We start from the raw sequence: 54,798 nt of genomic DNA, 5'->3' as shown, positions 1-54,798 counted from the left end.
CGCCGCGGTGGTCACCGCCCGGCCGGCGCCGGGCGACGACTGCGTGGTGACCGGCGCGCTGATCGGTGTCGACGGCCGCAAGGCGCTGGTGCACACCAGCCTGTACGGCCCCGGCGGCGCGCTGCTCGGCGCGGCCCGGGCCACCTGGATCGCCCGCTGAGGCCCTCGCCGTCGTCCGCAGGGAGGAGACGCCTCCGCCGCACGGGGGACCACGCCGTACGGACCGGGCCTGATTGACCTTGTTGCTCGGTACCGTCACGCTGTGCCACGGCGTACCTCGACGCCACACGGGAGGAGAACGATGACTGACGGGCAGCCAAGCCCCACCAGCGACGGTCAGATCGTGGTGTCCGGTCTGACGAAGCAGTACAAGAACGTGCGGGCGGTGAACAACCTGTCCTTCACCGTGGCACCGGGGCGGGTGACCGGCTTCCTCGGCCCGAACGGCGCCGGTAAGACCACCACGCTGCGCATGCTGCTCAACCTGGTCACGCCGACCGGGGGCACCGCCACCATCAGCGGGCAGCGCTACGCCGATCTCGCCGACCCGCTGCGGCACGTCGGCGCGATCCTGGAGGCGTCCAGCGCGCACAAGGGCCGCACCGGCATCAACCACCTACGGGTGATCTGCGCGGCGGCCGGTCTGCCCAGGTCCCGGGCCGACGAGGCGCTGGAGCTGGTCGGCTTGACCCCGGCGGCGAAGCGCAAGTTCAAGGGCTACTCGCTGGGCATGAAGCAGCGGCTCGGTATCGCCGCCGCGATGCTCGGTGACCCGCGGGTGCTGATCCTCGACGAGCCGGCCAACGGGCTGGACCCGGAGGGCATCCGGTGGATGCGCGGGTTCCTCAAGAACCTCGCCCACGAGGGCCGCACGGTGCTGGTCTCCAGCCACCTGCTGTCGGAGATGCAGCTGCTCGCCGACGACGTGGTGATCATCGCGGCGGGCCAGCTGGTCCGGCAGGGTCCGGTCGAGCAGGTGCTCGGGTCGATGGCGCAGGGCGCCCGGGTCCGGGTCCGCACCCCGCAGGCCGAGGCGCTGACCACCGCGTTGAAGCCGCTGTCGGCCACCGTCGACACCGACGAGCAGGGCGTCCTGCTGGTCGGCGGGGTGGACGCACCCACGATCGGCCGGGCCGCTCTGGCCGCCGGCGTGGAGCTGCACGAACTGACCACCGAACGGCCCGACCTGGAACGGGTCTTCCTGGAGCTGACGGCCGGAAAGGCGGGCATCCGATGAACCTCGTCCGATCCGAGTTGCTCAAGATCCGTACCACCAACACCTGGTGGGTCTTCGCGCTGATCAGCCTGCCGCTGTGGGCGCTCACGCTGCTCATCAACTGGTTGCAGGCCGACGCCCTGACCAGCACCAACCCTGCGGACGTGGGTGACCAGGCCGCCCAGTTCGAGGCCGCGGCCACTCCGGACGCGCTCTCGTCGAACCTCTTCACCACCGGGCAGTTCTTCGGCCTGCTGATCGTGATGCTGCTCGGCATCATTGTGGTGACCAGCGAGTTCTTCCACCAGACGGTCACCACCACCTTCCTGACCAACCCGCACCGCACCGCGGTGATGATCGCCAAGCTGGTCGCGGCGGGTGTGCTGGCGCTGCTGTTCTGGCTGGTCACCACCGTGTTCAACCTGATCGCCGGCTCGGCGGTGCTGAACGCCGTCGGGGTGGACTCACAGTTGGGCAATGACGCGGCCTGGCGGGCCATCGGGTTGAACCTGCTCGCGTACCTGCTCTGGGCGGTGTTCGGCGTGGGCATCGGTGTGCTGATCCGCAGCCAGATCGGCGCCACCGTGACCGGCATCCTGCTCTACCTGGGTGGCTCGATCGGCGCCATCCTGGTGATCACCATCCTGGCCAACCGCTGGGGCGACTGGATCAACAACCTGCAACTGCTGGTGCCGTCGCTGGCCTCGTCGCTGATGGTCACCGGGACGGACATCCCCGGCAACCCGCCGCGCTGGGCGGGCGCCGCCGTGCTCATCGGGTACGCGGTCGTCACCGGCGTGGTCGGCACCCTCCTGATGCGTCGGCGCGACATCTCCTGACCGACGCGAGTTCCGGGGTGGCGGCGGCACGGCCGCCACCCCGGGCCGGCTCCGGGCCCCGCCGGAGTGCCGGCACCTCACCCGCCCGGGCAGCCCCGGCCGCCGCTGATCGGTATGCACTGGGTGACCACCGGGTCGGGCTCCTGGTCGGCGGGGACGTGCCCGGTCAGCCCACTGGTGGTCATGCTGGCGACCAGGGCGACCGCCACGTACAGCAGCACCATCCCGCCGAGCGCCCCGGCGAAGTGCCGACGCCAGAGGGCCTCCCCGGCCAACCCGGCCAGCAGCAGGCCGAGCACCGGAAGCGCCCCGTTGAGCACGAGCCCGGTCGTCAGCAGGGCGTCCGTGGTCGCGCCGAACGCCTGCGCCTCGTCCGCGCTCGGCGTGTACGGCCTGGCCACGCGCCGGACCAGGCCCACCAGCAGCAGGAACGGCACCCCGTAGAGCCAGGCGAAGAAGAGCCCGCCGAGGCCGAGCCGCTTCACGAGCGACCCAGGTACACGGCGGCGCAGACCCCGACGCTGAGCGCCGCGGAGGTGGTGCCGGCGAGCACCGCCGAGGGGATGAGTCGGACGACCAGCGCGGCCACCAGCGCCGTCACGACCAGCAGCCCGAGGAGCACCGGCGTGCCCCACACCAGAGCGACGAACACCAGCGACTCGCCCGGCGACAGGCAGCTGAACCAGGCCGCGCAGTCGTCGTGCGGCGCGCTCGGCACGCTCGTCGTGCCCACCGCCAGGGCCGCGATCGCGGTGACGTACCAACCGGACGCCACCGCCATGCTCCGGCCGTAGCGCCCCCGTGCCCCGTCATGATCCATGCGCCCGATCCTCGCGGACGGCGTTGGCCCGGGACATCCGTACCGGTACTCACTCTGGCGGTAGCAGCCGGCGACGGGTCGCGCAGGGGTTGGTGAACTTCTGGCATCTTCTGTGAAACCGGCCACCCGACCGAGGCGGAAATGCCGCCGGGATCCGTACGGCGTAGCCTGGGAGTCGTCCTGTCCGTGGTCCATCAACTGGACGCGACGGACACCGCGTGACACATAAACCCGCGTGAAAGAGGCGATTACCGGCCGTGTCGACCCAGCAGACTTCGCAGGAGAACCCACTGGCGGGTTTCGGCCCGAACGAGTGGATCGTCGAGGAGATGTACCAGCGGTACCTCGCCGACCCAACGAGCGTCGATTCGGCCTGGCACGACTTCTTCGCCGACTACCGGCCGGCGCCCGGCGCCGGCACACCGCGCAGGGCTGAGACGTCGGGGAAGCCCGCCGCCGCGCCCGAGCCGGACGGCCAGCCGGAGCCGGCGGCCACGGTCAGCCAGCCCAGCGCCCCGGCAAAGCCGACCGCCGCCGCCAGCAAGGCCGCCGCGGCACCGTCGGCACCGGCCAAGGCCGCGCCCGCGAAGGCCACCCCGGAGAAGGCCGCACCGGCCAAGCCGGCCGCGAAGGCCGCCGCGCCGAGCGCCGACGGCCCACAGACCACCCCGCTGCGGGGTGTCGCAGCGAAGATCGTGCAGAACATGGACGCCTCGCTGAGCGTGCCCACCGCGACCAGCGTCCGCGCGGTCCCGGCGAAGCTGCTGGTCGACAACCGGATCGTGATCAACAACCACCTCGCCCGGGGGCGCGGTGGCAAGGTCAGCTTCACCCACCTGGTCGGCTACGCGATGGTCCGCGCGCTGGTCCAGCACCCGGAGATGAACAACTCCTTCGCCGAGGCCAACGGCAAGCCGGCCGTGGTCCGCCCGGCGCACGTCAACCTCGGCATCGCGATCGACCTGGCCAAGCCGGACGGCAGCCGCAACCTGGTGGTCCCCTCCATCAAGGGCTGCGAGCAGATGGACTTCCGGCAGTTCTGGCAGGCGTACGAGGACGTGGTCCGTCGGGCGCGGCGCAACGAGCTGACCATGGAGGACTACTCCGGCACCACGATCTCGCTGACCAACCCGGGCGGTATCGGCACGGTGCACTCCATGCCGCGGCTCATGCAGGGGCAGAGCGCGATCATCGGCGTCGGCGCGATGGAGTACCCGGCCCCCTACCAGGGCATGTCCGAGGCGACTCTCGCCGAGCTGGCGGTCAGCAAGGTCATCACGCTGACCAGCACGTACGACCACCGGATCATCCAGGGCGCGCAGTCCGGCGAGTTCCTCAAGGTCATGCACGAGCTGATCCTGGGCGAGCACAGCTTCTACGACGAGATCTTCACCTCGCTGCGCATCCCGTACGAGCCGGTGCGCTGGGTGCGCGACGTGGCCGTCAACTCCGAGGGTCAGATCAACAAGACCGCCCGGGTGCACGAGCTGATCCACGCGTACCGCGTGCGCGGTCACCTGATGGCCGACACCGACCCGCTGGAATTCACCATCCGCAAGCACCCCGACCTGGACGTCCTCCAGCACGGGCTGACCCTGTGGGACCTGGACCGCGAGTTCCCGGTCAACGGCTTCGCCGGCCGCCAGCGGATGAAGCTGCGCGAGATCCTCGGCGTGCTGCGCGACTCGTACTGCCGGCGCGTCGGCATCGAGTACATGCACATCCAGGACCCGGAGGAGCGGCGCTGGATCCAGGAGCGGATCGAGCGCAAGTACGAGAAGCCGTCCCCCGACGAGCAGAAGCACGTGCTCAACCGGCTCAACGCCGCCGAGGCGTTCGAGACCTTCCTGCAGACCAAGTACGTCGGCCAGAAGCGCTTCTCGCTGGAGGGTGGCGAGTCGCTGATTCCGCTGCTGGGCGAGGTGCTCGAGTCCTCCGCCGAGAGCGGGCTGGACGAGGTCGTCATCGGCATGGCCCACCGTGGCCGGCTCAACGTGCTGGCCAACATCGTCGGCAAGCCGTACGAGAAGATCTTCTCGGAGTTCGAGGGTCACCTCGACCCGCGCTCGACGCAGGGCTCCGGCGACGTGAAGTACCACCTGGGTCAGAACGGCAAGTTCACCACCCCGGACGGCGAGCACGTCGTCAAGGTGTCCCTGGTGGCGAACCCGTCGCACCTGGAGGCCGTCGACCCCGTGCTGGAGGGCATCGTCCGGGCCAAGCAGGACCGGATCGACCTCAAGCTGGAGGGCTACACCGTGCTGCCGCTGGCGGTGCACGGCGACGCCGCGTTCGCCGGGCAGGGTGTGGTCGCCGAGACGCTCAACCTGTCGCAGCTGCGCGGCTACCGCACCGGCGGCACCGTGCACGTGGTGGTCAACAACCAGGTCGGCTTCACCACCGCCCCGGAGTACAGCCGGTCCAGCCTCTACAGCACCGACGTGGCCCGGATGATCCAGGCGCCGATCTTCCACGTGAACGGCGACGACCCGGAGGCCGTGGTCCGAGTGGCCCGGCTGGCCTTCGAGTACCGGCAGGCGTTCAACAAGGACGTCGTGATCGACATGGTCTGCTACCGCCGGCGCGGCCACAACGAGGGCGACGACCCGTCGATGTCCAACCCTCAGATGTACAAGATCATTGACTCGAAGCGTTCGGTGCGCAAGCTCTACACCGAGGAGCTGATCGGTCGCGGCGACATCACCGTGGAGGACGCGGAGGAGCTGCTGCGCGACTACCAGGCGCAACTGGAGAAGGTCTTCAAGGCCACCCGGGACGCCGCCGCCACGCCGCGCCAGCTCAACCGCCCCCGCCACGAGGAGGAGCCGGAGCCGGCGGTCGACACCGCCACCGACGCCGCCGTGGTGAAGGCGATCGGCGAGGCGCACGTCAACCTGCCCGAGGGCTTCACCCCACACAAGCGGATCCAGCAGCTGCTCGACCGGCGGGCCAGGATGTCCGTCGAGGGCAACATCGACTGGGGCTTCGGCGAGATCATCGCGTTCGGGGCGCTGCTGCACGACGGAGTCACCGTCCGGCTCGCCGGGCAGGACTCGCGGCGCGGCACCTTCGTCCAGCGGCACGCGTCGGTGGTCGACCACCGCACCGGCGACGACTACCTGCCGTTGAAGTCGCTCACCGGCGACGGCGAGCGCTCCCGGTTCTTCGTGCACGACTCGCTGCTGAGCGAGTACGCGGCAATGGGCTTCGAGTACGGCTACTCGGTGGAGAACGTCAACGCGCTGGTCGCCTGGGAGGCCCAGTTCGGTGACTTCGTCAACGGCGCCCAGTCGGTGATCGACGAGTTCATCTCCTCCGGTGAGGTGAAGTGGGGTCAGCGCTCCGCGGTGACCCTGCTGCTGCCGCACGGCCACGAGGGCCAGGGCCCGGACCACACCTCCGGTCGCCCGGAGCGGTTCCTGCAGATGTGCGCCGAGGACAACATGCGGGTGTCCATCCCGACGACCCCGGCGAACTACTTCCACCTGCTGCGCCGCCAGGCCCTGTCGCCGAAGCGCAAGCCGCTCGTGGTGTTCACGCCGAAGTCGCTGCTGCGGCACAAGCTCTGCGTCTCGTCGGTGGAGGACTTCACCACCGGCACCTTCCAGCCGGTGCTGCGCGACACCGCCGCCCCGGCACCGGAGTCGGTGAAGCGGGTGCTGCTCTGCTCGGGCAAGGTCTACTACGACCTGTTCCAGGCCCGGCAGGAGCGCGGCATCACCGACACGGCGATCATCCGGATCGAGCAGCTGTACCCGCTGCCGGTGGAGGAGATCCGGGCCGCCCTGGCGCAGTTCCCGAACGCGGAGGACTTCGCCTGGGTGCAGGAGGAGCCGGCCAACCAGGGCGCCTGGTCGTTCGTCGCGCTCAACCTGCTGGAGCACCTCACCGACGTCCGGCTGCGGCGGATCTCCCGCCCGGCCGCGGCGGCCCCGGCGGTCGGCTCGGCCAAGACCCACGAGGTCGAGCAGACCGCGCTCATCGAGGCGGCACTCCCCCGCCCGTGACCTGACCGCGCCACGCGAGCCGGGGCAGGGCCGTTTTCCCACGGTCCTGCCCCGGCTCGCGTCGGTCCATCCGAACCACCGACCCGCCCGGCCCGCGCCGGGCCGAGCACGAGGACGTACGCCGTGTACTTCACCGACCGTGGCATCGAGGAACTGGTCGAGCGCCGGGGCGACGAGCAGGTGACCCTGGAGTGGCTGGGCGAGCGCCTGCGCGATTTCGTCGACCTCAACCCCGAGTTCGAGACCCCTATCGAGCGCCTGGCCACCTACCTGGCCCGCCTGGACGATCCAGAGGACGATTAACGCTCAGTATTTGACTCGTCTCCAGGAGCGATGTGCACTGATGGTGTGAACCATAAGCCCGGCAACCCGCCGCAGGACACCGCGACCGTACGCCACCTGCGCCTCGGCATCGGCTTCGGTCGGCTTGGCCCTGCCCGTCGCACTGGTGGTCGGCCACATGGTCGCCAGCCGTCGCGTCGTCGTCCTCGACTCGCTCAGCGCCTATTACCACACCGAGATGCGCAACATCTTCGTCGGCGCACTGTGCGCGATCGGGGTGTTCCTGATCGCCTACCGCTACCGCTGGCCGGAGGATTTGTTAGGCACGATCGCCGGGACGCTCGCGATCCTGGTGGCCCTCTTTCCGGTGCACGGGCCGACCGGAGGCGACAGCCGGCTGGTCGGTCTGGTGCACCAGGCCGCCGCCGGGTCGCTGTTCGTCCTGCTCGCCGCCTTCTGCCTGTTCCTGTTCACCCGACCCGACCGTGCTGGGGTGCCGCCCGGACGCGCCGCCAACCGCTGCTACCGCGCCTGCGGCCTGCTCATCCTGGCGGCGATCGCAGGCGCGCTGGCGAGCGGGGCGCTGCCCACCGACGTCCGCCACGCCCTCCAGCCGCTGCTGTGGTGCGAGACCCTCGCCGTGGCCGCCTTCGGCACCGCCTGGGTCGTCAAGAGCGACGCGATCTTCCGCATGGCAAGGCTGCCCGACGCGCCACCGTCCGCCGAGACGATCGGGCCGCCGTCCGCGACAGCCGCGTCCTGAGCGGACGGGACGTGCCCTGACCGCCGACAGGAACAGGTCCGGGAGCGCAACCTCCAGCGGACACTCTGGCTGGCCCGCCGGGTCGATGTGCTGACGAGCGGTGACCGACGACGACCACCACGATCTTGTAGCGTGGGGCCGTGGCGCGCAGCGTGTATCTGACCAGCGTCGGTTCGGGCGGGGGCAAGTCGACAATCGCCCTCGGGCTGGCCGAGTTGCTGTCCCGCCAGGTCGGGCGAATCGGTGTGTTCCGGCCGCTGGTGGCCGACACCGGCCCGGACCCGATCCTCGCGCTGCTGAGCGAGCGGTACCGGGTCGAGGTGCCGCTCGCCGAGCTGGCCGGATCCACCTACGCCGAGGCGGCCAGGCTGGTCGCCGACGGCCGACGGGAAGAGCTGATCTCCGCTGTCGTCCAGCGGTACCGGGCGGTGGAGCGGCAGTGCCCGGCGGTGGTCGTGGTGGGCAGTGACTTCGACGACCCGGGCGACCCGGCGCACCCCCGCGAGCTGGCCTTCAACGCCCGGCTGGCCACCGAGTTCGGCAGCGTCGTGGTGCCGGTGGTGGACGGCTACGAGCAGGAGCCGACGGCCGTCGCGGCGGCCATGCGCGGGGCGTACCACGATCTGGCCGACCTGGGCGCGACGGTGCTCGCGGTGATCGCCAACCGGGTGTCCGAGCCGATGACGCTGCCGGAGCTGCCCGTGCCGGCGTACGCCATCCCGGAGGTGCCGAGCGTGTCGGCGCCGACGGTGGCCGAGGTGGCGGCGGCGCTCGGCGCCACCCTGCTGGCCGGGGACGACGCGGCGCTCGGCCGGGACGTGCTGGACTTCGTGGTCGGCGCGGCACACGTGCCGACCCTGCTGGGCCACCTCACCGAGGGCGCTCTGGTGATCACCCCCGGGGACCGGGCCGACCTGCTCGTCGCCGCCAGCGCGGCGCACGTGGCCGGGCAGGTGTCGGTGGCGGGGCTCGTGCTCACCCTCGGCGAGCAACCCGACCCCCGGGTGATGCGGTTGGTGGAGGGCCTGAACACCGGCCTGGCCGTGCTCTCCGTCGGCAGCGACAGCTACGACACGGTCGAGGCGTCCAGCCGGATCGAGGGGCGGCCCAGCGTGGCCAACCCCCGCAAGGTGGAGGCCGCGCTCGGCGCGTTCGAACGCTGCGTGGACACCGACGACCTGGCCCGCCGGCTGCGGGTCAGCCGCTCGACGCGGGTCACCCCGCTGATGTTCGAGAACGAGCTGATCGACCGGGCCCGCTCGAAGCCCCGGCACCTGGTGCTGCCCGAGGGCGCCGAGGAGCGCATCCTGCGGGCGGCGGAGATCCTGCTGCGCCGGGGCGTGGCCGACCTGACGCTGCTCGGCCGCCCCGACGACATCGCCCGGCGCACCCGCGAGCTGGGCATCGACCTCGGTGACGCGCGGCTCGTCGACCCGGCCACCAGCCGGTGGCGCGACGAGTTCACGGCCGAGTACGCGCGGCTGCGCGCCCACCGGGGCGTCACCGCCGAGCTGGCGCACGACATCGTGGCCCAGCCCAACTACTTCGGGACGCTCATGGTGAACGCCGGGTACGCCGACGGCATGGTTTCGGGTGCCACGCACACCACCGCGGCGACCATCGTGCCCGCGTTCGAGATCATCCGTACCGTGCCGGAGGTCTCGGTGGCCTCCAGCGTCTTCTTCATGCTGCTCGCCGACCGGGTGCTGGTCTACGGCGACTGTGCGGTCAACCGCGACCCGGACGCCGCCCAGCTCGCCGACATCGCGATCTCGTCGGCCGACACCGCCGCCCGCTTCGGCATCGAACCCCGGGTGGCCATGCTGTCGTACTCCACCGGCAGCTCCGGCGCGGGCGAAGACGTGGAGAAGGTCGCCGCGGCCACCGCGCTGGTCCGGGAGCGTCGGCCCGACCTGCTGGTCGAGGGGCCGATCCAGTACGACGCGGCGATCGACCCCGCCGTGGCGCGGACGAAGCTGCCCGACAGCCCGGTCGCCGGCCAGGCCACGGTCTTCATCTTCCCGGACCTCAACACGGGCAACAACACGTACAAGGCAGTGCAGCGCTCGGCCGGGGCGGTCGCCGTCGGCCCGGTCATGCAGGGCCTGCGCCGGCCGGTGAACGACCTGTCCCGCGGCGCGACCGTGCCGGACATCGTCAACACGGTAGCGATCACCGCCATTCAGGCGGCCGCCGAGGAGGCGTCATGAGTCGGGTGCTGGTGCTCAACTGCGGGTCGTCGTCGGTGAAGTGGCGCCACTACGACGGGGACCGGCCCCTCGACCAGGGCACCGTCGAGCGGGTCGGTGAGCCCGGCGGCGGCCCGGCGGACCACGCCAGCGCCGTCCGGCAGATCCTGGCCGGGCTGGACCTGAACGGGCTCACCGCGGTCGGGCATCGGGTGGTGCACGGCGGACGGAAGTTCACCACTCCGGTCCTCATCGACGACGCGGTGCTGGCCGCGATCAAGGATCTGGTGCCGCTCGCCCCGCTGCACAACCCGGCCAACCTGGCCGGCATCGAGGTGACCCGGGCGGCGCTGCCGGACGTCCCGCAGGTCGCCGTCTTCGACACGGCGTTCCACCACACCCTGCCGGAGGCCGCCGCGACCTACGCGATCGACCTGGACACCGCGCAGCGGTACGGCATCCGCCGGTACGGCTTCCACGGCACCTCGCACGCGTACGTCTCCCGGCGTACCGCCGAGCTGCTGGGCCGCCCGTACGAGCAGCTCAACACCATCACCCTGCACCTGGGCAACGGGGCCAGCGCCTGCGCGGTCGCGAACGGCCGCAGCGTCGCCACCTCGATGGGGATGTCGCCCCTGCAAGGGCTGGTGATGGGCACCCGCAGCGGCGACCTCGACCCGACCGTGATCTTCCACCTGCGGCGGGAGGGCGGGCTGTCGGTCGACGACATCGACGACCTGCTCAACCACCGCAGCGGGCTGCTGGGGTTGACCGGCGTCAACGACATGCGCGAGGTGCTCCAGCGCAGGGCGGCCGGGGACCGGGCAGCCGCGCTGGCCTTCGACGTGTACTGCCAGCGGATCACCGGGTACGTCGGCGCGTACTACGCGCTGCTCGGCCACGTGGACGCGATCGCGTTCACCGCCGGCGTGGGCGAGCACGCCGCGCCCGTCCGGGCCGCCGCGCTGGCGGGCCTGCAAAGGCTCGGCATCAGCGTGGACGAGGCGCGCAACGGCGGCGAGGGCGACCGGGTGATCTCGCCGGACGACGCCGAGGTGAGCGTCTGTGTCATCCGCACCGATGAGGAACGGGAGATCGCCCGGCAGACCCGGGACGTGGTCGGGGCGAACTGAAGCCCCCCGACCCGCCCGGTCAGCGCACTGCCGCGCCGGCTGGTCAGCCCATCGCCAACCAGGCGACGAGGGCCACCAGCAGTACGACGACCACCGCCGCACCGACGATGAGCGGCAGGCGGGACGGCGCGTCGGCCGGGCCAGCGGCCTCCGGCGTCTGGGTGAAGGCGCGGAACGCCTCGGTGTTGCCGCTGGGGTCGGTGTAGTTCTCAGCCATGTCGGTGACCCTAGCGAAGCCGGTCGCCGAGCGCCGCCCCCGCCTCCGCCGTCCCACCGGGTCGAGCCGGCCGGCGGAGGCGACCCGACCGGGTGGCGGGCAGAGCCGGGCCGGACGGCGGGGCCGCCGGACGTGCCCGGGCACCTACGGTGAAACGGTGGGGGCGGGACGGCTGGTCGCCGTACTGGTGACAGCGCTGCTGGCCGGTTGCGCGCCGGCCACCGCCGTGGCGGGCGGCTCCACCGGGCCGCCGTCCGCGCGCCGAGCGCCCGAGGGGTCGTACGTCGTCGGCGTGCGTACGCTCACCCTCGATCCGCGCTCGGCGCGCCCCCTGCCGGTGACCATCTGGTATCCGACCGGGACCGACGGGGTGGCGGCCGGGCGGTTCCCGGTGGTGATCTACAGCCACGGGCTGCACAGCCGACCCGAACTGCACGCCGGGCTGACCACTCGCTGGGCGGCGGCCGGTTTCGTGGTGGCCGCGCCCGCGTACCCGCACACCCGCGCGGGTGCCGCGCACTTCACCCGGGCCGACGTGCGCAACCAGCCCGCCGACGGTTGGCGGCTGATCCGGCACCTGGGCCGCCTCGACGACGACCCGGGTGATCCGCTCGCCGGTCACCTGGACCTGACGTCGATCGCCGCCGCCGGTCACTCGGCGGGCGGCTTCACCACCTCCGGCATGTTCACCGAGGGCCACCCGACCCGGCTGCGCGCGGGCATCGTGATCGCCGGCGGCGGCCTGCCCGGCAGCTTCGCCGGGTCGCCCGCGCCGGTGCTCTTCGTGCACGGCACGGCGGACGCGGTGGTGCCGGTGACGGTCGGCCGGGCGGCGTACGCGCGCACCCGAGGGCCGGCCGCGTTCCTCAGCGTGACAGGTCAGGGGCACGGCGAGTACCTCACGCCGGACCGTCCCGGCTTCGCCCCGGTGCTGGCCACGACGACCGACTTCCTGCGCTGGACTCTCTACGGCGACAGCGCTGCCGGCGCGCGCATCCCCCTCGACGCCCGCACGCCCCTGACCCGCTACGAGTCACGCCCGCTCCCCTGAAGCGCAGCCGGTACGGTGGCCCGGTGGACCACCTCGCGCGCCGCCAGTTGGCGAGCATCGCCGAGTTGGTCGAGCTGACCAGGCCGGCCGGCATCGAGGTGTGGCTGCGCGGTGGCTGGGCGATGGACTTCCAGCTCGGCGAGGTGTCCCGACCGCACGTCGACGTCGACTGGTACTGCTGGCGGGACGACGCGGAGCGGCTGGCAGCCCTGGTGCTGGCCCGGGGCTGGCGTCCGGACCCCCGGATGCCGGCGGAGCTACAGCTCGACCTGTTCGCGGGTGACGTGGAGGTCAGCGTCGCGTACCTGGGTCGGAATGACAGCGGCCGGCCGACCGTGGGCGCCGGGCCCTGGGCCGGCACACCGCTGCCGGCCGGGATGCTGGACGCGCCGGCCGGCCGGATCGGCACGCTGGTCGTGCCGACGATCTCGGTGCCGGCCCAGATCGAGTTCAAGCAGATGTACCCGGTGTGGATGCCGGAACGTCCCCGCCGCCCTAAGGACGCGGACGACCTGGATCGACTGCGGGCTGCCCCTCGTCGAGCAGGTCCTCGTACACCCCGATCTTGAAGCCGATCAGGTCCAGGCACTGGGTGAGCCTGCCGATCTGGCTGGTGACGCGCTCCCGGTGCTCGCGCAGGAGGGCGAGACGTTCCTCCTCGTTGCCGGCGCCCTCGCGGACGAGGTCGGTGTACCGGCGGAGCGCGGGCAACGGCATGCCCGAGGCACGGAGAATGATGCAGACGGTCAGCCAGTCGACGTCGTCCTGGCTGTAGACGCGACGCCCGCCAGGCCCACGGCGTACGGGATCGACGAAGACGCCCTCCTGCTCGTAGAAGCGGAGAGCGTGCACGCTCAAGCCGGTGCGTTCGGCGACCTGCCCGATGCTCAGACTCACGGTGTCCTCGGCCATGCCGAGCAGGGTAACGAGGCTTGACCTAGAGCCGACTCCAGCTCCTAGGGTCCCCCGTGATCGTTACGACATCGCCAAGGGAGCATCGGCATGCGCTATCGCAGACTCGGCGGCACCGGCATCGAGGTGAGCACCCACTGCCTCGGGACCATGATGTTCGGCGCCGTCGGAAACCCGGACCACGACGACTGCGTCCGCATCGTCCACGCGGCCCTGGACCAGGGCATCAACTGTGTCGACACCGCCGACATGTACGGCCGGGGCGAGTCCGAGCAGATCGTGGGCAAGGCGCTGCGGGGGCGCCGGGACGACGTCGTCCTCGCCACCAAGGTGCACTTTCCGATGGGTGAAGGGCCCAACCAGGGTGGCAACTCACGGCGCTGGATCCTCAAGGCGGTCGAGGGGAGCCTGCGGCGCCTGGGCACCGACTGGATCGACCTCTACCAGGTCCACCGCCCCGATCCCTCGACCGACATCGAGGAGACGCTCTCGGTGCTCACCGACCTGTTGCGCGACGGAAAGATCCGCGCCTTCGGGTGCTCGACGTTCCCCGCCGAGGAGATCGTCGAGGCGCACCAGGTCTCCGAGCGTCGCGGCCTCGGGCGGCTGCGCACCGAGCAGCCGCCGTACTCGATCCTGGCCCGCGGGGTCGAGGCGTCGACCCTGCCGGTCTGTCAGCGCTACGGCATGGGGGTGCTGGTCTGGAGCCCTCTCGCCTTCGGGTTCCTCAGCGGGAAGTACCGCAGGGACCGGCCCGTCGACCTGTCTACCGGGCGTGCCGTGCTCCGGCCGGCGCAGTTCGATCCCACGCTCGCCGAGAACTCCGCCAAGCTCGACATCGTCGAGCAGCTCGTCGACCTCGCGGCGGGCATCGGCTGCACGCTCCCGCAGCTCGCCATCGCCTTCACCGTCGCCCATCCGGCGGTCACCTCGGCGATCATCGGACCGCGGACCATGGCGCACCTGGAGGACCTGCTCAAGGGCGCCACGCTCACCCTGGACGACGCGACCCTCGACCGAATCGACGAGATCGTGCCGCCCGGAACCAACCGGTACGACCCCAACGCCGCCTTCCCGCCACGCTCCCTGACCGACACCGCCCGGCGGCGGCGCCCGCTCCCCGAACGCGCCGCGGCCTGAGCGAAGCGGTCACGGCCTGGCCTGGGCGAGTCGGTCACATCGCGGCCTGAGCGAGCCGGTCACGCTGGGGCCTGAGTCAGCCGGTCACGGCGTGGGCACCGCGCGTCGAACCGCGCCGAGCCGGTCGGCGCCGCAGGGCACAATTGGCTTCATGTCGCGTCGCGTCACCTCCACGCTGCTGGCCAGCGTCCTGCTCATGGCCGGCCTGGTCGGCTGCTCCGCCGACGCCCGTAAGACCGAGAGCTGGCGGGCGCCGACCGAGCCACCGCCCGCCGCCACGCCGACGCCGCAGGTACCCGCCGGGACCGCACCGAAGAGCGCCTTCGGCGTCGGCGTACGCCAGCTCAAGCTGAACCGGGACGGCCGCGCGCTGCCCGTGACGCTCTGGTATCCGGCGACCGGGGAGGCCGGCGGCGCGGTCAAGCGGTCCGCGGCGGCGGCGCAGGGCCGGTTTCCGGTGGTGATGTTCAGCCACGGCCTCACCGGGCGGCCGGAGGACTACGCCACCCTGCTGACCCGCTGGGCGGCGGCGGGCTTCGTGGTGGCCGCGCCGACGTTCCCGCACACCTCCCGGGGCGCCGACGGCAACATCCTCGACGTGCTCAACCAGCCGGCCGACGTGTCGTACGCGCTGACCCAGGTGTTGGCGCTCGACGGCAAGGCCGGCGACGGGCTGCGCGGCCGGCTGGCCACCGACCGGGTCGCCGCGGCCGGGCACTCGGCCGGCGGGGTGACCACCATCGGCCTCTTCACCGCCAGCCGGGACGAGCGGCTGGACGCCGGGGTGGTGTTCGCCGGCACGGCCGTCGGCGTGGGTACGGCGTTCGCGGGCGCGACCGCGCCGCAGCTGTTCGTGCACGGCGAGCTGGACGAGGTGGTCGACTACGCGGCGGGCAAGGCGGCGTACGACAAGGTGCCCTGGCCGAAGGCGCTGCTCAGCCTGCCCAAGGGTGACCACGGGCGGGCGCTGCTCAGCGACGCCGCGACGCTGCGGGTCGTCTCGGACACGTCAGTCGAGTTCCTGCGCTGGTCGCTGTACGGCGACGCGGAGGCCAAGAAGCGCATCCCCACCGACGCGACGCGCGGCGACATCGCCACCTTCGACGATCACCTCTGACCCACGCAGAAGATCCGCGCAACATCGGGGATGGTGCTGCCTCAACGCGTCGGGAGGTAGCAGTTTCCCCGAAGTTGTGCGGATCTTCGCGGTGCGGGCGCGGGGTCAGGCGGTGTGGTCGATGACGATCTTGCCGAAGGTGTCGCCGGAGTGCAGGCGGGCGAAGGCGTCCTCGACCCGGCTGAACGGGACCACGGTGTCGATCACCGGGCGGACCTCGTTCTCGGCGCAGAACGCCAGCAGCTCGTACAGCTCCTCCGGCGTGCCCATCGAGGTCCCCAGGATCTCCAGCTGCATGGCGAAGACCCGGCGGAGGTTGACCGACGGCTGGTGGCCGGCGGTGGCGCCGGAGACCACGATCCGGGCCATCGGCGCGGCCGACTTCAACGAGTGGTCGAACGTCGCCGCGCCGACCGTCTCGATCACCACGTCGACCCGCTCCGGCAGCCGGGCACCGGACTCCAGGGCGGTTGCACCGAGGGCGGTGATCCGCTCCCGCTTGGCGGCGTCCCGGCTGGTCGCGTACACCCGCTTGCCCATCGCGACAGCGAGCGCGACGGCCGCGGTGGCGACGCCGCCGCCCGCGCCCTGCACCAGCACGCTGTCGGCGTCCGCGACGCGGCCCTTGGTGGTCAGCATCCGCCACGCGGTCAGCCAGGCCGTGGGCAGGCACGCCGCGTCGGTCGCCGCCATGCCGTCGGGCAGTGGGATCAGGTTCGACCGGGGTACGGCGACCCGCTCGGCGAGGGTCCCGGCGAAGTGCTCGGACAGGATGGAGACCCCGCGCGGGTCACCCGGGGTGACGACGACCGGGTAGACGACCATCTCGTTGCCGTCGGCGTCCACGCCGACCGCGTCGCAGCCGAGGATCATCGGCAGCTGGGCCTCGGTGAGGCCGACCCCGCGCAGCGACCAGAGGTCGTGGTGGTTGAGCGAGGTGGCCCGCACCTGCACGGTCACCCAGTCGTCCTCCGGGTGGGTCGGCTCGGGCCGCTCACCGACGGTGAGGGCGGCGAGCGGATCGGCATCGTCGAAGCGGGAGGCGAAGGCGGCACGCATGATCGGCACGGTAACAAGCTGAGCGCCCGTTAAGGAAGGCTCTGCCTACCGGCGGGCGACTCCGTCGCGGCGGGCCGCTTCGGCGACGGCCTCGGCGACGGCCGGGGCGACGCGCGGGTCCAGCGGCGACGGGACGATCGCGTCGGCGGTGAGCGACTCGGCCACCACGCCGGCGATGGCGTCGGCGGCGGCGACCTTCATCCCCTCGGTGATCCGGGTGGCCCGCGCGTCCAACGCGCCCCGGAACACCCCGGGGAAGGCCAGCACGTTGTTGATCTGGTTGGGAAAGTCGCTGCGGCCGGTGGCCACCACCGCGACGTGCCGGGTGGCCACCTCGGGGTGCACCTCCGGGGTCGGGTTGGCCAGCGCGAACACGATCCCGCCGGGTGCCATCTGGGCGACGGCCGCCTCGGGGATCTGCCCGCCGGAGACACCGATCAGCACGTCCGCACCACGCAGCGCCTCGGTGATGTCGCCCTGGCGGCCGTCGGCGTTGGTGCTCGCCGCCAACTCGGCCTTGGTGCCGGTCAGCTCGGTGCGGTGCCGGCCGATGATCCCCTTGGAGTCGCAGACCACCACCTGGTCGGGGTTGACCCCACCGGCGACAAGCATCTTCGTCACGGCCACGCCGGCCGCGCCCGCGCCACTCACCGCCACCCGCAGGTCACCGAGCTTGCGGTTGAGCAGGGTGGCGGCGTTGCGCAGCGCGGCGAGCACCACGATGGCGGTGCCGTGCTGGTCGTCATGGAAGACCGGGATGTCCAGCGCCTCGTCGAGTCGGCGCTCCACTTCGAAGCAGCGCGGCGCGCTGATGTCCTCCAGGTTGATCCCGCCGAACGACGGGGCCAGTGCCCGCACCACCGCGACGATCTCGTCCACGTCCTGGGTGTCCAGGCAGACCGGAACCGCGTCCACCCCCGCGAACTGCTTGAACAGCACCGCCTTGCCCTCCATCACCGGCAGCGCGGCGCGCGGGCCGATGTTGCCGAGCCCGAGCACCGCCGAACCGTCGGTGACCACCGCGACGGCGTGCGACGCCCAGGTGTAGTCGTCGGCCAGGTCGGGGTCGGCGGCGATCGCCTCACACACCCGGGCCACACCCGGGGTGTACGCGAGGGAGAGGTCCTCGCGGCTGGTGAGCGGGACCGTCGAGGCGACGGCCATCTTGCCGCCCAGGTGCAGTTGGAAGACGGGATCAGCAGGGTCCATGGTGGACGAAGACATGATGGTGACTCCAGGATCTGTCGAGCAGACGGGGCGGCCGGCCCGGCCGCGAGGTGGGCGGCGAGCAGTGGCACGCGGTGCGGGGGGTCACCCGGGCACTTTCCGAGCATAGTGTCGGCACCGTCACTCGGATGTGAGCAGGGTCATAACGGCCGACGGTGCACCCGTCCGGGGCGGGGCCAGTAGCGCAACAGCACCCTCCCGCGCACGTCGGCCACCCCGTACGCCCGGGAGTCGTCGGTGACCAGATCGTTGTCGCCGCGCAGCCACCAGCCGCCGTCCTGCGGTCGTACCGCCCGCTTCACGACCAGCAGCTCGGGACGCGTCCGGAAGACGGCGACCACCACGTCACCCGGTCGGATCGGGCGCCCCCCCGAGCGGACCAGCACCGCGTCGCCGTGCCGCAGCGTCGGCGCCATGGACGGGCCGGTCACCGAAACGAGCGTCAGTGGCCCGCGCAGGTGCGGCGCCTCCGCCGGGTGATCGGCTCGCACTGGTTTCACCTCCACCCGGTTCGGGGAGCACTCCCAGGAGTAATGTCGCCTTTGATCATCGCAAACTTCCCATGGAGGATCCCGATGCGACTTCCACGCATCCTTGCGCCCCGCGTCACCGCGAGCGCTCACTGCGACCTGCCGTGCGGCGTCTACGACCCGGCCCAGGCCCGGATCGAGGCCGAGTCGGTCAAAATGATCTGCGAGAAGTACCAGGCGAACACCGACCCGGAGTTCCGCACCCGGGCGGTCATCATCAAGGAGCAGCGCGCCGAGCTGGTCAAGCACCACCTTTGGGTGCTCTGGACCGACTACTTCAAGGCGCCGCACTTCGAGAAGTACCCGAACCTGCACACCCTGTTCAACGAGGCCACCAAGCTCGCCGGCGCCGGTGGCGTCAAGGGCAGCCTCGACCCGGCCACGGCCGACAAGCTCCTCGCGAAGATCGACGAGATCGCGAAGATCTTCTGGGAGACCAAGAAGGCGTGACCAACGCCGTCATCCCGACGATCCGGCCGGTACGTCCCGAGGACGTGCCGGCCGTCGTCGCCATGGTGCACGAGCTGGCGGAGTACGAACGCGCACCCGACCAGTGCCACCTCACCACCGAGCAGCTCACCTCGGCGCTGTTCGCGACCGCTCCGGCGCTCTTCGGCCACGTCGCCGTCGACGAGCGCGACCAGCCGATCGGCTTCGCCCTGTGGTTTCTCAACTTCTCCACCTGGGCTGGCGTGCACGGCATCTACCTGGAGGATCTCTACGTCTCCCCGGCCGCCCGGGGCACCGGCGCGGGCCGGCTGCTGCTCGCCACGCTTGCCGACATCTGCGTACGACGGGGTTACCGGCGCCTGGAGTGGTGGATGATCGAGTGGAATCCGGCTGCCGGTTTCTACGCCTCCATCGGCGCCGAGCAGATGAGCGAGTGGGTCCCCTACCGGCTCAGCGGTGACGCGTTGCGCGACCTGGCGGCTCAGGCGGAGGCCGCCGACACGCGCCGGAAAGACTGACCGGGTAGAGTCCCCGACCGGGGGGATGAGGCGTGACTCAACTGACCGGCCAGCCAGCGACCGACGACGACGTGGTGCACCTCACGGTGCCCGCCGACGGCGGTTACCTCGGCGTGCTCCGCACCGCCACCGCAGGTCTCGCGGCCCGGTTGCAGTTCGCGCTCGACGAGATCGAGGATCTGCGGATCGCGGTCGACGAGGCGTGCGCCATGCTGCTCGCCATCGCCACCCGCGACGCCGTTTTGGAGTGCCGGTTCTCGGTCACCAACGACGCGCTGACCGTCGAGGTGACCGTGCCGACCGTGCGCGGGGCGACGCTGCCGGCCGAGTCGTCCTTCGCCTGGAAGGTGCTCACCGCCCTGACCACGTCGGCGTCCGCCGCGGCCACCGACGGCCGGGCGACGATCTCGTTGCTCACCCGCCGCTCCGGCGGCTACTGACCGACGCGCACCGCCGGTCCCGCACAGCCGGGGCCGCGGGCGAGTCCGTTGCTTCCCGCCCGTGCGGCGGGGTCACTCGAAGCCGAGGGCCTTCGTCGTGGGCGGGCTGATCAGCAGCCAGCCGACGCCCAGGCCGAGCGCCATCAGCGGTACGCCCAGCCAGCCGAGCCCGGCCTGGATCATGAACCAGCCGATCGGCAGCAGCATGAGCTGAAGGACGATCGCGGGGGCCCGCGCGCCGGCCTGCCGGCGCAGCAGCGCGCGGCCCAGCGCCCAGAGCGCGACGGCCGCCCCGACGGCGAACGCGGTCACCAGCAACGCCGACGCCAGGTCGGTGGTGGTGGCGGTGAGGTCGGCCCAGACCAGCCAGACCGCGATCAGCCCGACGGCGACCGCCTCCGCCCAGAGCAGCCGCACCGCCCAGCGGAGTGTGACGGGAACCGGGGCCGAGTCGATGGTCACGCGCGCCACGATACCCGGGCTACCGAGAGGTACAGTGCCGCCCATGCGGGCCGTCCTGGTGGTCAATCCGAAGGCCACCACCACCAGCGAACGCAGCCGGGACGTGCTTGTCCGGGCGCTGCGCAGCGAAGTCGACCTCAGTGTGCGCTACACCCGTCGCCGGGGGCACGCCATGGCGCTGGCCCGGGAGGCCGCCGCGGAGGGGGTCGATCTCGTCGTCACCCTGGGTGGTGACGGCACGGTGAACGAGGTGGTGAACGGCCTGATGGCGGCCGAACCGCCGGCCGGCGTCGAGGGCGCCTCGATGGCGGAGCGACTGCCCGCGCTGGCCACCGTTCCGGGCGGTTCGACGAACGTGTTCGCCCGCGCGTTGGGCCTGCCCCGGGAATGGCCGGAGGCGACCAGCATGATCCTCGAAGGGTTGCGCCTGGGCCGACACCGCACGGTCGGACTGGGCCGCGCGGACGACCGCTACTTCACCTTCTGCGCCGGGTTCGGCCTGGACGCCGCGGTGATCCACCGGGTGGAGCAGGCGCGGCGCAAGGGGCGGGTCTCGACTCCGGGGCTCTACCTGCGCTCGATCATGAACCAGTACTTCTTCGCCTCGGACCGGCGGCATCCGGCGATCAGCCTGGAGCGACCGGGTGAGCCGGCGGAGGACGAGCTGGCCACCGTCATCATCCAGAACACCGCTCCATGGACGTACCTGGGCGACCGCGAGGTCAACCCGAACCCGGAGGCGTCGTTCGATCTCGGCCTCGACGTGCTGGCACTGCGTCAGCTACGGGTGGCTAGCACAACACGGACAGTCACCCAGTTCCTGTCCCGGCGGCCGGATCCGAGCGGTCGTCAGGTGTTACGTCTCCATGACACAGCGGAGTTCACCCTGGTCTCCAGCCGCCCGCAGGCGTTCCAGCTGGACGGCGACTATCTTGGCGAGCGGGAGAAAGTCAGATTCACATCCATTCCGGCCGCACTCAGAGTAATCTGCTAGGTCTCGGGTACTGCCCTTGGTCGACGCGGCACCGCAACCGCACCGGCAGGCGCCGCCACACCGAGGGGCAGGTGCCGGAAATGTCAGCAATGTCACGCGGACTGTACTATATTGATCCTCGGCTGTGGCACGGCGGGTAACCAGGAACGCACTGGAACCCGGACAAATGGGTTGTGGGCTTGCTCACCGCTTGGAGTTTTTCCGAGCGTCACCCTTGACATCACGAGCGTTCGTGAAAGTATTCACAAGCGAACTTGAGTTACCGGGACATTGCCTGGATATGCTCGTCAGGTTGAGCTGTTCCAGCAGGTCTCCGAGGCTAACCGCCTGCTCACGCACTGCCGAATGGTCAGACGCGAACGGTCACCATAGGCACTGCTGATGCATATAGGAAAAGCACTACCCGCAATAAATTGCCACCCATCCAGAATGAGGAGTGTTGCCGCCATGGACTGGCGTCACCATGCTGTCTGCCGCGACGAGGACCCGGAACTGTTCTTCCCGATTGGGACGTCCGGACCGGCTCTCCTGCAGGTCGAGCAGGCCAAGGCCGTCTGCCGGCGCTGCTCCGTGACCGACCAGTGCCTCCAGTGGGCGCTCGAGTCGGGTCAGGACGCCGGCGTCTGGGGCGGGATGAGCGAGGAGGAGCGGCGCGCTGTCAAGCGGCGCGGCGGCCTCCGGGTGCTGCGCGCTCACTCCGCCTGATCCCCAACGACACAGCTGCACGCCCCGGCAGGTCCGCCTGCCGGGGCGTACTGCTGTCCCGTGCCCGCCAACCCGCCTGAGCCGCCGTCTGCGCTGCCGGGGTCTGGGCCGTCAACCCGTCGGCGCCAGCGCGCCCCGGTCGTCGACCCGGCGCAGCACCAGCTCGGCCAACTCCGGCGCATCCGTCAACGGGGCCGCCACCGCCACCGCACCGGCCGCCCGAGCCGAGTCGGCCACCGCGTCGTGAAACAGGCCCGGCGCGAGGAAGTACGCGGACACCGCCACCCGGCGCGCGCCAGCCGCCCGCAGCCGGGCCACGGCCACACCAGTCGCCGGTGGGGCCGCCGAGGCGTACGAGACACGGCAGGGCACCCCGAACTCCGCGCCGAGCGCGTCCGCCACCCGGCCCACCGAACCACGCGCCCGCGCGTCCCGGGTGCCCGCGGCGGCCAGCACCAGCGCGTCGAAGCGCCCCGGGCCAACCTCGACGAGCCGACGGCGCAGCCCCGCCAGCAACGCCGGCGACACCGTTCCGTCCGCCGGGCCGAGCACGTCGGTCACCCGTACCGCCAGTGGGGGTCCGGCCTCCGTCGCGGCGGCGACGGCCGCCGGAATGTCCACCCGGTGGTGGTACGCGGCGGTCAGCAGCAGTGGCACCACCACCGCACGGGGATGCCCGGCCTCGGCCAGCCTGCGCAGCACCTCGGTCGGTCCCGGCTCGGTGTGGTCCAGCCAGCTCGCCCACACCGACAGGCCAGGCCGGGCGGCCGACACCGCCCGGGCCAGCGCCCGGGTGGCCTCGGCCGCTCGTGGATCCCGGCTGCCGTGGGCGACAAGCACCACCGGGGCCGCCCCGCCGGCCGCAACCGGGCCGGTCGGGGTCGTCGGTGACGAGGTCAGACGTGCAGCCCGCACTCGGTCTTCTCGAACATGGCCCACCGCCCGGCCCGCGGGTCCTCGCCGGCCTTCGTCCGCCGGGTGCACGGCCAGCAGCCGATCGAGCCGTAGCCCTGCTTGAACAGCTCGTTGACCGGGACGTTCCAGCGGGCGATGTAGGCGTCCACGTCCGCCTGCGACCAGGCCGCGATCGGGTTGACCTTGACCTTGCCGCGCCGCGCGTCGAACGTCACGACCGGCGTGTTGGCACGGGTCGGCGACTCGTCCCGGCGCAGGCCGGCGGCCCAGGCGTCGTACCCGGACAGCGCCCGCTCCAGCGGCTCCACCTTGCGCAGCTGGCAGCAGTCGTCCGGCGACTTGTTGAACAGTCGCGGGCCGTACTGGCCGTCCTGCTGCCCCACGGTGAGCCGGGGCCGGATCGACCGAACGTTCACCGGCAGCGTCCGGGCCACCTCGTCGCGTACCCGCAAAGTCTCCGGGAAGTGCAAACCGGTGTCGAGGAAGACCACGTCCACCCCCGGGGCGACCCGGGACACCAGGTGGGCCAGGACGGCGTCGGCCATCGAGCTGGTGACGCAGAAGCGGTCACCGAAGGTCTGCGCCGCCCAGCGGGCGATCTCCAGGGCGGGGGCGCCCTCCAGGTCCTGAGCCGCCTGCTCGGCCAGCGTCCGCAGCTCGTCCGCGCTGCGCCCGGCCGGGTCGGTCGACGTCTGAGCGCCCGGACCGACCAGGCGCAGGCTCGCTGCGGAGACGAGACTCATCGGGTCACCGCCCGGGAGAGCAGCCCGGTGAACTTCACCGAGAAGACCCGGGTGCAGGCGTGGCACTCCCAGGCGCCGTGCCCCGCCTCGTGCGGCCGCAGGTCCTCCTCGCCGCAGTACGGGCAGTACAGGGGTGCCGCTCGGTTCTCGCTGCTCATCGCAGTTCCTCCTCGTCGACTCTGATCACCCAGTTGGCGAACGTCTCGCCCTCGCTCCGCCCGGCCAGGTAGCGACGGGCCAGCCGTTCCACGTACTCCGGAAGCTCGTCGGCGGTGGTCTTCAGGCCGCGCAGCTTGCGGCCGAAACCGGCCGTCTGCCCCTGGGCCATGCCCAGGCCACCACCGAGGTGCACCTGGAAACCCTCCACCTGCCGGCCGTCCGGGCCGACCACCAGCTGACCCTTGAGGCCGATGTCGGCCACCTGGGTGCGGGCGCAGGCGTTCGGGCAGCCGTTGATGTGGATCGAGATGTCCGCGTCGAAGTCGCGCAGCCGCTGCTCCAGCCGGGCCACCAGCTCCTCGCCGCGGGCCTTCGTCTCGACGATGGCCAGCTTGCAGTACTCGATGCCGGTGCACGCCATCGTGCCGCGTCGCCAGGCCGACGGCCGGGCCTCCAGCCCGATCCCGCGCAGCGCGTCGACAAGCGACTCCGTCCGCTCCGACGGCACGTCGAGCACCAGCAGCTTCTGGTACGGGGTGAGCCGCACCCGGTCGCTGCCGTGCGCCTCGACCACGTCGGCCAGCTGGGCGAGCTGCCCACCGGAGACCCGCCCGACCACCGGGGCGGCCCCCACGTAGTGCCGCCCGTCGGCCTGCTCGTGCACGCCCACGTGGTCGACCGGCTTCGCCGGCAGCTTCGGGGCGGGACCGTCGAGCAGCGTACGGCCCAGGTACTCCTTCTCCAGGACCTCCCGGAAACGCTCCACGCCCCAGTCGGCCACCAGGAACTTCAGCCGGGCCCGGTTACGCAGCCGGCGGTAGCCGTAGTCGCGGAAGATCCCGACCACACCGGCCCACACGTCCGGCACCTCGGCCAGCGGCACCCAGACGCCGAGCCGCTTGGCGAGCATCGGGTTGGTGGAGAGCCCGCCACCGACCCAGACGTCGAAGCCCGGCCCGTGCTCCGGGTGGTCGACACCGAGGAAGGCGATGTCGTTCGACTCGTACGGGGTGTCCACCAGCCACGAAATCGAGGTCTTGAACTTGCGGGGCAGGTTGGAGAACTGCTTGTCCCCCACGTACCGGGAGACGATCTCGTCGATCGCCGGGGTCGGGTCGAGCAGCTCGTCGCGGGCCACCCCGGCGACCGGGCTGCCCAGCACGATCCGTGGGCAGTCGCCGCACGCCTCGGTCGTCTGCAGGCCGACCGACTCCAGCCGACGCCAGATCTCCGGCATGTCCTCGACGCGGATCCAGTGGTACTGGATGTTCTGCCGGTCGGTGATGTCGGCGGTGTCCCGGGCGAACTCCCGGGAGATGTCCGCGATCACGCGCAGCTGAGCCAGGCTGAGCTGGCCGCCGTCGATGCGGACCCGGAGCATGAAGAACTCGTCCTCCAGCTCGTGCGGCTCCAGCACGGCGGTGCGCCCGCCGTCGATGCCCGCCTTGCGCTGGGTGTAGAGGCCCCACCAGCGGAAACGGCCGCGCAGATCCTGCGGATCGATGGAGGCGAAGCCGCGGTGCGCGTAGATGTTCTCGATGCGGGCCCGGACGTTGAGCGGGTCGTCGTCCTTCTTGATCCGCTCGTTGGGGTTGAGGGGCTCGCGGTGGCCGAGCGCCCACTGACCCTCACCCCGGGGCCGGCGTGGCGCCCGGGCCGGGCGGGCCGTCGGGTCCTCGGAACGGGCCGGGATGCTGCTGACCGCCATCGCGGCGTCCTCCGTTGTCTGCTGTGCCTCGGGCTACGCGGGGCGCGGCGGCCGGCCCGCGTAGCGGGCGGGACAACGGTGTCTTCAGACAGCCGGCGCGGAGCGCGCCCGAGACGGATTGGTCGGGCGTCGTCAGTAGGCCGGACAGATCGCGCTGCGCACGCGGCCGTAATCGACGTGGCGACGAGCCACGAAGCGGCGGACGACTGCGGCGGTCATGGGCCCATGCTGCCACACCCCATGGGGGCCGGCCAATGTCCGCGTGCTGGATCCCACATCACGGGCCCGCCTGGCCGTGGCAGGCTCGGACCGTGGGCGGATTGTCCGAGTCGACCGGGGCGGCGTGGGAGCGTATGCGCCGCCTGCCGGTCTGGCTCGCCCCGGCGCTGTTGACCCTGGCGGTGACCCTGACCGGGCTGGGCTCCGCCCAGCTCTGGCGCGACGAGCTGGCGACCTGGAGCGCTGCCACCCGCTCGCCCGGCGACCTGGCCCGCCTGGCTGGCACCATCGACGCCGCCACCGGGCCGTACTACCTGCTGATGCACTGCTGGACCAGAGTCTTCGGCGACTCCACCATCGCCCTGCGGGTACCGGCCGTGCTGGCGATGACCGTGGCCGCCGGGCTGCTCGCCGTGCTCGGGGCGCGACTCGTCGACCGGCGTGCCGGCCTCTTCGCGGGGCTGCTGTTCGCGGTGCTGCCCGGCACCTCCCGCTACGGTCAGGAAGCCCGCCCGTACGCGCTGGCCACCATGCTCGCCGTGCTCGCCACCCTGCTGCTGGTGACCGCGCTGCGTCGACCGAGCTGGGCCCGTTGGGCCGGTTACGCCGTCGCCGTCGCCGCGCTCGGGCTCATCCACCTGATCGCGCTCACCCTGCTGGCCGCGCATGCACTGGTCGTGCTGGTCACCTGGTGGCGTGGCCCGGCCGCCGCCGGCATCGCCTCGCCGGCCGCCGGGACCATGCCGGTCCACGACAATGCGCCGGTCCACCACGCCATCCCGACCCACGACAGTGCGCCGGTCCACGACAGTGCGCCGACCGGCCGTCCCGGCGGCCGGGACCGACGGATTTGGCGGTGGGTGATCGCCCTGGTGCCGGCCGCGCTGGTGGTGGCCCCGCTGCTGCTGCGCGCCCGCGCCCAGCGCTCCGAGCAGTTGAGCTGGGTCGATCCGGCCCGGTTGGACGACCTGAGCGCGCTGCCCGGCGGCGTGGCCCAGAGCAGCGTGGTGGGCGGTCTGCTGGTCGGGGTTGCCGCTCTGGGCGCGGCCCGGCTCGGGCGGCGCGCCCTGCTGCTGGTGAGCGCGATGCTGCTGCCCGTGCTGCTGCTCTTCGCCGTCGGCACGGTCGTACCCCTGTGGGTTCCTCGGTACCTGGTCTTCGTGGTGCCGTTCGCGTGTCTGCTGGCGGGCGCGGCGCTGGCCGCGGTCGCGGCGCCGGCCGCGGTAGTCGTGGTGGTCCTGGCCGCGCTGCTCGGCCTGCCCGACCAGGCCGCGCTGCGACGGACCCACGAGTGGCCGCGCAGCGCGCCGGTGGACTACGCGGGGGCGGCGCGGGTGATCGCCGACGGCCAACGCCCGGGGGACGCGGTGGTCTACTCGCCCCGGCACAGTTGGCTCTTCCTCGACCTCGGCATCGAGTACCACCTCGGCGACCCCCCACGGGATGTGCTGGTCACCGAGGACGAGGTCCGCCGGGGCGACCTGTGGGCGGCCGAGTGCCCGCAACCGGCACAGTGCCTGGCCGGCACCCCACGGGTGTGGCTCGTCGTCTCCGGCCGGCACGCCGAGCCGCTGGCCGCCGTGCCCGGCGCCAAGGGCGACGCGCTGCGCACCGACTTCACCGTCACGCAGGTCTGGCAGCGCCCCGGCCTGACCGTCGCGCTGCTGACCAGCCGCCCCGACCGCTGACCCACCCAGCCCGGTCGTCGCCCCGGGGCCGATGCCGCCCAGGGTCCGGGGGCGGGCGGCCCTCTGTGTTACCGCGTCGGCCCGGCACTACAGCTCGCTCCAGCTCCACCTCCACCCGGCGCGACAGCCTGGACACCCCGCCACCCGCCGGCCGCCACACCTCAGTAGGCGGTATACCTGTGGGTCATATTTATGACTCACAGGTATACCGCTCCAAACGACATGGCTGCCCAGCCGCGCCGCGCCACCAAGCCGGGACGGCGAACGCGCCACCAACGCCAGAGCGCGACGCGTCGCGCTTCACCCCAGCGGCCGACGGGGGCGTGACCGGGCGGGGTGGCCGCGGGCGGGGGGGTCAGGCTTGTGAGCGGCCCTCCGGGGCGCTGCGGGCCAGCGGGACGACGAGCAGCGCCTCGGTGCCGCCCTTGGCGCCCGCGCGCAGCTCGATGGTGCCGCGCAGCTCACCGGTGACCAGGGCCCGCACGATCTGGAGACCGAGCCGACTGCCGCGCTCGGCGTCGAACTCGGGTGGCAGCCCGCGCCCGTTGTCGGTCACCGAGACGTGCAGCATCTTGCGGAACCGGTGCGCCGAGACCACCACCTCCGGTCGCGCCGACGGATCAACCTCGGCGACGACGGCCGGTACCACGCCCGAGGTCGGCGGCGCGGGTGCGTCGTCCGTCTCGTCGGCTGGCGGGAAGCCGTGTTCGACGGCGTTGAGCAGCAGTTCGTTGAGGACCATCACCAGCGACGTGGCGATCTCCGCGGGCAGTACACCGAAGCTGCCCTTGCGGCGCATGCCGACGCTCACCTCGGTCGCCGCGACCTCGGTCGCCGCACTGGCGACCCGGTCGACGATGCCGTCGAACTCGACCGCCTCATCGCTGGACATCGAGAGCGTCTCGTGCACGAGAGCGATCGAGGCGACCCGGCGGACGGACTCCTCCAGGGCGACCCGGGCCTCCGGCATGGCCACCCGACGGGCCTGCAACCGCAGCAGCGCGGCCACCGTCTGGAGGTTGTTCTTCACCCGGTGATGGATCTCCCGGATGGTGGCGTCCTTGGTGATCAGTGCCCGGTCCCGACGACGGACCTCGGTGATGTCCCGGACCAGCACCAGCGCGCCGATCGGCACCCCGGCCGGCATCAGCGGCAGGGCCCGGGTGAGCATCGTGGCCCCACGTGCGTCGATCTCCCGCCGGGGCGGCGCCTCGCCGCGCAACGCCGCGAGGATGCCGTTCGCGGCCTCGGTGCCGTCCAGCGGGTCGCCCGCCAGCCGGCGGTGCAGCGCGGCCAGGTCCTCCCCCACCAGGTGGGAGGCGTAGCCCAACCGGCGGTACGCGGACTGCGCGTTCGGGCTCGCGTAGGTGACCTTGCCACCGGCGTCCAGCCGGACCAGTCCGTCGCCGACGCGGGGCGCGGAGGTGGTCTCGCCCGGGTGCCGCGGTGGCGGGAAGGTGCCGTCCGCGATCATCTGGGCCAGGTCGTCGGCCGTGGTCAGATAGTTGAGTTCCAGCTGGCTCGGCGTACGCGCGGTGGAGAGGTTGGTGTCGCGGCCGACCACCGCGATCACCTCGCCGGCCTCGCCGTCGGCGGTGCGTAGCCGGACCGGGATCGCCTCGTGTCGGGCCGGCACGTCGCCGTACCAGACCGGGTCGCCCTCCCGCCAGATCCGCCCCTGGGAGTAGGCGACCCCCAGGTGGGCCACCTCCGACCCGCCGATGATCCGGCCCACCTGGTCGTCCTGGTACGCGGTGGGCGCGGTCGTCGGGCGGACCTGGGCGACACAGAGGAACGTGCCCTCGGCGTCGACCGGCACCCAGAGCAGCAGGTCGGCGAAGGACAGATCGGAGAGCAGCTGCCAGTCGCCGGCGATCCGGTGCAGGTGGTCGATGTCGGCCGGACGGAGATGGGTGTGCTCCTCGGCGAGGTCGCGCAGCGTGGACACGGTGACCAGGGTGCCACGCCGCGCGGCGCCTCACATCGTCGCGGTGACCTTCTTCAGGCCGCGCGGCGCGTCCGGGTCCTCGCCACGGGTCAGGGCCAACGCCAGCGCCAGACGCTGCAACGGCAGGATGTCCAGCAGTGGCGCGTACCGCTCGTCGACCTCGGGGACGGCGAGCCGGGTGGCACCCGGCACGTCGGCGGAGCCGACGACCACCACGTCGGCGCGGCGCTCGCCGAGGCGGGGCAGCACCTCGCCCATCGACCGACCACCCGGACCGGAGCCGACCACGGCGAGCACCGGGACCTCCGGGTCGGTCATCGCGAGCGGGCCGTGCAGCAGGTCGGCGCCGGAGAAGGCGAGCGCCGGCAGGTACGAGGTCTCCATCAGCTTGAGCGCGGCCTCGCGGGCGGTCGGGTAGGCGTACCCACGGCCGGTGGTGACCAGTTGGCGGGCGAAGCGGTAGCGCGGCGCGAGCTGGGCCGGGGTGTCGTCGGCGAGCGTCCTGGTGGCCAGGTCGGGCAGTGCGGCGAGCGCCTCCCGCTCGGCCGCCGGGAGCACGCCGTCGCCGGCCCGGATCCCCTCGACCAGCATGAGCAGGGCGAGCAGTTCGGCGGTGTACGTCTTCGTCGCCGCCACCGCCCGCTCGTGCCCGGCGGCGATGTCGATGCTCAGCTCCGCCGTCTCGGCCAGCGGGGAGCCGGGGGCGTTGGTCACCGCGAGGGTGAGCGCGCCGGAGGCCCGCGCGGCGCGCAGCACCTCGGCGAGGTCAGGTGAGCCACCGCTCTGGCTGACCCCGACGACGAGCGCGTCGGACAGGTCGGGGCGGGCGCCGAACAGGGTGACCACGCTCGGCGAGGCGAGCCCGGCGGGCAGGCCGAGTCGGATCTCGGTCAGGTACGCGCCGTAGAGGGCCGCGTGGTCGGACGTGCCCCGGGCGGTGAAGACCACGTGTCGCGGTCGACGCTCCGCCACGACAGCCGCCACCCGGGCGATCGCCGCGGCGTTGGCGCTGTCGAGCAGGCGCGCGTAGCCGGCGGGCTGCTCGTCGATGTCGGCCGCCATTCCGGACCCTGCACGTGTCACGAACACTCCCCTCTTGCGCGATTGCCGCGCGTTTCCTGCTCAGTCTTGCACGTTAGAGTTGACAGCAGCAATTGTTCGAGCAGCAGTGCGCAGTTGATCACTTGATCATCTCAATATCAACTACGCTGGCCCCGCTGTCTGTAGCTGCGACGAGAGGACACCGTGCCCCAGGGAAGGGACGAGCCCGCGCTCTCCGCGACGGAGGAGCTGGCCCTGGCCCGGCTGGCACTGGACGAGGGTGACCTCCACCATGCCGCCGGCCATCTGGCCGGCGCGCTGGCGCGGGCACCCACCCTGCCCGAGGTGCACGAGACGCTGGCCCGCCTGGCCGCGGCCGACGGAGGAGGACTCGACCTCTTCCCGATCAACCACCACACCTTCGTTGGCGCGGTCGTCGCCCGCGCCCACCTGCTGGCCGCCGCCGGTCGCCCCGCCGAGGGGCTGGAGCTGCTGGCCGCGGCGACCGGTCACACCCCCGGCACCCAATGGGCGGGCGTGCCGTGGGTGACCGCCTCCGAGCTGGCCGAGCGGCTGGAACCGGAACACATCGCCCGCGTCCTCATGCAGGTGTGCGCGGCGCTGACCGACCCGGTGCCGAGGGCCGGCCGGAACGCCCTCACGCCGTACCTCACGCTGGCCCGCAACGCCGCCACCGTGCACCCCGAGCACGGTCTCCTGCTGGGCGCGGCATCCGCGCTGGCCCGACGGCTCGGCGAGGTCGCGCTGGCGATCCGCTGGGCCAGCCGAGGAGTACGGTGCCAGCCGTCGAAGATGGGCGAGGTCTGGCTCGGGTACGCGTACCGCAGCGCGGGTCGGACCCGCGACGCCCTCGCGGCGCTCGGCCGGGCCGTCGACCTGGACCCCGACGACCTGGCCATCTACGCCGACATCGCCGGCACCCTGGCCGAGACCGGCCGACTCGACGAGGCGTTGGAGTGGACCGAGCGGGCGCTGGCCCGGGACCCGTCGTTCGACTGCGCGGTGCACACCGCCCACCGGCTGCGGCACCTGCGCGACGGCGACCTGTCCCACCTGGTCGCGCTCGCCGACTTCATCCGTGACCACCCGGACGACAGCCACGAGCACGGCGATCTGGCCCAGTGCTGCCGGGGGCGACCCTGGCTCGGGCAACTGACGCCGGCCGGCGGCCCCCTGGTCGACGCGCTCCGCCGGGCGGTCGCCGACGACGACAACGGCATCGGTGGCGCCGTACGACTCGCGGCGGCAGCCCCACCCAGCGCCCTACGGACGGCGACGGCGGTGGCGCCCGGACTGCGGATCGAGGTCGTCGGCGCCGTGGAGCCGGACCCGCGCGAGCCCCGACGCCCGTCCGCGCAGCGGCTGTGGCATTTCGCGGAGAACGTGCCGACGCCGGCGCTGCCGGCGCCCTCGGCGGCGGCGGTCGAACGGATCGGACAGGTGGCCCACCCGGCGTGGCCGCACCCGCCGGCGGCCTACGACGCGGCGGTGGGCCTGGCCGGCCTCGACGTCGACGACCTGCTCGGGCTGCTGGTTCACCCGCCCGCGGCACCGGCGAGCGGGCTGGGACGACTGCTGGCCGCCCAGGATCCGTCGATCTGGGTCCGCGGGGTGCAGGTCTGGGCCTGTCTGGGGCTGCTGCACCAGCGCACCGACGAGCCCTGGGCGGACTCGACCCGACGCCGGGTGCTGGTGGACCTGGTCTGGGGTGTGGAGGACTGGGTCACCGAGGCGGCGCTGTTCGCCCTGATCACCGCCGCCTGGGTGGACCCGGCGGTGCGGCCGGACGTGGCCCGCGTGGTGGCGGAGCGGTTGGCCGACGCGGCGGCGGTGGCCCAGGCCCGGCCGGTGCCGATCGCGGTCTCGCTGGCCCACCTCGCGCTGGCCGCCCCCGCCCTGGACCCGGACACCGCGGCACTGGCCACCCGGATGCTCGGCGAGCGGGCCCCCCGACTCCCCCGTCCCCGCAACCCGCTGCGCCGCCTCTGGCAACGGCTGACCCGTCGCTCCTGACACGCGCGCCGCGCCCTCCCCCACCGGGGACGACGCGGCGCGCGGGTGCAGAGTGGGCTCAGGCGACCGGGGCCTTGCCGAGGGCGACCTCGGCCTCCTCCTCCGGGGTGGCCTGCGGCGCCTCGTTGGCGGTGCGCAGCGGGATCTCCTTGATGAACCAGGCGAGCACCGGGATCACGATGGTGAACAGCACGGCCCAGAGGAACACGTGCGAGATGGCGTCCGAGAGGCCGGTGAGGACCAGCTCACGCGCCTGGGCGGGCAGCTGCTTGAGCTTCTCCAGGTCCATGCTGCCGCCGGACTCGCCACCGAACGCCGCGCCAGCGGCGGAATCGGCCAGCCGGTTGGCGAAGATCGCGCCGAACAGCGAGATGCCGAACGAGCCGCCGATCGACCGGAAGAAGGTGGCCGCGCCGCTCGCCGCGCCCAGGTCCTTCTGCTCCACGCTGTTCTGCGCGATCAGCATGGAGGTCTGCATGAGGAAGCCCATGCCGACACCGAGCACGACCATGTAGAGCGAGGACTGCAGCTTGCTGGTGTCGGTGTCGAGCATGGAGAGCAGCGCCATGCCCCCGGTCATCACGACGCCGCCGATGATCGGGTACGCCCGGTACTTGCCGTTCTTGGTGATCGCCCGGCCGATGACCAGCGAGACCACCAGCATGCCGAACATCAACGGCAGCAGCAGCAGGCCGCTGTTGGTGGCCGAGGCCCCCTGCACAGTCTGCTGGTAGAGCGGCAGGAAGTTCATCGCGCCGAACATCGCGAAGCCGAGCAGGAAGCCGATCACCGAGATCAGCGCGAAGTTGCGGTTGGCGAACAGCGCCAGCGGCAGGATCGGCTCCGGAACCCGGCGCTCCACGAGGCCGAACGCCACCAGCGCCACCAGCGCCAGCACGGCCAGCCCGAGGATCTGCGGCGAGACCCAGTCGTACTCGTTGCCGCCCCAGGTGGTGATCAGCACGATCGCGGTGATGCCGACCGAGAGCAGCGCCGCGCCGAGCCAGTCGATCCGGTGCTCGGTGCGGTACTTCGGCAGGTGCATCGTGGTGATCAGCACGAGCAGCGCGATGCCACCCAGCGGCAGGTTCACGTAGAACGCCCAGCGCCAGGAGAGGTTGTCGGTGATGAAGCCGCCGACCAGCGGGCCGGCCACCATGGCGATGGCCATGATGCCGGCGATCATGCCCTGGTAACGCCCGCGCTCGCGCGGCGGAACCAGGTCGCCGATGATCGCCATCACGCCGACCATCAGGCCACCGGCGCCCAGGCCCTGCACGGCGCGGAAGGCGATGAGCTGCACCATGCCGTCCTGCGGGCCGCCGAACATCCCGGAGCCGGCCATACCGCAGAGGGCCGAGCCGACCAGGAAGATGCCCACCGAGGTCAGGAAGACCGACTTGCGGCCGTAGAGGTCACCGAGCTTGCCCCAGATCGGGGTGGATACGGTGGTGCCCAGGACGTACGCGGTGACCACCCAGGTGAAGTGGTCGAGACCGCCGAACTCGCCGACGATCCGCGGCAGCGCGGTGCTGACGATCATGTTGTCGAGCATCGCGAGCATCATCGCGATCATCAGCCCGAACAGCACGACCCGTACGTTGGGTCGTGCGCCGGCCTGGGTTGCCTGTGTCATGGGTAAGCTCCCCCCGAGAATTGCCTTACTTACTTGCCGCCCGGCTAGTCACCTTACTAGCCGCACGGTAAGTTGGGTAGCAACTGACGGTCAAGTGAATTGGGGGGCGTAGGTGAGGGAGAGCACAGGCGGCACCCGAGAGCGGATCAAGGCCGTCGCGTTGGAGCTCTTCACCGAGCAGGGGTACGAGAAGACCTCGCTGCGGGAGATCGCCGAACGCCTCAACGTCACCAAGGCGGCGCTCTACTACCACTTCAAGAGCAAGGACGACATCGTCGCCAGCTTCGTGGAGGATCGGCTGGATCAGATGGACGCGCTGACCGCCTGGGCCGACTCACAGCCCGCGACCCTGGCCACCCGCCGCGCTCTCATCTCCCGCTACGCCGACACGATGTTCGGCGGCGACATGCCGTCGGTGATGCGCTTCTTCGAGCAGAACCAGACCGTGCTCAAGAGCCTCTCCTCCGGCCAGCAGATGCGTGGCCGGATGATGCGGCTCGCCAGCGCCCTCTGCCGGGGCGACGACTCCCCCGCCGCCCAACTGCGCGCCACCCTGTCCCTGTTCGCCGTGCACACCAGCTGGTTCGCCGTGCGGGCGCCGGGCATCACCGACGCCGAACGCCGCCGGCTGGCGCTGGAGGTGGCCGACGAGTTGCTGGCCGCGATCGGCACGGAGCCCGATGAGGACGCGGCCTTGGCCAGCGGTCGAGGCTGACGAGCCGGCCTCAGGCGCTGGGCAGCTCCAGCCGCAGGCCCAGCAGGGCCACGCCCGCCACCGGCGACCAGTCCTTCTCCGGCATGCGGACGAACCCGAGGCGCTCGTAGAGCCGGTGGGCCGGAACGGCCATCCCCGCGCGGACGCAGATCACGACCGCCGTGCAGCCCAACTCGGCTGCCCGGTCGACGCACGCCTGGGCCAGCGCCGCGCCCACGCCCCGACCCTGGGCGGCCGGGTCGACCGCCAGCATGCGGAATTCCGCCTCGCCCGGCCCGGACAGCTCGGCGAACGGGGTGCCCGGCAGCACGAAGGTGACCGAGCCGAGCACCGCGCCGGTCGCCTCGTCCACCGCGACCAGCACCTCGCCGCTGGCGGCCCGGGTCGAGACGTCGGCCAGCACCGCCCCGTACCCGTGCTCGCCCTTGAGCTGACCGTCCGCCTCGTACGCGGCCACGGTCAGGCGGGCGACCGCCGGGAAGTCGGCGCTGTCGGCGAGCCGGACCAGCAGCCCGCTCAACCGATCACCGCGATCAGGTCGCCGTCCTGCACGACGTCGCCCTCGTGCACGGCGAGCTGCTGGACCACGCCGTCGGCCTCGGCGACGACAGGGATCTCCATCTTCATCGACTCGAGGATCACCAGAGTGTCGCCCTCGGACACGGTGTCGCCCGCCGATGCGACGACCTTCCAGACGTTCGCCACCATCTCGGCGCGGATCTCCTCGGCCATGTCCACGGCCCTCCCTTTTTCGCGATGTGCCTGCCGACGTATCCAATCACGCGAGGGTGGGGCGTGGGAGCGGAGCGGTGCGGCCCGCCGGCCGGGACGGCCCCGGGGGAAGGCACCGGGTGCCGAGCGCACTACCATCAGCGGGTCGGACCCGACGCCGGGCGGCCGGTGGGTGCACCGGCGCGAGGCCGCGCGCAGCACGGATCCGACCCATCACGAGGAGGTCAGCATGGCGAAGAAGTCCCGCAAGAAGAAGGCCCGCAAGAAGAGCGCCGCCAACCACGGCAAGCGTCCCAACTCCTGAACGCGCCGACGGGCGATGCGCCCGTCACCGGTCAGTCCGACCCGGCGCAGGCCGGGTACGCCGGTGGCCCGGGTCGAAGATCGACCCGGGCCACCGGTGTTTCGCCGTTTCGGTACGCCGACGCTCAGTCGGCCAGCTCACGGGAATCGCTGGTCTCGAAGACCACCAGCTCGGTGAGCTTGACCCGCAGCCGCTCGCGCAGCTGATCGGGTGCGGTCTCGTTGCCGCAGCAACGGGCGACCAGCGCCCGCACCTCCTGTTCGAGCCCGTACTCGCGCAGGCACGGCCCGCACTCGTCGAGGTGGTGCCGGATCAGCGAGCGCCGCTCGTCGGCGCACTCGAGATCCAGGTAGAGGTAGACCTCCGCGAGCACCTCGCGGCAGTCCGTCTCGTGCGGCTTTCCACAGCTCACGTCACACCTCCCGGCCGGCAGCGGCAGCGGCAGAGCCCTTCGCGGACCGGGCGGGGCTGAAGCCCCGCTCCGCGGCGTACTGCTCGAGCAGCTTGCGCAGATTACGACGGCCGCGGTGCAGACGCGACATCACGGTGCCGATCGGCGTGCCCATGATGTCGGCGACCTCCTTGTAGGAGAAGCCCTCCACGTCGGTCAGGTAGACGGCCAGGCGGAACTCCTCCGGCAACTGCTGGAGGGCCTCCTTCACGTCGCTGTCCGGCAACCGGTCCAGAGCCTCGGTCTCGGCCGAGCGCAGCCCGCTGGAGGTGTGCGACTCGGCCTCGGCGAGCTGCCAGTCGGTGATCTCCTCCGTGGGCGCCTGCACCGGCTGGCGCTGCCGCTTACGGTAGGAGTTGATGTAGGTGTTGGTCAGGATCCGGTAGAGCCAGGCCTTCAGGTTGGTGCCCTGCTCGAACTGGTGGAAGGCCGCGTACGCCTTCAGGTAGGTCTCCTGGACCAGGTCTTCGGCATCCGCCGGGTTGCGCGTCATGCGCAGCCCAGCAGCGTAGAGCTGATCGACGAATGGCATCGCGTCCCGCTCGAACCGGGCCCTGCGCTCGTCCGTCTTCTCGGTGGTCAACCGCACATCCCCTCGCGTCGGATGCTTTCCCGCCGAGGATACGCGCACGGACCTGCCCGCAGATTCACTTCCGGCTGGTGTGCCCGTGCTCACCGCACCCACCCCGCCCGGTCCCGCTGTCACGGGCCAGTCCGGACCATCCAGCAGCCGCTGTAGCTGCCGGGCGTCCCGCTCGTCCCGTTCCAGGCTTCGTGTCTCGGTCGGCACCGGTCACCCCCCTCGCAGAAAAGTCGTCCGGGGTTAGTAACGCGAGATGACCGGTGGGGCATTCCGCCCGGCTCTCCCGTTCCTGGTCCCGGCCCCGGTGGCACCGGCGCTGGGACCAGGAAGGGCCTGGGAGGACTGGTGCCGTCCGTCCGAATCGGGCCGGCGGCACCAACGAATGCAACGACCCGCGCCCGGCGGCGGAAACGGTCGGGCGGTTTCAGTCGGCCGTCCAGCGGTGCTGGCGCAGCCAGTCCCGCACCACGTCCGCGGTGCCGGCCGGATCCCGCCGTAGATCGTGCGTCTCACCCGGCCGGGTCACGACCTGCACGCCCGGCCCCGACGCCGGCACCCCGAACGGGTCCCGGTCGCCGTTGACCACCAGCGTCGGCAGGCCGGTGGCCAGTTCGGCGGCCCGGGAGCGTTCCGGTCGGCCGGGCGGGTGCAGCGGAAAGGCCAGCGCGACGACGCCGGCGGCGCCCACCGCGCGGGCCGTCCGGCAGGCCACCCGCGCGCCGCTGGAACGACCTCCCACCAGCAACGTGGGCACCTCGTCGTGGCGAGCGCGCAGCGCGGCGAGCACGGCCGTCCACGCCTCGTCGAGGTGCCCGGCGGGGGCCGGCGCGCGACGGCCGGCGACCCGGTAGGGCTGGGTCACCCGGATCACCGTCAGGCCGGCCGCGACCGCCGTGTCCCGCACCGCGAGCAGGTCGGGCGCGTCCACGCTGCCACCCGCCCCGTGCCCGAGCACCAGCAGGGCGCCCGCCGACCGGGCCGGCAGGTCGGTGTCGATCCGCGCCGGGCCGCGGGGCGTGTTGATCTCTTCGCTGGGCAGCACCGACCCATTCTGCGCCGCCCTCGCCGGTCACCGGGATGGTTCGCCCCCCGGCGGTCAGCTCAGCGGCACCAGGGTGAGCAGGCGGTCGCGGACCGGAGGGCCGGCGTCGTCGGCCGCGTCCGGATCGGGCTCGACCTCGCCGCGCCAGGCGACAAGCATCGCCCGCCGTTCGCGGGGTGTGGTCGCGCCCCACACGCCGTGGCAGTCGCCGACCTCCAGCGCCCACGCCAGGCAGGAACCCTGCACGTCACAACTGCGGCACAGCGCGACGGCGGCGTCCGCCGGTTCGTTCGGCGCCGGAAAGAACGTCTCCGGATCGACGCTCTGGCACGTCCCTCTGGTGCGCCACGCGTCGTCCTGTCGGCGTTCTCGCAAGGCCCGCAGCAGCCGCGGATCTCTCCGTGCCGCAGCCACCTCGTGCGGGCGGGGCATACGCGCCCGTGTCATTCCACCCACCTCCCCCGTGGGACCGGCAAGATCGGTGGATGTCGTCCGCCCCGTGCGAATCGACATCCACTACCGGCGCTGTGTTGTATCGCACTTCCGGACACCGGGACAAGGGGCTACGGAGAACATGGCTGAACGGCCAGGCGACGAATCGAGCAGAACCCTGGCAAATCGGTGCCCGACGATGCCTGTGATTTCAGAACAGGGTCAGCTCCGATGGGGCCGGCAGCGGCGGTACGGACACTCGGGCCGTCAACTCCGGGCCGTCGTTGCGGACGTCACCCACCGCCGGCCCGACCGGGCGGATCTCCAACCCGGCCAGCCGATCGGGCGACGCGGGCGCGAGCAGGCGTTCGGGCTCGTCGCACGGCCCCAGCCAGGACGACCACTGATCGGGCGGCAGCAGCACCGGCATCCGGTCGTGCACCTCGGCCAACTCGCCGAGCGCCGCGGTGGTCAGCACGCTGAAGGTGAGCCGGCTCTCGGCGCCGGACTCCCAGACCGACCAGATGCCGGCCAGGGCGAGCACCGAGCCGTCTGCCGGGGTCATGAAGTACGCCTGCCGACCGCCGTCGGGCTGGCGGACCCACTCGTACCAGCCGTCGGCCGGGACCAGGCAGCGGCGGCGGGCGAACGCGCCGGCGTACGCCCGACTGGTGGCCACCGTCTCGGCCCGCGCGTTGATCATGCGGGCCGCGCCGGCGGCGGAACGGGACCAGTGCGGCAGAAACCCCCAGCGGGCGACACAGAGGCTGCGGTGGCCTTCCGGGGTGAGCCGGACCAGCGGCACGCGATCGGTGGGCGCGACGTTGTGATCCGGCCGGATCGCGCCGTCGGTGTCGTCGGACGACTCGAACAGCGCGCTCAACTCACCGGGGCCACGGGTCGTCGCGTACCTGCCGCACATGCGCTCACGCTAACCCGCCGGGGGCCCGGCCTGCTGTCCCGCCAACCGGGAGTGCGACCGCCGGTCGGCGTCACCCACCGGCCGACACGGCAGAATGTAACCGTGGGGAATCTGACCGCGACCCGGCCGCCGCAGCCGTGGAGCGCACCGACCGCGTCCGACCCGGTGTCGGCGACACTGCGCCTGCCCGGCTCCAAGTCGATGACCGCCCGCGCCCTGGTGCTCAGCGCCGTGGCCGCCGGGCCGTCGACCCTGGCCGAGCCGCTGCGCGCCCGTGACACCGAGCTGATGGCCGCCGGCCTGCGCGCGATGGGCACCTACGTGTCGATCAACGACGACGAGCGTTGGCTGGTCCGGCCGCACCCGCTGGTCGGCCCCGCCCACGTGGACGTGGGGCTGGCCGGCACCGTGATGCGGTTCCTGCCGCCGGTGGCGGGGCTGACCGACGGGCAGGTCACCTTCGACGGCGACCCGTACGCCCGCACCCGCCCGCTCGGCCCGCTGGTCGACGCGCTGCGCTCGCTGGGCGTCCGGATCGACGCCACCGGGACGGGCAGCCTCCCGCTGACCGTGCTCGGCACCGGTGGGGTCACCGGCGGCGAGGTGGTGATCGACGCGTCCGCGTCCAGCCAACTGGTCTCCGGTCTGCTGCTGGCCGCCCCGCGCTTCGACCGGGGCCTCGTGGTGCGCCACGTCGGCCCGCCGGTGCCCTCCGCGCCGCACCTGCGGATGACCGTGCAGATGCTGCGGGCTGCCGGTGCCGCCGTCGACGACACCACCCCCGACGTCTGGACCGTCGAGCCCGGCCCGCTGACCGGGCGCGGCTGGGAGATCGAGCCGGACCTCTCCGGCGCCGTGCCGTTCTTCGCCGCCGCCCTGGTCACCGGCGGCGAGGTGACCCTGCAGGGTTGGCCGCACAGCAGCGCCCAGCCGGTCGAGCAACTCCGCTCGCTCCTGCAGCGGATGGGCGGCGAGGTCACCCTCTCCACCAACGGGCTGACCGTGCGCGGCACCGGCGTGGTGCACGGTCTGACCGCCGACCTGTCCGACGTCGGCGAGCTGACCCTCGTGCTGACCGCGCTGGCCATGCTTGCCGACTCGCCGTCGGTCTTCACCGGCGTCGGGCACATCCGGGGCCACGAGACCGACCGGCTCGCCGCGCTGGCGCGGGAGTTCGGCGGGCTCGGGGCCGACATCACCGAGACGCCGGACGGGCTGGAGATCCGGCCCCGGCCGCTGCGCGGTGGGGTCTTCCGCACCTACCACGACCACCGGATGGCGCACGCCGCCGCGGTGGCCGGGCTCGCCGTTCCGGGCATCGAGGTGGACGACGTGGGGTGTACCTCCAAGACCATGCCCGAGTTCCCGGCACTATGGTCAGCGATGGTGACCGGCAAGAGCTGACGCGAGAAGGGGACAGGTCCTGGCGACCAAACGGCGGGAGTACGACGAGGACGACGTACGGGTCCGACCCGGAAAGTCGTCGCGCCCGCGTACGCGCACCCGCCCGCAGCACGCCGACGCGGTGGACGGCTTCGTCATCGCCGTCGACCGGGGGCGCTACCAGTGCGTACTGGCCGGCGCCGAACGCGGCGTGGTGGGGGCCGAGCTGCCCACGGTGACCGCGATGCGGGCCCGGGAGCTGGGCCGCAAGTCGGTGGTCGTGGGTGACCGCGTCAGCCTGGTCGGCGACACCTCCGGCGCCGAGGGGGCTCTCGCCCGGATCGTCCGGATCGCCGAGCGCCGCTCGGTGCTGCGCCGCACCGCCGACGACGACGAGACCACCGCCGAGGGTCGGCTGGAACGGGTGGTGGTGGCGAACGCCGACCAGTTGGTGATCGTCAGCGCGCTGGCCGACCCGCCGCCGCGCACCGGGTTCATCGACCGCTGCCTGGTGGCCGCGTACGACGCGGACGTCGAGCCGCTGCTCTGCCTCACGAAGGCCGACCTGGCCGGGCCGGAGGAGGTGCTGGGCTACTACACCGAGCTGGAGCTGCCGTACGTGCTCAACCGCCCCGACTCCGACCTCGCCGCGCTTCGCGCGCTGCTGAGCGGCAAGGTGTCGGTACTGGTCGGGCACTCCGGGGTGGGCAAGTCGACGCTTGTCAACCGCCTCGTCCCGGAGGCGCTGCGCGCGGTCGGCGTGGTCAGCGCGATCGGCCGGGGCCGGCACACCTCGACCAGCGCCGTGGCGCTGCGGCTGCCACCGGTGCCGGGCGTCGACACCGACCCGGGCTGGATCATCGACACCCCCGGTATCCGCAGCTTCGGGCTGGCGCACGTCTCTGCCGACAGCCTCCTGCACGGCTTCCCGGACCTGGTCGAGGGCACCGTCGACTGCCCGCCCAACTGTCAGCACACCGCCGACGAGACCGACTGCGCGCTGGACGCCTGGGTGGCCGCCGGCAAGGCCGACCCGCGCCGGCTGGCGTCGTACCGCCGGCTGCTCGCCTCGCGGGCGGGCGAGGGCGACGCCCGCGGCGACAGCGACCAGCGCGGGCCCGGCGAGGGTGACCGGCGCGGGCCCGACGAGTGACCCGCGAGGCGTCGGCTAGGTTGCCGGCATGACCGGGTACGCCGACGACCTTGCCCTCGCCCACCTGCTCGCCGACCGGGCCGACGCCATCGCCATGGCCCGGTTCCGGGCGCTCGACCTGCGGGTGGAGACGAAGCCCGACCTGACCCCGGTCTCCGACGCGGACACGGCCGTGGAGCGGGAGATCCGCGCGCTGCTGGCCGAGCACCGGCCCGCCGACGGGCTGCTCGGCGAGGAGTACGGCGCCGAGCCGTCCCCCGATCCGAACGGCCGGCGGTGGATCGTCGACCCGATCGACGGCACCAAGAACTTCGTCCGTGGCGTGCCGATCTGGGCCAGCCTGATCGCGCTGTACGACGGCGACCGACCGGCCGTCGGCGTGGTGTCGGCGCCGGCGTTGGACCGACGCTGGTGGGCGAGCGCCGGCGCGGGCGCGTATGCCGGGCCGGGCCCCGCAGCGGGCGACCGGATCGGGGTCTCGGCGGTGCGCCGGGTCGCCGACGCGAGCGTCTGCTACTCGTCGCTGACCGGGTGGGAGGACGCCGGGCGCCTCGACGCGATGCTCGACCTGCTGCGGGCCGGTTGGCGCAGTCGGGCGTACGGCGACTTCTACGGCTACATGCTGTTGGCCGAGGGTGCACTGGACGTGATGGCCGAGCCGGAGTTGTCACTGTGGGATGTGGCGGCGCTGGTGCCGATCATCACGGAGGCGGGTGGAACGGTCACGGATCTGGGCGGTCGACCGTCCCCGACCGGCGAGCCGGGCACCGAGAGCAGCGTGGTGGCCACCAACGGTGTGCTGCACGCCGACATCCTCGCCCGGCTGGATCGACCAGCCGAGCGCTGACCCCCGGCAACCTCTATCCTCGCCAGGTGGTCTCCTCCGGCTGGTGCTTCCTCGCGGCGATGATCGTCGCGTACGGCTTCGCCAACCTGCTCCAGTCGGTGGCTGCGGCGCGCACCACCGTCCACCACACCTTCGATCCGGGTCTGCTGCTGCGACTGGCCGGGCACCGGACGTACCTGGTGGGGCTGACCTGCCAGATCGGCGGGTTCGTGCTCGCCTTCCTGGCCCGGCGGGACCTGCCCCTGTTCCTGGTGCAGGCGAGCGTGGCGGCCGGGCTCGGGGTGACCGCCATCATCGGCGTGCTGGTGCTGAAGTGGCGGTTACCGGTGGCGGAGGTGGCCCTGTTGGCGCTGCTCTTCGCCGGGATCACCGCGCTGGTGCTGGCCGCGCGGCCGGCGCCGTCGAAGCAGCTCGGCACCGCCGGCTCGGTGGCCCTGCTGGTGGCGCTCGGGGTCATCGCGGTGCTCGGTGTCTTCGCCGTCCGACTGCACGGGGCGCCCGGGTCGGTGGCCCTGGGCTCGCTGGCCGGGCTGGCGTTCTCCTCGGCGGCCGTCGCGGCCCGGCCGCTGGCCTCCGCGCCGTCGGCCGAGGCGTTCCTCGCCAACCCGCTGTTCTACCTGCTGATCGCCCACTCGATCGTCGGCCAACTGCTGCTCGGCCTGGCCATGCAGCGCGGTTCGACGACCGCGGCGGTCGCCGCCATGGACGCCGCCGGGGCGGTGCCGGCGGCGATCGTCGGCCTGCTGCTGCTCAACGACAAGATCTGGCCGGGTCGGGAGTGGCTGGCCGCCGCCGGTTTCCTGGTCACCCTGGCCGCCGTGATCGGCCTGACCCGCTACGCGCAGCCGCAGCAGCACCGCTCGGTGGCGCACCGCCACGACCGGGCCATGGTCGGCGCCGGCCGGCCCGTCTGACCGAAAACCCACGCCGCACCGAGGGGAGCGGCGTGGGTTTCTCGGCTCAGGCTTCGACGGGCTTGCGGCGGCTCACCACCCGCTCGTAGAGACGTTCCAGCGCCCCGGCGGTCCGCTCCCACGTGTAGCTGCTGCGGACCCGGTCCACGGCGGCGTGACCGTAGGCGAACCGGCCGGCGTTGTCGGCGAGCAGTCGGCGCAGGGAGACCCCGAGCGTGCGTACGTCGCCGGGGGGCACCAGGCGGCCGGTGACCTCGTCGACCACCGCGTCCGCCAGGCCGCCCATCGCGTAGCCGACCACCGGCACCCCGCAGGCCATGGCCTCCAGGGAGACCCGTCCCGCGGAGGAGTAGTGCGGCGTGCAGGCCACCACGTCGGCCGACCGGTACCAGGTGGCCATCTGGTCGTGCGGCACCGCCCCGACCAGGCGCACCTGCTCGGCCACCCCGGCCCGTTCGGCCAGCTCGCGGAGGCGACGCGCCTCCGCGTGGTTGGCCAGTTCGCCGGCCGGTGGGCCACCGGCGATCACCAGTTCGGCGTCGCCGACCAGCCGCATCGCCCGGATCAGGTCGTCCTGACCGTGCCCCGGGGACAGTCCGCCGACGGAGAGGATCCGGGACCGCTGTTCGCGCGGGGCCGCCTCGCCGTCGGGGTGGAACTGCGCGGTGTCCACCCCAGCCGGCACCATCGCCACGGAGGTACGTTGCAGACCCATCCGGGTCAGCTCGTCCACCTCGTCGTTGCACTGGGCGACGGCGATGTCCACCGCCCGGGTCAGCGCCCGCTCCAGCGGGATCCGCTCCCCCGGGCCGTCGTACTCGCCGCCCAGGTGGCGCAGCTGCTCCACACCGAGCGAATGGAAGGTCTGCACGACCGGGATGTCGGTCTCCCGGACGGCGTGCGCGGCGGCCAGGCCGCCGATCCAGTAGTGCCCGTGCACCACCTCGGGGCGCCAGGCGCCGCCCCACTCGTCGGTCAGCCAGCGCCCGAACTCGGTGACGTGCGGGATGAGACCGGCGGTGGGCAGGGCGGTCGCCGGACCGACGGGCACCCGATGCACCCGGTAGCCGTCGACGTCCACAGTCGCTGGCAGGTCCGGGTCGTCCCGGCGCTCGTAGATGCGGACATCGTGGCCTCTGCCAGCCAACTCGGCGGCGACCCGCGCGATGTGTTGTTGGGTGCCGACCGGCGGGCCGTCGGCGTGCCGGTACGAGCTGGTGTGCGCGCAGACGAGGCCGACGCGCATGGGTCACCTCCCTGCGATCTTTTCCTCGGCGGTCCCGGTCAGAGCGTCCCATTAACCTCAGAGCCCCGAGCCGAAACCTGGCAGATCGGGAACAGTCACCGCAGGTGCCACCGACACTTGCGCCACGGCAACCACATGAGCCCCGATTCGACTGCGCAACCGACGGATCCGATGATCGTCGGGCGGCCACTGGTATGACCGGGCCCGACCGGGGGTACCGCTGGAGAATGCCGCTGACCCGCACCCTCGACGATTCGACTGTGGTGATCACCGGCGCGTCCAGCGGGATCGGCACCGCCACCGCGTACGCGCTGGCTCGACGGGGCGCGGCCGTGGTGCTCGCGGCCCGCAGCGAGCCCGCGCTGCGACAGGTCGCGCAGCGCTGCCGGGAGCTGGGCGGGCAGGCGGTCGCCGTCCCGACCGACGTGACCGACTTGGAGTCTGTGCAGCGGCTGGCCGACCGCGCGGTGGGCGAATTCGGCCGCATCGACGCCTGGGTGAACAACGCCGCGGTGAGCGCGGTGGGCCTCTTCGACGAGATCCCCGTCGCCGAGTTCCGGCGCGTGCTAGAGGTCAACCTGCTGGGCACGGTGCACGGCATCAAGGCCGCGCTGCCGTACCTCGGCGCGGCCGGCGGCGGCGTGCTGGTCAACAACGCGTCGGTGCTGGCCGAGGTGGCGATGCCGTACCAGTCGGCGTACAACGCCGCCAAGCACGGCATCCGCGGGCTGGCCGACACCGTCCGGCAGGAACTGCGGGTCACCGGTCGGGGGCAGATCTCCGTCTGCACCGTCCTGCCGGCCACCATCGACACCCCGTTCTTCCGGCACGCGGCCAACCACAGCGGTCGCGAGCTGGTGCCTCCCCCGCCGATCTACCCGCCGGAGGTGGTCGCCGAGACGATCGTGCGGTTGCTGCGCCGGCCGCGTCGCGAGGCGTACGCCGGTGGCGCGGCCCGGCTGCTCGGCCTGCAGTGGCGGCTGGCACCGGCGCTGGTCGAGCGCACCCTCGGCTGGTACGTCCACCGCACCCAGTTCGGTCCGGGTGCGCGGCTGGACAGCACCGGAAACGTGTTCCACGCCGACGGGCAGGCCAGCCGCGGCGGTGGCTGGCACGGTCGGCGGCGTCAGCTGGTGCGGATGACCGCCGCGTTCGGTCTCGCCGCGGCCGGCACCGCCGTCGGCACGATGGCCATGAACCGCCGCTCCCGGTCGGATCACTGATGGCTGGCGTCGATCGACCGGACGCGCCGTTCGTCCGCGGGCCACGCCCCGAGGCGACCATCGGAGTGGACGAGCGCTGTCTGGTGGAGGTCGACGAGTCGTCCCCGGTCATCCGGTTGAGCGGGGTGCTCGACACCGCCGAGGCGGACCGGGTCCACGACGCGTTGCTCGCACGGCTCAGCGACCGGCCCGGTCCGGTGGTCGCCGACGTGACCGGGCTGCGGGTCACCGACCCGGCCGGGCGGAGCGTCTTCGCCGAGGTCCGCCGGGAGATCGCCGACTGGCCGGCCGCGGACCTGCTGCTGTGCGACCCGGCGGTCTCCGGGCCCGGTCGCCCCGACGCCGTCCTGGCGGGTGTGCCGGCCTGGCCCACCCTCGACGCCGCGCTGGCCGCGGTCGCCGCGGCGCTGGCGGCGGTGCTGACCGCCGAGCTGCCGCCGACCGCGGAGTCCGCCCGGCAGGCCCGCGAGCTGGTCGCCACCGGTTGTGCGCGCTGGGGCATGCCGGCCCTGACCGAGCCGGCGCAGATCGCGGTCACCGAGATGGTCAACAACGTGGTCACGCATGCCCGGACCCCGATGAGCGTCCGGTTGGCGCCGCAGGACGACACCCTGCACCTGGCGGTTCGGGACCACTCGTCGCGCCGGCCCACGTTCGCCGGTCTGTCCCCGCCGAACCGGGTGGGTGGCCGGGGTCTGCTGCTTATCGACACCGTGGCCCGCCGGTGGGGCACCAGCATGGTGCCGGACGGCAAGGTCGTCTGGTGCGTGCTGCACCCGGACGACGAGGCGGCGCAGGGCTGACGGGCTTCCCGCACCCGGTGTCCGGTTCGCCGCCGCATGACCGGCGGTGCTCCGGTTACGGCGGGAGGGCAGCGGGTAGTGATCAGACATGCGCGACAACGAGTACCCGACCCCCGTGTCCGACACCGAGGCGGAGGGGCTGCCCGACACCGCCGATGACGACTCGAGCGCCAACGACGACGTGCTCACCGGCCGCGAGGCGGACGGCCCGGAGCCGGCCCAGCTGCCCGGCGACCGGACGCCGGTGGCGGTGGACCGCTTCGGGACGACCGCCGAGGAGCAACTGGACGGGGAGTCGTTGGACTACAAGCTCGACCGAGAGGTCTACGAGCGCCCGGTGGACGACCCCCTGGCCGGCCCGGTCGACCCGAAGATCGCCTTCGAGGCGGAGAACGAGGCCGCCGCGGCGGAGGCCCAGCTGGACGCCGACGTGATGAACCCGGGGCCGACCTCGGATCCGAACTCGCCGGTCTCCCTCTACGACCACGGCCAGCTCGGCACGGTCGCCGACGCCACCGTGGGCCGGCTCGTGGAACCGGACGAGGGGGCGCACACCGACCAGGAGACCGACTCCGTGGCGTACGACGCCGGGTCGGCGGGTGGCGGGGCGACCGCGGAGGAGCTGGCCATCCACGAGACCGAGCCGCCGCGCTCGGTCTGAGCCGATCAGTCGTCCAGGCCGCGCTCGATCGCGTAACGGGTCAGCTCGACCCGGTTGTGCAGTTGCAGCTTGCCCAGCGTGTTCTGCACGTGGTTCTGCACGGTGCGGTGGGACAGTCCGAGCCGTTGCGCGATCTGCTTGTACGACATGCCCTTGGCCACCAGGCGCAGCACCTCCGTCTCCCGGTCGGTGAGGCGGGGCGTTCCCGGCGCCGCGTCCCCGGTCGCGCCCTGTCCCGGCCCGGCGGCCATCCGCCGGTACTCCCCCAGCACCAGCCCCGCCAGGCCGGGCGTGAAGACCGGGTCACCGGCGGCGGTGCGGCGGACCGCGTCGAGGAACGCGGCGGGCGCCGTCGACTTCACCAGATAGCCGGTGGCGCCCGCCTTGACCGCGTCGAGCACGCTCTGCTCCTCGCCGCTGGCGCTGAGCATCAGCACCCGGACCTCGGGCAGCGCGGCGCGCAGTCCGACGACCACCTCGACCCCGGAGATGTCCGGTAGTTGCAGGTCGAGGACCACCACATCGGGTCGGGCGGCAGCGGCGACCCGGATCGCCTGCCGCCCCTCGCCGCTGGTCGCCACCACCAGGAAGCCAGCCTCGGCCAGATCGCGGGCCACGCCCTCGCGCCACATCGGATGGTCGTCGACCACCATCACCCGCACCGCCGTCACCGCTGCACCCTCGGCACGATCAGCTCGATCTCGGTGCCCGCGTCGGGGGTCGACATGATCCGGACCGTACCCCCGAGTTCGGTCACCCGACCGCGGATCGACTGGGCCACGCCGAGCCGCCCCTGCGCCGCAGCCTCGACCAGTCTGCCGTCCGGGATGCCCGGCCCCTCGTCACGGATCGACACGGTCACGGTCTCCCCCTCATCCTCGATCAACACCCAGGCCCGCCCGCCGGCGTGGCGGCCCACGTTGTCCAGGGCCGCGCCGGCAGCGGCAGCCAACTCGCCGGCCACCTGCCGGGGCAGGGTCACCGGCGTGGCGGGGGCCGAGAGCGACACCGCCGCCGAGGCGTACCGGCCGAGCAGGCTCCGCAGGTCCACCGCTTCCGCCCCGGCGGCGGCCGGTGCGGTGCCCGCGATCAGCGCCCGCAGGGCGGCCTCCTGCTCACCGGCGAGCCGGGCCAGTTCGCCGGCCTCGCCGGGCAGGTGCGCGCCGCGCCGCTGGACCAGCGCCAGCACCTGGAGCACCGAGTCGTGGATGTCGCGTGCCAGTCGTTCCCGCTCCCGGGTGGCCGCCTCCAACTCCACCGCGTGTTGCAGGCGTTCCTCGGCGGCCACGGCGAGCCGGGCGACATGACCGACCACGACCCCGGCGAGCAGCAGCAGGATCACCCCGGTGAAGGAGGACTGGCTGATCCGTTCCCGGGTTGCCACGTCCGCGCCGGCCACCAGCAGCGCGGCCACCGTGCCCCGCCGCCGGCCGCCGGAGACGGCCCAGGCCAGCACCGGGCCGGCCATCCAGGCAACCCCCAGGGTGGGTACGCCGTGGGCGAGCGCCTCCCGTCCGATCACCCATGGGGTGGACAGCACGATGGCGACCACCACCCCGAGGTCGGCCAGCAGCAGCGGCCAGCGGCGCCAGGCGGACCGGGCGTACCCGACGGCGGTCGCCCCGGTCCAGAGGATCATCGCCAGGATCAGGGCGCCGACGGCGAACGGGTGGTCGTACCTGTCGGCGTCGCGCACGGCGAGAGCGCAGACGTACCCGAGGGAGGTCACCCGGAACACCGTGAGCGCCCGCCAGAGCGGCACCTCGAAACCACCCGGCGGCGACGGCATGGCGGTCAGGATGCCACAGCCGGGCCGGCGGCGCGGGACCACGGAGTGCGCCTCAAGCAACCCTGACGTACGGTTGAAAAGCCGCGAAATACTCCGAGATCCGCTGTCGGGACGGGCCATGACGAATGCAGATCCGCACGCACCGCGTACGGTTGTGCCCATCGAACCCTCCCTCCTGATCGCAGAGGCCTTCGAGCAGGCCCAGGTGACCGAGATTCGACACTCGGTCACCTCTTGCGCGCACGCCTCCGGCCTCGACGGCCAACGGCTTGACGACTTCGTGCTGGCGGTCAACGAGTTGATCACCAACGCGGTGCGGCACGGCGGTGGGCGCGGGTGGCTGCGGCTCTGGCGGGAGCCCGGCGCGCTGTGCTGCGAGGTGGCGGACCACGGGCAGGGGATCACCCCGCAGCGGCTGGGCGACCGGAGCCGTCCCGCCCCGGACACGGCCGGCGGGTGGGGTCTCTGGCTGGCCCGGGAGCTGACCGACGCCATGGAGATCGCCACCAGCGCCGCCGGGACCACCGTCCGCATCACCGCTACCCTCGCCGCCACCGACCGCACCCAGCGCTGAGACCGGGCCGGGGCGCGAGCGGGCTCAGCCGAAGAGGGCCGAGACCGATTCCCCGTTGTGGATCCGGCGCATGGCCTCGGCCAGGGCGGGAGCCACCGAGAGGACATGGAGCTTCCCGACCCGCTTCTCGGGCGGGATGGGGACCGTGTTGGTGCAGACGATCTCCAACACGCCGTCCTGCTCGCTGAGCCGCCGCAGCGCGTCGCCGGAGAACAGGCCGTGCGTGCAGGCCAGCCGGATCGAACGCACCTTCAGGCCGCGCAGGTGCTCCATCAGCTCGACCACCGTGCTGCCCTTGGCGATCTCGTCGTCCAGCACGATGACGTCCCGATCGGCGACCTCGCCGATCACCGCGCTGATCTTGACCAGGTCGTCGCTGAACCGCTGCTTCGCACCGGCCGCCACCGGCGTGCCGAGCAGCCGGGCGAAGGCGGCAGCCTCCTTGGCGTTGCCCAGGTCGGGCGAGACCACCACGGTGTTGCTGAGGTCGTAGCGCCGGAAGTGGGTGGCCAGTTCGCGCAGCGCGTGCAGATGATCCACCGGGACGCTGAAGAAGCCGTGCACCTGCGGCGAGTGCAGGGTCATCGCGAGCACCCGGTCCGCCCCCGCCGAGGTGAGCAGGTCGGCGACGAGCCGCGCGCCGATCGAGATCCGCGGCGCGTCCTTCTTGTCCGAGCGGGCGTACGCGTAGTGCGGCAGCACCACCGTGATCCGGCCGGCGGACGCGCCCCGCGCCGCGTCGATCATCAGCAACAGCTCGACGAGGTTCTCCTGCACCGGGGGCACCAACGGCTGGATCAGGAAGACGTCCCGCTCCCGGCAGTTGGCCTGCAGCTGCACTTCCAGGCAGTCGTTGGCGAACCGGGAGACCCGCACCGGGTGCAGCGGCACCCCCAGGTGGGCACAGATCTCGGCAGCCAGGTCGGGATGGGCAGTTCCACTGAAAACGGCGATGTCGCGCACGTTCGCACATGGTAGGCGAAGTGGAGGCCAACCTGACGTCGGTCGCTCCGCGCGACCACCTGCCTCGGCGCGGCGTACGCGGCCGGCCTGGCGGTGGGCTTCTGGCCGGACCTCGCCACCCCGCGCGCGCAGTGGTGCTCCGACGCGCAGTGGGAGCCGGCCATGACGCCCGGGCTGCGCGAGAAGGAGCCGCACAACTGGCGCAAGGCCGTGCAGCGCACTCTGGACTGGGTGGAGTGGCCTCAGCGGTCGGTGCGGACCCGCGCCACGAATGCGCGCCAGGCCGCCGGCGCGAAGATGAGAACGACGCCGGCGCGGTCGGTGGAGTCCCGGACCAGCACCTGGTCCGGGAGATTGTCGGCCACCTCGACGCAGGTGTCGCCGCCGTTGCCGCTCCGAGTCGACACGCGCCACCGAGGGGTGGGGGCGGAGTTCACAGCTCGTTCACCAGCTTTCCGATCAGCTCAACGGACACGCTCGCCGGCAGGGCCTCGCCCAGCAGGGTGTCCCACATCGTCCTGATGGTATCCACGGTGTCGGGCCGGTCGACGATCTGGCCGAAGACCCCGTCGATGTAGGCCACCTCGTCGCCGTCGGGCAGGTTGGCCAGCACGAAGCCGCCGGCGAGCCCGGGGTGCGCGCCCGCGCCGGCGGGGATCACGTAGAGCCGAACGTGGGGCAGGGTGGCCAGCTCGACCAGCCGTTCCAACTGGGCGAGCTGGACGTCCCGATCGCCGACCACGCGGCGCAGCGCGGTCTCGTCGACGACCGCGGTGAACCGCTTCGGGGACGGGCCGGCCAGCAGTTCCTGGCGGGCGAGCCGGCCAGCGACCAACTGGTCGACCTGCTCCGGGGTGTGGGTGCCCTGCGCGCTGAGCACCGCGTGCGCGTACGCCTCGGTCTGGAGCAGACCGGGCACCAGCGACGGTTGAACGGTGCGGAGGGAGACCGCCTCGACCTCGATCGCCCGCCACGGCGCGAACCAGGCCGGCGACTCCTGCCGGGCCGCCACCGCCAGCAACTCGGCCAGCAGCCCGCCGGTGGCCAGCGCCGCGTCCGCCGCCTCGGCGAACTGCGGGGTGGGCCGGCGCCGCCCGGTCTCGATCGCCGCGATGGTGGACGGACTCCACCTGATCAGCTCCGCGAGGGCCTCCTGCGAGACGCCGGCACCGGCCCGGGCCGCCTTGAGCGCCCTGATCCACATGTCGCCGTTCATCCGACCGCCCCAGACTCCACGAAGGGTGACGGGTCCATCCTCGGCGGTGACGGCGGTCAGGTCCAGCAGGAGCGGTGAAAGCGGGGTGTCCCGGTCAGTCCCAGCGGTTGCCGGTGAGCTTCTCGTACACCTCGACGTAGCGGGCGCGGGTCGCCTCGACGACCTCGGCGGGCACATCCGGCGCCGGAGGCAGCTTGTTCCAACCGCTGCCGGTGGCCCAGTCCCGCACGTACTGCTTGTCGTAGGAGAACTGCACCCGGCCCGGCTGGTACGACTCGGCAGGCCAGAACCGCGACGAGTCGGAGGTGAGCAGCTCGTCGGCGAGCACCAGGGTGCCGTCCGGCGCCCAGCCCAGCTCGATCTTGGTGTCGGCGACCAGGATGCCCCGGTCGGCGGCCAGCTCGGCACCGCGGCGGTAGACGTCGATGGTGATCTGTCGCAGCCGTTCGGCGGTCGCCTCGCCCACCTTGTCCACCACGTCGGTGTACGTGATCGGCTCGTCGTGCTCGCCGGCCGGCGCCTTGCTCGACGGCGTGAAGATCGGCTCGGGCAGGATCGACGCCTCGCCGAGCCCGCGCGGCAGCGGTACGCCGGAGACCGCGCCGGTGCGCTCGTACTCCCGCAGGCCGCCGCCGGTGAGGTAACCGCGGGCGACGCACTCGACCGGGACCATGTCCAGCCGCTGGCAGCGGATGGCCCGCCCGGCGAACTCGGCCGGCACGTCGGTGGCCGAGATGACGTGGTTCGGCACCAGGTCGGCGAGCTGCTCGAACCACCACAGCGACAGGGCGGTGAGCAGTCGACCCTTGTCCGGGATCGGTGTCGGGAGGGCCACGTCGTAGATCGAGATGCGGTCCGAGGCGACCAGGATCAGGTCGTCGCCGTCGGCGTAGACGTCCCGGACCTTGCCCGAGTGCAGAAGTTCCACGCGCCCTAGTACACCACGCGGCGACGCCGGGCCCGTTCCGGCACCCATACCGCCCTCGGACTGCCGGGTGACCGGACGGACGTTGACACCCTCCTGCGCGGCCTGCGTGAATGGTCCGACCCGTCCGTACGTGCCAGGAGACCCCGTGCCCGTTGTCCGTCCCCCGATCGCCCGCTTCGGCGCCGACCCGGGCCGACGTCGAGTGCTCACCGCGCTGCTCGGCGCTCCCCTGCTGGTCACCGGTGGGCTGGCCGGATGCAGCGATGGCGCCGACACCTCGACCCAGGACGGGCCGATCGAGCTGTCGGTCTTCTGGTGGGGCGGGACGAAGCGGGCCGAGTTGACGGAAAAGGTCCTTCGGCTGTATTCGCAGCGCAACCCGCGGGTCAGCTTCCGGATCACCTGGCAGGGCGCCGACGGTTACTACGAGCGGCTGGCCACCCAGGCGGCCGGCGGCAACGTTCCGGACCTGATCCAGCTCGACGACGCCATGCTGACCGAGTACACCGAACGCCAGATCGCCCTCGACCTCACCGAAGCGACCGCCGATCACCGGTTGGACCTGCGTGGCCTGCCGGAGGGTCTGATCCGCTACGGCACCGTGGACGGGCGGACGATGGCGGTGGCCGCCGGGCAGACTCTCGCGGCCGTGGTCTTCAACCGTGACCTGCTGCGCGAGCTGCGGGTGCCCGAGCCGCGCGGCGGGATGTCCTGGGTGGATTACATCGCCTGGGCGCAGCAGGTCACCGAGGCGAGCGACGGCCGGGTGGCCGGCACGATGGACGCGTCCGGCGACTACCGCGCCCTCTGGCTCTGGCTACGGTCCCAGGGCGGCGAGTTCTATCGCGGGCGGCAGCTCGGCTTTGGCGCCGAGGAGCTGATCGCCTGGTTCGAGCTGTGGCAGCGCGCCCGCACCGGGCGGGCCACGCCGGGCGCGGCCCTCGTCGACCAGGCCGACAGCGGGGAGCCGGCCCGGCAGTTGGTGGTCACCGGGTTGACCGCCGCGTCCTTCGCCTGGTCCCACCAGCTGCCGGAGCTGCAACGACTCACCGATTCCGAGCTGGGTGTGGTGGGCTTCCCCGGCCCGCCGGGCGCCCAGTGGGCGCGGGCGTCGATGTACTGGGCCGGGTTCCGGGGCACCCGCCACCCAGACACGGTGGCTGACGTGATCAACTTCCTGACCACGAACGGGGAGGCGGGCACCGTCCTCGGCCACGAGCGGGGCCTCAACGCCAGTCTCGCCGTCCGCCGCTACACCGAGGGCAGCATCACCGACCCGGCTCAGCAGCGCGCCGCCGCGTTCGGCGCCAGCATCGCCGACCAGCTGGGGCCGGCCCCCGCGCCACCGCCGAAAGGCCATCCCAAGGTGCGTTCCCTGCTGGTCACCGCGGCGGAGAGCCTCCGCGCCCGGCGTGCCGGCACGCGGGCGGCGACCTCACGTTTCCTCGCCCAGGCCAACGCCGCCCTGGCGGCCTGACCGACCGGCGGCCCACCGCCGCCAGCCACGCCCGCCGTCCGCCCCGGCCCGGGGGCCGCGGCCCCCGGGGGGGGGGGGGGGGGCCGGGGGGGGGCGGGGCCGGGGGGGGGGGGCGCCCGGGCGCGCCGGGGGGGGGGGGCCCCCCCCCCCCCCCCCCCCCCCCCCCCCCCGCGCGGGGCCCCCCCCCCCCCCCCCCCCGGGGGGGGGCCCCGCGGGGCCCCCCCCACCTTTCGCTCACACGCCGGCCGGGTACGTCTCCATCTCACCGGGTACGGCGG

The 54,798-nt window shown here is 72.6% G+C and carries 59 protein-coding genes (1 of these 59 only partly in view); 30 read left to right on the top strand and 29 right to left on the bottom strand.

Annotated elements, in window-relative coordinates; genetic code table 11:
• The 3 genes from ACGGAQ_RS27300 to ACGGAQ_RS27290 all read left to right on the top strand — a co-directional run.
• Window positions 1-160: the 3' end of a hypothetical protein gene (locus ACGGAQ_RS27300; RefSeq protein WP_393053941.1), read on the top strand. It extends 488 nt beyond the left edge of the window; 160 of the gene's 648 nt are visible here — the last part of the coding sequence; its start codon lies beyond the left edge, outside the window; it ends in the stop codon at window positions 158-160.
• Between the two features lie 141 nt (window positions 161-301).
• Window positions 302-1,237: an ABC transporter ATP-binding protein gene (locus ACGGAQ_RS27295; protein ID WP_393053939.1), complete on the top strand. Its 936-nt coding sequence runs from the start codon at window positions 302-304 to the stop codon at window positions 1,235-1,237.
• On the top strand, window positions 1,234-2,055 hold the full coding sequence (locus ACGGAQ_RS27290; RefSeq protein WP_393053936.1) for an ABC transporter permease: 822 nt from the start codon (window positions 1,234-1,236) through the stop codon (window positions 2,053-2,055). The genes ACGGAQ_RS27295 and ACGGAQ_RS27290 overlap by 4 nt, the downstream gene beginning before the upstream one ends.
• A gap of 77 nt (window positions 2,056-2,132) precedes the next feature.
• Here the strand turns inward: ACGGAQ_RS27290 and ACGGAQ_RS27285 are convergent, their stop codons facing one another.
• Together ACGGAQ_RS27285 and ACGGAQ_RS27280 are read right to left on the bottom strand one after the other, a co-directional pair.
• Window positions 2,133-2,540, bottom strand: a complete 408-nt coding sequence (locus tag ACGGAQ_RS27285; protein WP_393053934.1) for a hypothetical protein — start codon at window positions 2,538-2,540, stop codon at window positions 2,133-2,135.
• Window positions 2,537-2,875 (bottom strand): hypothetical protein, encoded by a 339-nt coding sequence (locus ACGGAQ_RS27280; RefSeq protein ID WP_393053931.1) that lies wholly within the window; start codon window positions 2,873-2,875, stop codon window positions 2,537-2,539. The genes ACGGAQ_RS27285 and ACGGAQ_RS27280 overlap by 4 nt, the downstream gene beginning before the upstream one ends.
• Before the next feature lie 257 nt (window positions 2,876-3,132).
• Here ACGGAQ_RS27280 and ACGGAQ_RS27275 point away from each other — a divergent pair, with 257 nt between their 5' ends.
• The 5 genes from ACGGAQ_RS27275 (at window position 3,133) to ACGGAQ_RS27255 (ending at window position 11,249) form a co-directional block, all read left to right on the top strand.
• Window positions 3,133-6,882, top strand: coding sequence for a multifunctional oxoglutarate decarboxylase/oxoglutarate dehydrogenase thiamine pyrophosphate-binding subunit/dihydrolipoyllysine-residue succinyltransferase subunit (locus tag ACGGAQ_RS27275; protein ID WP_393053928.1), 3,750 nt, complete (start codon window positions 3,133-3,135; stop codon window positions 6,880-6,882).
• 123 nt (window positions 6,883-7,005) lie between these two features.
• Window positions 7,006-7,185 carry a DUF6104 family protein gene (locus ACGGAQ_RS27270; RefSeq protein WP_354858500.1) on the top strand — a complete coding sequence of 60 codons (180 nt, stop codon included), beginning with the start codon at window positions 7,006-7,008 and terminating at the stop codon, window positions 7,183-7,185.
• A 124-nt stretch (window positions 7,186-7,309) separates the two neighbouring features.
• Entirely contained in the window at window positions 7,310-7,927 is a 618-nt protein-coding gene (locus ACGGAQ_RS27265) for a DUF998 domain-containing protein (RefSeq protein ID WP_393053925.1), read from the top strand.
• A gap of 140 nt (window positions 7,928-8,067) precedes the next feature.
• Window positions 8,068-10,137, top strand: a complete 2,070-nt coding sequence (pta, locus tag ACGGAQ_RS27260; protein WP_393053923.1) for a phosphate acetyltransferase — start codon at window positions 8,068-8,070, stop codon at window positions 10,135-10,137.
• Entirely contained in the window at window positions 10,134-11,249 is a 1,116-nt protein-coding gene (locus ACGGAQ_RS27255) for an acetate/propionate family kinase (protein ID WP_393053920.1), read from the top strand. The genes pta and ACGGAQ_RS27255 overlap by 4 nt, the downstream gene beginning before the upstream one ends.
• A gap of 43 nt (window positions 11,250-11,292) precedes the next feature.
• Here the strand turns inward: ACGGAQ_RS27255 and ACGGAQ_RS27250 are convergent, their stop codons facing one another.
• Window positions 11,293-11,466: a hypothetical protein gene (locus ACGGAQ_RS27250; protein WP_393053917.1), complete on the bottom strand. Its 174-nt coding sequence runs from the start codon at window positions 11,464-11,466 to the stop codon at window positions 11,293-11,295.
• Window positions 11,467-11,623: 157 nt separating this feature from the next.
• Here ACGGAQ_RS27250 and ACGGAQ_RS27245 point away from each other — a divergent pair, with 157 nt between their 5' ends.
• Window positions 11,624-12,517, top strand: a complete 894-nt coding sequence (locus tag ACGGAQ_RS27245; protein WP_393053914.1) for an alpha/beta hydrolase family protein — start codon at window positions 11,624-11,626, stop codon at window positions 12,515-12,517.
• Window positions 12,518-12,540: 23 nt separating this feature from the next.
• Window positions 12,541-13,086: a nucleotidyltransferase domain-containing protein gene (locus ACGGAQ_RS27240; RefSeq protein ID WP_393053911.1), complete on the top strand. Its 546-nt coding sequence runs from the start codon at window positions 12,541-12,543 to the stop codon at window positions 13,084-13,086.
• Here the strand turns inward: ACGGAQ_RS27240 and ACGGAQ_RS27235 are convergent.
• Window positions 13,013-13,429, bottom strand: a complete 417-nt coding sequence (locus ACGGAQ_RS27235) for a MerR family transcriptional regulator (protein ID WP_393053908.1) — start codon at window positions 13,427-13,429, stop codon at window positions 13,013-13,015. The genes ACGGAQ_RS27240 and ACGGAQ_RS27235 overlap by 74 nt on opposite strands.
• Before the next feature lie 90 nt (window positions 13,430-13,519).
• On the opposite strand from ACGGAQ_RS27235, the gene ACGGAQ_RS27230 reads away from it, so the two are divergent.
• The gene (locus tag ACGGAQ_RS27230; RefSeq protein ID WP_393053905.1) at window positions 13,520-14,569 is read left to right on the top strand and encodes an aldo/keto reductase; all 1,050 of its coding nucleotides are present in this window, start codon (window positions 13,520-13,522) and stop codon (window positions 14,567-14,569) included.
• Window positions 14,570-14,720: 151 nt separating this feature from the next.
• Window positions 14,721-15,686, top strand: coding sequence for an alpha/beta hydrolase family protein (locus tag ACGGAQ_RS27225; RefSeq protein WP_393053902.1), 966 nt, complete (start codon window positions 14,721-14,723; stop codon window positions 15,684-15,686).
• A gap of 105 nt (window positions 15,687-15,791) precedes the next feature.
• Here ACGGAQ_RS27225 and ACGGAQ_RS27220 read toward each other — a convergent pair whose 3' ends face one another.
• The 3 genes from ACGGAQ_RS27220 to ACGGAQ_RS27210 form a co-directional block, all read right to left on the bottom strand.
• A complete protein-coding gene (locus ACGGAQ_RS27220) occupies window positions 15,792-16,754 on the bottom strand; it encodes a zinc-binding dehydrogenase (RefSeq protein ID WP_354858483.1) in 963 nt (320 codons plus the stop codon).
• A 36-nt stretch (window positions 16,755-16,790) separates the two neighbouring features.
• Window positions 16,791-17,969 (bottom strand): NADP-dependent malic enzyme, encoded by a 1,179-nt coding sequence (locus ACGGAQ_RS27215; protein WP_393053899.1) that lies wholly within the window; start codon window positions 17,967-17,969, stop codon window positions 16,791-16,793.
• Between the two features lie 143 nt (window positions 17,970-18,112).
• Window positions 18,113-18,463, bottom strand: a complete 351-nt coding sequence (locus ACGGAQ_RS27210) for a S24/S26 family peptidase (RefSeq protein ID WP_393053896.1) — start codon at window positions 18,461-18,463, stop codon at window positions 18,113-18,115.
• An 84-nt stretch (window positions 18,464-18,547) separates the two neighbouring features.
• Between ACGGAQ_RS27210 and sodN the strand changes: the two genes are divergently transcribed.
• The 3 genes from sodN (at window position 18,548) to ACGGAQ_RS27195 (ending at window position 19,910) form a co-directional block, all read left to right on the top strand.
• Window positions 18,548-18,952, top strand: coding sequence for a superoxide dismutase, Ni (sodN, locus tag ACGGAQ_RS27205; protein ID WP_007464694.1), 405 nt, complete (start codon window positions 18,548-18,550; stop codon window positions 18,950-18,952).
• A gap of 62 nt (window positions 18,953-19,014) precedes the next feature.
• Window positions 19,015-19,470: a GNAT family N-acetyltransferase gene (locus tag ACGGAQ_RS27200; RefSeq protein ID WP_393054190.1), complete on the top strand. Its 456-nt coding sequence runs from the start codon at window positions 19,015-19,017 to the stop codon at window positions 19,468-19,470.
• 32 nt (window positions 19,471-19,502) lie between these two features.
• Window positions 19,503-19,910 carry an anti-sigma regulatory factor gene (locus ACGGAQ_RS27195; RefSeq protein ID WP_393053893.1) on the top strand — a complete coding sequence of 136 codons (408 nt, stop codon included), beginning with the start codon at window positions 19,503-19,505 and terminating at the stop codon, window positions 19,908-19,910.
• A gap of 72 nt (window positions 19,911-19,982) precedes the next feature.
• Here the strand turns inward: ACGGAQ_RS27195 and ACGGAQ_RS27190 are convergent, their stop codons facing one another.
• Entirely contained in the window at window positions 19,983-20,417 is a 435-nt protein-coding gene (locus tag ACGGAQ_RS27190; protein ID WP_393053890.1) for a hypothetical protein, read from the bottom strand.
• On the opposite strand from ACGGAQ_RS27190, the gene ACGGAQ_RS27185 reads away from it, so the two are divergent.
• A complete protein-coding gene (locus ACGGAQ_RS27185) occupies window positions 20,416-21,366 on the top strand; it encodes a diacylglycerol/lipid kinase family protein (RefSeq protein WP_393053887.1) in 951 nt (316 codons plus the stop codon). The genes ACGGAQ_RS27190 and ACGGAQ_RS27185 overlap by 2 nt on opposite strands.
• Window positions 21,367-21,813: 447 nt before the next feature.
• Entirely contained in the window at window positions 21,814-22,071 is a 258-nt protein-coding gene (locus ACGGAQ_RS27180; protein WP_007072794.1) for a WhiB family transcriptional regulator, read from the top strand.
• A 111-nt stretch (window positions 22,072-22,182) separates the two neighbouring features.
• Here the strand turns inward: ACGGAQ_RS27180 and ACGGAQ_RS27175 are convergent, their stop codons facing one another.
• Genes ACGGAQ_RS27175 through ACGGAQ_RS27160 form a run of 4 tightly spaced genes read right to left on the bottom strand, consistent with a single transcriptional unit; the run spans window position 22,183 to window position 25,596 of the window.
• Window positions 22,183-22,971, bottom strand: coding sequence for a sirohydrochlorin chelatase (locus tag ACGGAQ_RS27175; RefSeq protein ID WP_393054187.1), 789 nt, complete (start codon window positions 22,969-22,971; stop codon window positions 22,183-22,185).
• Complete coding sequence (locus ACGGAQ_RS27170) at window positions 22,968-23,729, bottom strand: phosphoadenylyl-sulfate reductase (RefSeq protein WP_393053884.1); 762 nt, start codon at window positions 23,727-23,729, stop codon at window positions 22,968-22,970. Before ACGGAQ_RS27170 ends, ACGGAQ_RS27175 begins: the two co-directional genes overlap by 4 nt.
• Complete coding sequence (locus ACGGAQ_RS27165) at window positions 23,726-23,887, bottom strand: hypothetical protein (RefSeq protein WP_167393614.1); 162 nt, start codon at window positions 23,885-23,887, stop codon at window positions 23,726-23,728. The genes ACGGAQ_RS27170 and ACGGAQ_RS27165 overlap by 4 nt, the downstream gene beginning before the upstream one ends.
• Window positions 23,884-25,596 carry a nitrite/sulfite reductase gene (locus ACGGAQ_RS27160; protein WP_393053881.1) on the bottom strand — a complete coding sequence of 571 codons (1,713 nt, stop codon included), beginning with the start codon at window positions 25,594-25,596 and terminating at the stop codon, window positions 23,884-23,886. The genes ACGGAQ_RS27165 and ACGGAQ_RS27160 overlap by 4 nt, the downstream gene beginning before the upstream one ends.
• A gap of 353 nt (window positions 25,597-25,949) precedes the next feature.
• Between ACGGAQ_RS27160 and ACGGAQ_RS27155 the strand changes: the two genes are divergently transcribed.
• The gene (locus ACGGAQ_RS27155) at window positions 25,950-27,503 is read left to right on the top strand and encodes a glycosyltransferase family 39 protein (protein ID WP_393054184.1); all 1,554 of its coding nucleotides are present in this window, start codon (window positions 25,950-25,952) and stop codon (window positions 27,501-27,503) included.
• 355 nt (window positions 27,504-27,858) lie between these two features.
• Here the strand turns inward: ACGGAQ_RS27155 and ACGGAQ_RS27150 are convergent, their stop codons facing one another.
• Together ACGGAQ_RS27150 and ACGGAQ_RS27145 are read right to left on the bottom strand one after the other, a co-directional pair.
• On the bottom strand, window positions 27,859-29,451 hold the full coding sequence (locus ACGGAQ_RS27150) for a histidine kinase N-terminal domain-containing protein (RefSeq protein WP_393053878.1): 1,593 nt from the start codon (window positions 29,449-29,451) through the stop codon (window positions 27,859-27,861).
• Between the two features lie 30 nt (window positions 29,452-29,481).
• Window positions 29,482-30,513, bottom strand: coding sequence for an SIS domain-containing protein (locus ACGGAQ_RS27145; RefSeq protein WP_355063794.1), 1,032 nt, complete (start codon window positions 30,511-30,513; stop codon window positions 29,482-29,484).
• A gap of 183 nt (window positions 30,514-30,696) precedes the next feature.
• Between ACGGAQ_RS27145 and ACGGAQ_RS27140 the strand changes: the two genes are divergently transcribed.
• The gene (locus tag ACGGAQ_RS27140) at window positions 30,697-32,526 is read left to right on the top strand and encodes a tetratricopeptide repeat protein (protein ID WP_393053875.1); all 1,830 of its coding nucleotides are present in this window, start codon (window positions 30,697-30,699) and stop codon (window positions 32,524-32,526) included.
• 58 nt (window positions 32,527-32,584) lie between these two features.
• Here the strand turns inward: ACGGAQ_RS27140 and ACGGAQ_RS27135 are convergent, their stop codons facing one another.
• Window positions 32,585-34,162, bottom strand: a complete 1,578-nt coding sequence (locus ACGGAQ_RS27135) for an MDR family MFS transporter (protein ID WP_393053872.1) — start codon at window positions 34,160-34,162, stop codon at window positions 32,585-32,587.
• Window positions 34,163-34,274: 112 nt separating this feature from the next.
• On the opposite strand from ACGGAQ_RS27135, the gene ACGGAQ_RS27130 reads away from it, so the two are divergent.
• Window positions 34,275-34,877: a helix-turn-helix domain-containing protein gene (locus ACGGAQ_RS27130; RefSeq protein WP_354858456.1), complete on the top strand. Its 603-nt coding sequence runs from the start codon at window positions 34,275-34,277 to the stop codon at window positions 34,875-34,877.
• A gap of 10 nt (window positions 34,878-34,887) precedes the next feature.
• On the opposite strand, the gene ACGGAQ_RS27125 is transcribed toward ACGGAQ_RS27130, so the two are convergent.
• On the bottom strand, window positions 34,888-35,397 hold the full coding sequence (locus ACGGAQ_RS27125; protein ID WP_393053869.1) for a GNAT family N-acetyltransferase: 510 nt from the start codon (window positions 35,395-35,397) through the stop codon (window positions 34,888-34,890).
• The gene (locus ACGGAQ_RS27120; RefSeq protein WP_007464729.1) at window positions 35,394-35,615 is read right to left on the bottom strand and encodes a biotin/lipoyl-binding carrier protein; all 222 of its coding nucleotides are present in this window, start codon (window positions 35,613-35,615) and stop codon (window positions 35,394-35,396) included. Before ACGGAQ_RS27120 ends, ACGGAQ_RS27125 begins: the two co-directional genes overlap by 4 nt.
• A 223-nt stretch (window positions 35,616-35,838) precedes the next feature.
• Here ACGGAQ_RS27120 and ACGGAQ_RS27115 point away from each other — a divergent pair, with 223 nt between their 5' ends.
• The gene (locus ACGGAQ_RS27115) at window positions 35,839-35,913 is read left to right on the top strand and encodes a 50S ribosomal protein bL37 (RefSeq protein WP_369814844.1); all 75 of its coding nucleotides are present in this window, start codon (window positions 35,839-35,841) and stop codon (window positions 35,911-35,913) included.
• Window positions 35,914-36,037: 124 nt separating this feature from the next.
• On the opposite strand, the gene rsrA is transcribed toward ACGGAQ_RS27115, so the two are convergent.
• The 5 genes from rsrA to ACGGAQ_RS27090 form a co-directional block, all read right to left on the bottom strand.
• Window positions 36,038-36,325: a mycothiol system anti-sigma-R factor gene (rsrA, locus tag ACGGAQ_RS27110; RefSeq protein ID WP_007464731.1), complete on the bottom strand. Its 288-nt coding sequence runs from the start codon at window positions 36,323-36,325 to the stop codon at window positions 36,038-36,040.
• Between the two features lies 1 nt (window position 36,326).
• Window positions 36,327-37,154 (bottom strand): sigma-70 family RNA polymerase sigma factor, encoded by an 828-nt coding sequence (locus ACGGAQ_RS27105; protein ID WP_393053866.1) that lies wholly within the window; start codon window positions 37,152-37,154, stop codon window positions 36,327-36,329.
• A gap of 217 nt (window positions 37,155-37,371) precedes the next feature.
• Window positions 37,372-37,989 (bottom strand): alpha/beta family hydrolase, encoded by a 618-nt coding sequence (locus tag ACGGAQ_RS27100; RefSeq protein WP_393053863.1) that lies wholly within the window; start codon window positions 37,987-37,989, stop codon window positions 37,372-37,374.
• A gap of 54 nt (window positions 37,990-38,043) precedes the next feature.
• Window positions 38,044-38,436, bottom strand: a complete 393-nt coding sequence (locus ACGGAQ_RS27095; protein WP_007464737.1) for a WhiB family transcriptional regulator — start codon at window positions 38,434-38,436, stop codon at window positions 38,044-38,046.
• 196 nt (window positions 38,437-38,632) lie between these two features.
• On the bottom strand, window positions 38,633-39,343 hold the full coding sequence (locus tag ACGGAQ_RS27090) for an SOS response-associated peptidase (RefSeq protein ID WP_393053860.1): 711 nt from the start codon (window positions 39,341-39,343) through the stop codon (window positions 38,633-38,635).
• A gap of 102 nt (window positions 39,344-39,445) precedes the next feature.
• On the opposite strand from ACGGAQ_RS27090, the gene aroA reads away from it, so the two are divergent.
• The 4 genes from aroA (at window position 39,446) to ACGGAQ_RS27070 (ending at window position 43,640) form a co-directional block, all read left to right on the top strand.
• Window positions 39,446-40,747 carry a 3-phosphoshikimate 1-carboxyvinyltransferase gene (gene aroA, locus ACGGAQ_RS27085; protein WP_393053857.1) on the top strand — a complete coding sequence of 434 codons (1,302 nt, stop codon included), beginning with the start codon at window positions 39,446-39,448 and terminating at the stop codon, window positions 40,745-40,747.
• Between the two features lie 121 nt (window positions 40,748-40,868).
• Window positions 40,869-41,879 (top strand): ribosome small subunit-dependent GTPase A, encoded by a 1,011-nt coding sequence (gene rsgA, locus ACGGAQ_RS27080; protein ID WP_355138073.1) that lies wholly within the window; start codon window positions 40,869-40,871, stop codon window positions 41,877-41,879.
• 28 nt (window positions 41,880-41,907) lie between these two features.
• The gene (locus ACGGAQ_RS27075; RefSeq protein ID WP_393053854.1) at window positions 41,908-42,726 is read left to right on the top strand and encodes an inositol monophosphatase family protein; all 819 of its coding nucleotides are present in this window, start codon (window positions 41,908-41,910) and stop codon (window positions 42,724-42,726) included.
• A 59-nt stretch (window positions 42,727-42,785) separates the two neighbouring features.
• Window positions 42,786-43,640 (top strand): hypothetical protein, encoded by an 855-nt coding sequence (locus ACGGAQ_RS27070; protein WP_393054181.1) that lies wholly within the window; start codon window positions 42,786-42,788, stop codon window positions 43,638-43,640.
• Window positions 43,641-43,686: 46 nt separating this feature from the next.
• Here the strand turns inward: ACGGAQ_RS27070 and ACGGAQ_RS27065 are convergent, their stop codons facing one another.
• Window positions 43,687-44,886, bottom strand: a complete 1,200-nt coding sequence (locus ACGGAQ_RS27065) for a glycosyltransferase (RefSeq protein WP_393053851.1) — start codon at window positions 44,884-44,886, stop codon at window positions 43,687-43,689.
• 227 nt (window positions 44,887-45,113) lie between these two features.
• Here ACGGAQ_RS27065 and ACGGAQ_RS27060 point away from each other — a divergent pair, with 227 nt between their 5' ends.
• The 3 genes from ACGGAQ_RS27060 (at window position 45,114) to ACGGAQ_RS27050 (ending at window position 47,573) form a co-directional block, all read left to right on the top strand.
• Entirely contained in the window at window positions 45,114-46,109 is a 996-nt protein-coding gene (locus ACGGAQ_RS27060) for an SDR family oxidoreductase (protein ID WP_393053848.1), read from the top strand.
• Window positions 46,109-46,912, top strand: coding sequence for an ATP-binding protein (locus tag ACGGAQ_RS27055; RefSeq protein ID WP_393053846.1), 804 nt, complete (start codon window positions 46,109-46,111; stop codon window positions 46,910-46,912). Before ACGGAQ_RS27060 ends, ACGGAQ_RS27055 begins: the two co-directional genes overlap by 1 nt.
• 88 nt (window positions 46,913-47,000) lie before the next feature.
• Window positions 47,001-47,573, top strand: a complete 573-nt coding sequence (locus ACGGAQ_RS27050; protein ID WP_393053844.1) for a DUF5709 domain-containing protein — start codon at window positions 47,001-47,003, stop codon at window positions 47,571-47,573.
• A gap of 5 nt (window positions 47,574-47,578) precedes the next feature.
• Here the strand turns inward: ACGGAQ_RS27050 and ACGGAQ_RS27045 are convergent, their stop codons facing one another.
• A complete protein-coding gene (locus ACGGAQ_RS27045; protein WP_393054179.1) occupies window positions 47,579-48,226 on the bottom strand; it encodes a response regulator in 648 nt (215 codons plus the stop codon).
• 14 nt (window positions 48,227-48,240) lie between these two features.
• The gene (macS, locus tag ACGGAQ_RS27040; protein WP_393053841.1) at window positions 48,241-49,362 is read right to left on the bottom strand and encodes a MacS family sensor histidine kinase; all 1,122 of its coding nucleotides are present in this window, start codon (window positions 49,360-49,362) and stop codon (window positions 48,241-48,243) included.
• A 118-nt stretch (window positions 49,363-49,480) separates the two neighbouring features.
• On the opposite strand from macS, the gene ACGGAQ_RS27035 reads away from it, so the two are divergent.
• Window positions 49,481-49,936: an ATP-binding protein gene (locus ACGGAQ_RS27035; RefSeq protein WP_393053838.1), complete on the top strand. Its 456-nt coding sequence runs from the start codon at window positions 49,481-49,483 to the stop codon at window positions 49,934-49,936.
• A 24-nt stretch (window positions 49,937-49,960) separates the two neighbouring features.
• Here ACGGAQ_RS27035 and ACGGAQ_RS27030 read toward each other — a convergent pair whose 3' ends face one another.
• From ACGGAQ_RS27030 to ACGGAQ_RS27015, 4 genes are all read right to left on the bottom strand, one after another.
• The gene (locus tag ACGGAQ_RS27030; protein ID WP_393053835.1) at window positions 49,961-50,899 is read right to left on the bottom strand and encodes a ribose-phosphate diphosphokinase; all 939 of its coding nucleotides are present in this window, start codon (window positions 50,897-50,899) and stop codon (window positions 49,961-49,963) included.
• A gap of 242 nt (window positions 50,900-51,141) precedes the next feature.
• Window positions 51,142-51,306, bottom strand: coding sequence for a DUF397 domain-containing protein (locus tag ACGGAQ_RS27025; RefSeq protein ID WP_393053832.1), 165 nt, complete (start codon window positions 51,304-51,306; stop codon window positions 51,142-51,144).
• A 26-nt stretch (window positions 51,307-51,332) separates the two neighbouring features.
• Complete coding sequence (locus ACGGAQ_RS27020; RefSeq protein WP_393053829.1) at window positions 51,333-52,115, bottom strand: Scr1 family TA system antitoxin-like transcriptional regulator; 783 nt, start codon at window positions 52,113-52,115, stop codon at window positions 51,333-51,335.
• A gap of 94 nt (window positions 52,116-52,209) precedes the next feature.
• Window positions 52,210-53,043, bottom strand: a complete 834-nt coding sequence (locus tag ACGGAQ_RS27015) for a phosphoribosylaminoimidazolesuccinocarboxamide synthase (RefSeq protein WP_393053827.1) — start codon at window positions 53,041-53,043, stop codon at window positions 52,210-52,212.
• A 145-nt stretch (window positions 53,044-53,188) separates the two neighbouring features.
• Between ACGGAQ_RS27015 and ACGGAQ_RS27010 the strand changes: the two genes are divergently transcribed.
• Window positions 53,189-54,520, top strand: a complete 1,332-nt coding sequence (locus tag ACGGAQ_RS27010) for an ABC transporter substrate-binding protein (RefSeq protein WP_393053824.1) — start codon at window positions 53,189-53,191, stop codon at window positions 54,518-54,520.
• The last annotated feature ends 278 nt before the right edge of the window (window positions 54,521-54,798 follow it).

This window comes from Micromonospora sp. NPDC047557, assembly GCF_043205095.1.
Lineage (GTDB): Bacteria > Actinomycetota > Actinomycetes > Mycobacteriales > Micromonosporaceae > Micromonospora.
The sequence above is the reverse complement of the archived record's forward strand: the minus strand, read 5'-3'. Positions and strand labels throughout refer to the sequence as shown.

Excerpts from the sequence above, each read along its gene's own strand:
- ACGGAQ_RS27170 (WP_393053884.1), bottom strand. The coding sequence starts at position 23,729 with ATGAGTCTCGTCTCCGCAGCGAGCCTGCGCCTGGTCGGTCCGGGCGCT.
- ACGGAQ_RS27045 (WP_393054179.1), bottom strand. The coding sequence starts at position 48,226 with ATGGTGGTCGACGACCATCCGATGTGGCGCGAGGGCGTGGCCCGCGAT.
- ACGGAQ_RS27135 (WP_393053872.1), bottom strand. The coding sequence starts at position 34,162 with ATGACACAGGCAACCCAGGCCGGCGCACGACCCAACGTACGGGTCGTG.
- ACGGAQ_RS27190 (WP_393053890.1), bottom strand. The coding sequence starts at position 20,417 with ATGGGCGGCACTGTACCTCTCGGTAGCCCGGGTATCGTGGCGCGCGTG.
- ACGGAQ_RS27225 (WP_393053902.1), top strand. The coding sequence starts at position 14,721 with ATGTCGCGTCGCGTCACCTCCACGCTGCTGGCCAGCGTCCTGCTCATG.
- ACGGAQ_RS27155 (WP_393054184.1), top strand. The coding sequence starts at position 25,950 with ATGCGCCGCCTGCCGGTCTGGCTCGCCCCGGCGCTGTTGACCCTGGCG.
- ACGGAQ_RS27280 (WP_393053931.1), bottom strand. The coding sequence starts at position 2,875 with ATGGATCATGACGGGGCACGGGGGCGCTACGGCCGGAGCATGGCGGTG.
- sodN (WP_007464694.1), top strand. The coding sequence starts at position 18,548 with ATGCGACTTCCACGCATCCTTGCGCCCCGCGTCACCGCGAGCGCTCAC.
- ACGGAQ_RS27185 (WP_393053887.1), top strand. The coding sequence starts at position 20,416 with ATGCGGGCCGTCCTGGTGGTCAATCCGAAGGCCACCACCACCAGCGAA.
- ACGGAQ_RS27295 (WP_393053939.1), top strand. The coding sequence starts at position 302 with ATGACTGACGGGCAGCCAAGCCCCACCAGCGACGGTCAGATCGTGGTG.
- ACGGAQ_RS27060 (WP_393053848.1), top strand. The coding sequence starts at position 45,114 with ATGCCGCTGACCCGCACCCTCGACGATTCGACTGTGGTGATCACCGGC.
- ACGGAQ_RS27050 (WP_393053844.1), top strand. The coding sequence starts at position 47,001 with ATGCGCGACAACGAGTACCCGACCCCCGTGTCCGACACCGAGGCGGAG.
- ACGGAQ_RS27055 (WP_393053846.1), top strand. The coding sequence starts at position 46,109 with ATGGCTGGCGTCGATCGACCGGACGCGCCGTTCGTCCGCGGGCCACGC.
- ACGGAQ_RS27065 (WP_393053851.1), bottom strand. The coding sequence starts at position 44,886 with ATGCGCGTCGGCCTCGTCTGCGCGCACACCAGCTCGTACCGGCACGCC.
- ACGGAQ_RS27180 (WP_007072794.1), top strand. The coding sequence starts at position 21,814 with ATGGACTGGCGTCACCATGCTGTCTGCCGCGACGAGGACCCGGAACTG.
- ACGGAQ_RS27145 (WP_355063794.1), bottom strand. The coding sequence starts at position 30,513 with ATGGCGGCCGACATCGACGAGCAGCCCGCCGGCTACGCGCGCCTGCTC.
- ACGGAQ_RS27070 (WP_393054181.1), top strand. The coding sequence starts at position 42,786 with ATGATCGTCGCGTACGGCTTCGCCAACCTGCTCCAGTCGGTGGCTGCG.
- ACGGAQ_RS27035 (WP_393053838.1), top strand. The coding sequence starts at position 49,481 with ATGACGAATGCAGATCCGCACGCACCGCGTACGGTTGTGCCCATCGAA.
- macS (WP_393053841.1), bottom strand. The coding sequence starts at position 49,362 with ATGCCGTCGCCGCCGGGTGGTTTCGAGGTGCCGCTCTGGCGGGCGCTC.
- ACGGAQ_RS27200 (WP_393054190.1), top strand. The coding sequence starts at position 19,015 with ATGGTGCACGAGCTGGCGGAGTACGAACGCGCACCCGACCAGTGCCAC.
- ACGGAQ_RS27020 (WP_393053829.1), bottom strand. The coding sequence starts at position 52,115 with ATGAACGGCGACATGTGGATCAGGGCGCTCAAGGCGGCCCGGGCCGGT.
- ACGGAQ_RS27290 (WP_393053936.1), top strand. The coding sequence starts at position 1,234 with ATGAACCTCGTCCGATCCGAGTTGCTCAAGATCCGTACCACCAACACC.
- ACGGAQ_RS27255 (WP_393053920.1), top strand. The coding sequence starts at position 10,134 with ATGAGTCGGGTGCTGGTGCTCAACTGCGGGTCGTCGTCGGTGAAGTGG.
- ACGGAQ_RS27235 (WP_393053908.1), bottom strand. The coding sequence starts at position 13,429 with ATGGCCGAGGACACCGTGAGTCTGAGCATCGGGCAGGTCGCCGAACGC.
- ACGGAQ_RS27095 (WP_007464737.1), bottom strand. The coding sequence starts at position 38,436 with ATGACACGGGCGCGTATGCCCCGCCCGCACGAGGTGGCTGCGGCACGG.
- ACGGAQ_RS27075 (WP_393053854.1), top strand. The coding sequence starts at position 41,908 with ATGACCGGGTACGCCGACGACCTTGCCCTCGCCCACCTGCTCGCCGAC.
- ACGGAQ_RS27230 (WP_393053905.1), top strand. The coding sequence starts at position 13,520 with ATGCGCTATCGCAGACTCGGCGGCACCGGCATCGAGGTGAGCACCCAC.
- ACGGAQ_RS27250 (WP_393053917.1), bottom strand. The coding sequence starts at position 11,466 with ATGGCTGAGAACTACACCGACCCCAGCGGCAACACCGAGGCGTTCCGC.
- ACGGAQ_RS27090 (WP_393053860.1), bottom strand. The coding sequence starts at position 39,343 with ATGTGCGGCAGGTACGCGACGACCCGTGGCCCCGGTGAGTTGAGCGCG.
- ACGGAQ_RS27165 (WP_167393614.1), bottom strand. The coding sequence starts at position 23,887 with ATGAGCAGCGAGAACCGAGCGGCACCCCTGTACTGCCCGTACTGCGGC.
- ACGGAQ_RS27160 (WP_393053881.1), bottom strand. The coding sequence starts at position 25,596 with ATGGCGGTCAGCAGCATCCCGGCCCGTTCCGAGGACCCGACGGCCCGC.
- ACGGAQ_RS27215 (WP_393053899.1), bottom strand. The coding sequence starts at position 17,969 with ATGTCTTCGTCCACCATGGACCCTGCTGATCCCGTCTTCCAACTGCAC.